Origin of the sequence: Streptomyces sp. A1136 (genome assembly GCF_004795055.1) — a bacterium.
Taxonomy (GTDB): Bacteria; Actinomycetota; Actinomycetes; order Streptomycetales; family Streptomycetaceae; genus Streptomyces.
This window is the reverse complement of the sequence record NZ_SSBJ01000001.1, coordinates 1-56,349: the sequence shown is the minus strand read 5'-3', so window position 1 is coordinate 56,349 and position 56,349 is coordinate 1. Positions and strand designations below refer to the sequence as shown.

Annotated in this window: 51 protein-coding genes, 1 tRNA gene and 2 pseudogenes (1 of these 54 only partly in view); 27 read left to right on the top strand and 27 right to left on the bottom strand. The window is 70.7% G+C overall.

The features are described from left to right. The 6 genes from E6R62_RS00280 to E6R62_RS00255 form a co-directional block, all read right to left on the bottom strand. Positions 1-144, bottom strand: the beginning of a protein-coding gene (locus E6R62_RS00280; protein WP_136210095.1) for a DUF5994 family protein. The gene continues 432 nt to the left of window position 1, outside the view; only the first 144 of its 576 coding nucleotides appear in the window; the start codon lies at positions 142-144; its stop codon lies off the left edge, out of view. Positions 145-447: 303 nt separating this feature from the next. Then, the gene (locus E6R62_RS00275) at positions 448-648 is read right to left on the bottom strand and encodes a hypothetical protein (protein ID WP_136210093.1); all 201 of its coding nucleotides are present in this window, start codon (positions 646-648) and stop codon (positions 448-450) included. Positions 649-2,318: 1,670 nt separating this feature from the next. Then, positions 2,319-2,741, bottom strand: a complete 423-nt coding sequence (locus E6R62_RS00270; RefSeq protein WP_206308612.1) for a hypothetical protein — start codon at positions 2,739-2,741, stop codon at positions 2,319-2,321. Between the two features lie 362 nt (positions 2,742-3,103). Then, complete coding sequence (locus E6R62_RS00265; protein WP_136210091.1) at positions 3,104-3,847, bottom strand: ATP-binding cassette domain-containing protein; 744 nt, start codon at positions 3,845-3,847, stop codon at positions 3,104-3,106. Between the two features lie 38 nt (positions 3,848-3,885). Continuing rightward, positions 3,886-6,003, bottom strand: coding sequence for a hypothetical protein (locus E6R62_RS00260; RefSeq protein WP_136210089.1), 2,118 nt, complete (start codon positions 6,001-6,003; stop codon positions 3,886-3,888). A 151-nt stretch (positions 6,004-6,154) separates the two neighbouring features. Beyond that, on the bottom strand, positions 6,155-6,451 hold the full coding sequence (locus E6R62_RS00255) for a lactococcin 972 family bacteriocin (RefSeq protein ID WP_136210087.1): 297 nt from the start codon (positions 6,449-6,451) through the stop codon (positions 6,155-6,157). Positions 6,452-7,108: 657 nt separating this feature from the next. On the opposite strand from E6R62_RS00255, the gene E6R62_RS00250 reads away from it, so the two are divergent. Further along, positions 7,109-7,405, top strand: coding sequence for a lactococcin 972 family bacteriocin (locus E6R62_RS00250; RefSeq protein WP_136210085.1), 297 nt, complete (start codon positions 7,109-7,111; stop codon positions 7,403-7,405). A 369-nt stretch (positions 7,406-7,774) separates the two neighbouring features. Here E6R62_RS00250 and E6R62_RS40565 read toward each other — a convergent pair whose 3' ends face one another. From E6R62_RS40565 to E6R62_RS00240, 3 genes are all read right to left on the bottom strand, one after another. Continuing rightward, complete coding sequence (locus tag E6R62_RS40565; protein WP_240801400.1) at positions 7,775-8,056, bottom strand: GNAT family N-acetyltransferase; 282 nt, start codon at positions 8,054-8,056, stop codon at positions 7,775-7,777. Then, positions 8,053-8,226: a hypothetical protein gene (locus E6R62_RS40560; protein ID WP_240801399.1), complete on the bottom strand. Its 174-nt coding sequence runs from the start codon at positions 8,224-8,226 to the stop codon at positions 8,053-8,055. The genes E6R62_RS40565 and E6R62_RS40560 overlap by 4 nt, the downstream gene beginning before the upstream one ends. Before the next feature lie 118 nt (positions 8,227-8,344). Further along, a complete protein-coding gene (locus E6R62_RS00240) occupies positions 8,345-8,656 on the bottom strand; it encodes a lasso peptide biosynthesis B2 protein (protein WP_240801398.1) in 312 nt (103 codons plus the stop codon). Positions 8,657-9,049: 393 nt separating this feature from the next. Here E6R62_RS00240 and E6R62_RS00230 point away from each other — a divergent pair. Then, a pseudogene (locus E6R62_RS00230) lies at positions 9,050-9,445 on the top strand (hypothetical protein); the annotation flags it as partial. Between the two features lie 86 nt (positions 9,446-9,531). Here E6R62_RS00230 and E6R62_RS00225 read toward each other — a convergent pair. Then, a tRNA-Gly gene (locus E6R62_RS00225) sits at positions 9,532-9,605 on the bottom strand. 464 nt (positions 9,606-10,069) lie between these two features. Here E6R62_RS00225 and dcd point away from each other — a divergent pair. Further along, complete coding sequence (gene dcd, locus E6R62_RS00220; RefSeq protein ID WP_136210083.1) at positions 10,070-10,657, top strand: dCTP deaminase; 588 nt, start codon at positions 10,070-10,072, stop codon at positions 10,655-10,657. Continuing rightward, positions 10,654-11,151: a phosphoribosyltransferase gene (locus tag E6R62_RS00215; protein ID WP_136210081.1), complete on the top strand. Its 498-nt coding sequence runs from the start codon at positions 10,654-10,656 to the stop codon at positions 11,149-11,151. Before dcd ends, E6R62_RS00215 begins: the two co-directional genes overlap by 4 nt. Before the next feature lie 71 nt (positions 11,152-11,222). Here the strand turns inward: E6R62_RS00215 and E6R62_RS00210 are convergent, their stop codons facing one another. The 3 genes and pseudogenes from E6R62_RS00210 to E6R62_RS00195 all read right to left on the bottom strand — a co-directional run bounded on the left by E6R62_RS00210 (position 11,223) and on the right by E6R62_RS00195 (position 15,820). Beyond that, entirely contained in the window at positions 11,223-12,161 is a 939-nt protein-coding gene (locus E6R62_RS00210; RefSeq protein WP_136210079.1) for a Yip1 family protein, read from the bottom strand. A 762-nt stretch (positions 12,162-12,923) separates the two neighbouring features. Continuing rightward, positions 12,924-15,131 (bottom strand): annotated as a pseudogene (locus tag E6R62_RS00200) ((Fe-S)-binding protein); the annotation flags it as partial. Between the two features lie 110 nt (positions 15,132-15,241). Next, positions 15,242-15,820, bottom strand: coding sequence for a sugar transferase (locus tag E6R62_RS00195; RefSeq protein ID WP_136210077.1), 579 nt, complete (start codon positions 15,818-15,820; stop codon positions 15,242-15,244). A 207-nt stretch (positions 15,821-16,027) separates the two neighbouring features. Here E6R62_RS00195 and dnaK point away from each other — a divergent pair, with 207 nt between their 5' ends. From dnaK to E6R62_RS00175, 4 genes are read left to right on the top strand one after another with little or no spacing between them, the layout of a single operon-like run. Then, complete coding sequence (gene dnaK, locus E6R62_RS00190; protein WP_136210075.1) at positions 16,028-17,872, top strand: molecular chaperone DnaK; 1,845 nt, start codon at positions 16,028-16,030, stop codon at positions 17,870-17,872. After that, the gene (gene grpE / locus E6R62_RS00185) at positions 17,872-18,555 is read left to right on the top strand and encodes a nucleotide exchange factor GrpE (protein WP_136210073.1); all 684 of its coding nucleotides are present in this window, start codon (positions 17,872-17,874) and stop codon (positions 18,553-18,555) included. Before dnaK ends, grpE begins: the two co-directional genes overlap by 1 nt. A gap of 39 nt (positions 18,556-18,594) precedes the next feature. Then, positions 18,595-19,782: a molecular chaperone DnaJ gene (dnaJ, locus tag E6R62_RS00180; RefSeq protein WP_136210071.1), complete on the top strand. Its 1,188-nt coding sequence runs from the start codon at positions 18,595-18,597 to the stop codon at positions 19,780-19,782. A gap of 1 nt (position 19,783) precedes the next feature. Further along, complete coding sequence (locus tag E6R62_RS00175; RefSeq protein WP_136210069.1) at positions 19,784-20,230, top strand: heat shock protein transcriptional repressor HspR; 447 nt, start codon at positions 19,784-19,786, stop codon at positions 20,228-20,230. Positions 20,231-20,299: 69 nt separating this feature from the next. On the opposite strand, the gene E6R62_RS00170 is transcribed toward E6R62_RS00175, so the two are convergent. Then, positions 20,300-21,334, bottom strand: coding sequence for a helix-turn-helix transcriptional regulator (locus E6R62_RS00170; protein ID WP_136210067.1), 1,035 nt, complete (start codon positions 21,332-21,334; stop codon positions 20,300-20,302). A gap of 342 nt (positions 21,335-21,676) precedes the next feature. Here E6R62_RS00170 and E6R62_RS00160 point away from each other — a divergent pair, with 342 nt between their 5' ends. After that, positions 21,677-21,958: a (2Fe-2S)-binding protein gene (locus E6R62_RS00160; RefSeq protein WP_136210630.1), complete on the top strand. Its 282-nt coding sequence runs from the start codon at positions 21,677-21,679 to the stop codon at positions 21,956-21,958. Between the two features lie 148 nt (positions 21,959-22,106). On the opposite strand, the gene E6R62_RS00155 is transcribed toward E6R62_RS00160, so the two are convergent. Beyond that, positions 22,107-22,511, bottom strand: coding sequence for a pyridoxamine 5'-phosphate oxidase family protein (locus tag E6R62_RS00155; protein ID WP_168713925.1), 405 nt, complete (start codon positions 22,509-22,511; stop codon positions 22,107-22,109). A 159-nt stretch (positions 22,512-22,670) separates the two neighbouring features. On the opposite strand from E6R62_RS00155, the gene clpB reads away from it, so the two are divergent. Beyond that, positions 22,671-25,286 (top strand): ATP-dependent chaperone ClpB, encoded by a 2,616-nt coding sequence (gene clpB, locus E6R62_RS00150; protein ID WP_136210061.1) that lies wholly within the window; start codon positions 22,671-22,673, stop codon positions 25,284-25,286. A 156-nt stretch (positions 25,287-25,442) separates the two neighbouring features. After that, entirely contained in the window at positions 25,443-25,985 is a 543-nt protein-coding gene (locus tag E6R62_RS00145) for a YbjN domain-containing protein (protein ID WP_136210059.1), read from the top strand. Between the two features lie 4 nt (positions 25,986-25,989). Here E6R62_RS00145 and E6R62_RS00140 read toward each other — a convergent pair whose 3' ends face one another. Continuing rightward, positions 25,990-27,141, bottom strand: coding sequence for a hypothetical protein (locus E6R62_RS00140; protein WP_240801397.1), 1,152 nt, complete (start codon positions 27,139-27,141; stop codon positions 25,990-25,992). A gap of 293 nt (positions 27,142-27,434) precedes the next feature. After that, entirely contained in the window at positions 27,435-28,619 is a 1,185-nt protein-coding gene (locus tag E6R62_RS00135) for a pyridoxal phosphate-dependent aminotransferase (protein ID WP_136210057.1), read from the bottom strand. Between the two features lie 237 nt (positions 28,620-28,856). On the opposite strand from E6R62_RS00135, the gene E6R62_RS40205 reads away from it, so the two are divergent. The 10 genes from E6R62_RS40205 (at position 28,857) to E6R62_RS00085 (ending at position 39,269) form a co-directional block, all read left to right on the top strand. Then, positions 28,857-29,009: a hypothetical protein gene (locus E6R62_RS40205; RefSeq protein ID WP_206308611.1), complete on the top strand. Its 153-nt coding sequence runs from the start codon at positions 28,857-28,859 to the stop codon at positions 29,007-29,009. Between the two features lie 321 nt (positions 29,010-29,330). Further along, entirely contained in the window at positions 29,331-29,882 is a 552-nt protein-coding gene (locus tag E6R62_RS00125) for a DUF2617 family protein (protein ID WP_136210053.1), read from the top strand. A gap of 140 nt (positions 29,883-30,022) precedes the next feature. Beyond that, complete coding sequence (locus E6R62_RS00120) at positions 30,023-31,663, top strand: polyamine aminopropyltransferase (protein ID WP_136210051.1); 1,641 nt, start codon at positions 30,023-30,025, stop codon at positions 31,661-31,663. A gap of 58 nt (positions 31,664-31,721) precedes the next feature. Next, on the top strand, positions 31,722-32,609 hold the full coding sequence (locus E6R62_RS00115; RefSeq protein WP_136210049.1) for an SRPBCC family protein: 888 nt from the start codon (positions 31,722-31,724) through the stop codon (positions 32,607-32,609). A 178-nt stretch (positions 32,610-32,787) separates the two neighbouring features. Then, the gene (locus E6R62_RS00110; protein WP_136210047.1) at positions 32,788-33,576 is read left to right on the top strand and encodes an aldose 1-epimerase; all 789 of its coding nucleotides are present in this window, start codon (positions 32,788-32,790) and stop codon (positions 33,574-33,576) included. A gap of 46 nt (positions 33,577-33,622) precedes the next feature. Continuing rightward, positions 33,623-34,162, top strand: a complete 540-nt coding sequence (pyrE, locus tag E6R62_RS00105) for an orotate phosphoribosyltransferase (protein ID WP_136210045.1) — start codon at positions 33,623-33,625, stop codon at positions 34,160-34,162. A gap of 253 nt (positions 34,163-34,415) precedes the next feature. Next, positions 34,416-35,438, top strand: coding sequence for a class II fructose-bisphosphate aldolase (gene fbaA / locus E6R62_RS00100; protein ID WP_136210043.1), 1,023 nt, complete (start codon positions 34,416-34,418; stop codon positions 35,436-35,438). 209 nt (positions 35,439-35,647) lie between these two features. Beyond that, positions 35,648-36,427, top strand: coding sequence for a ScbR family autoregulator-binding transcription factor (locus E6R62_RS00095; protein WP_136210041.1), 780 nt, complete (start codon positions 35,648-35,650; stop codon positions 36,425-36,427). 114 nt (positions 36,428-36,541) lie between these two features. After that, positions 36,542-37,246 (top strand): BTAD domain-containing putative transcriptional regulator, encoded by a 705-nt coding sequence (locus tag E6R62_RS00090; RefSeq protein ID WP_136210039.1) that lies wholly within the window; start codon positions 36,542-36,544, stop codon positions 37,244-37,246. Between the two features lie 70 nt (positions 37,247-37,316). Then, a complete protein-coding gene (locus E6R62_RS00085) occupies positions 37,317-39,269 on the top strand; it encodes a helix-turn-helix domain-containing protein (protein ID WP_136210037.1) in 1,953 nt (650 codons plus the stop codon). A 126-nt stretch (positions 39,270-39,395) separates the two neighbouring features. Here the strand turns inward: E6R62_RS00085 and E6R62_RS00080 are convergent, their stop codons facing one another. Beyond that, entirely contained in the window at positions 39,396-40,568 is a 1,173-nt protein-coding gene (locus E6R62_RS00080) for a transposase (protein WP_240801396.1), read from the bottom strand. A 148-nt stretch (positions 40,569-40,716) separates the two neighbouring features. On the opposite strand from E6R62_RS00080, the gene E6R62_RS00075 reads away from it, so the two are divergent. The 5 genes from E6R62_RS00075 (at position 40,717) to E6R62_RS00055 (ending at position 45,623) form a co-directional block, all read left to right on the top strand. Further along, on the top strand, positions 40,717-41,130 hold the full coding sequence (locus E6R62_RS00075) for a DUF3151 domain-containing protein (RefSeq protein WP_136210035.1): 414 nt from the start codon (positions 40,717-40,719) through the stop codon (positions 41,128-41,130). A gap of 128 nt (positions 41,131-41,258) precedes the next feature. Then, positions 41,259-42,104, top strand: coding sequence for a tryptophan 2,3-dioxygenase (locus E6R62_RS00070; protein WP_136210033.1), 846 nt, complete (start codon positions 41,259-41,261; stop codon positions 42,102-42,104). After that, the gene (kynU, locus tag E6R62_RS00065; protein WP_136210031.1) at positions 42,097-43,335 is read left to right on the top strand and encodes a kynureninase; all 1,239 of its coding nucleotides are present in this window, start codon (positions 42,097-42,099) and stop codon (positions 43,333-43,335) included. Before E6R62_RS00070 ends, kynU begins: the two co-directional genes overlap by 8 nt. 211 nt (positions 43,336-43,546) lie before the next feature. Further along, positions 43,547-44,437 carry an alpha/beta hydrolase gene (locus E6R62_RS00060; RefSeq protein WP_136210029.1) on the top strand — a complete coding sequence of 297 codons (891 nt, stop codon included), beginning with the start codon at positions 43,547-43,549 and terminating at the stop codon, positions 44,435-44,437. Between the two features lie 247 nt (positions 44,438-44,684). Continuing rightward, positions 44,685-45,623 carry a hypothetical protein gene (locus E6R62_RS00055; RefSeq protein WP_136210027.1) on the top strand — a complete coding sequence of 313 codons (939 nt, stop codon included), beginning with the start codon at positions 44,685-44,687 and terminating at the stop codon, positions 45,621-45,623. Between the two features lie 127 nt (positions 45,624-45,750). On the opposite strand, the gene E6R62_RS00050 is transcribed toward E6R62_RS00055, so the two are convergent. Beyond that, positions 45,751-47,034: an adenylosuccinate synthase gene (locus tag E6R62_RS00050; protein WP_136210025.1), complete on the bottom strand. Its 1,284-nt coding sequence runs from the start codon at positions 47,032-47,034 to the stop codon at positions 45,751-45,753. 130 nt (positions 47,035-47,164) lie between these two features. Between E6R62_RS00050 and E6R62_RS00045 the strand changes: the two genes are divergently transcribed. Next, positions 47,165-48,028: a diacylglycerol kinase gene (locus tag E6R62_RS00045; protein WP_136210023.1), complete on the top strand. Its 864-nt coding sequence runs from the start codon at positions 47,165-47,167 to the stop codon at positions 48,026-48,028. A gap of 38 nt (positions 48,029-48,066) precedes the next feature. Here the strand turns inward: E6R62_RS00045 and E6R62_RS00040 are convergent, their stop codons facing one another. The 8 genes from E6R62_RS00040 to E6R62_RS00005 all read right to left on the bottom strand — a co-directional run. Continuing rightward, on the bottom strand, positions 48,067-49,269 hold the full coding sequence (locus tag E6R62_RS00040) for a cytochrome P450 (protein WP_136210021.1): 1,203 nt from the start codon (positions 49,267-49,269) through the stop codon (positions 48,067-48,069). Positions 49,270-49,369: 100 nt separating this feature from the next. After that, the gene (locus E6R62_RS00035) at positions 49,370-50,029 is read right to left on the bottom strand and encodes a response regulator transcription factor (RefSeq protein WP_136210019.1); all 660 of its coding nucleotides are present in this window, start codon (positions 50,027-50,029) and stop codon (positions 49,370-49,372) included. Then, positions 50,026-51,441, bottom strand: coding sequence for a sensor histidine kinase (locus E6R62_RS00030; protein WP_136210017.1), 1,416 nt, complete (start codon positions 51,439-51,441; stop codon positions 50,026-50,028). Before E6R62_RS00030 ends, E6R62_RS00035 begins: the two co-directional genes overlap by 4 nt. Before the next feature lie 87 nt (positions 51,442-51,528). Further along, positions 51,529-52,200: a response regulator transcription factor gene (locus tag E6R62_RS00025; protein WP_136210015.1), complete on the bottom strand. Its 672-nt coding sequence runs from the start codon at positions 52,198-52,200 to the stop codon at positions 51,529-51,531. Then, complete coding sequence (locus E6R62_RS00020; protein ID WP_240801395.1) at positions 52,197-53,486, bottom strand: sensor histidine kinase; 1,290 nt, start codon at positions 53,484-53,486, stop codon at positions 52,197-52,199. Before E6R62_RS00020 ends, E6R62_RS00025 begins: the two co-directional genes overlap by 4 nt. A gap of 94 nt (positions 53,487-53,580) precedes the next feature. Further along, on the bottom strand, positions 53,581-54,810 hold the full coding sequence (locus tag E6R62_RS00015; RefSeq protein WP_240801394.1) for an acyltransferase: 1,230 nt from the start codon (positions 54,808-54,810) through the stop codon (positions 53,581-53,583). Then, on the bottom strand, positions 54,803-55,783 hold the full coding sequence (locus tag E6R62_RS40555) for an alpha/beta hydrolase (RefSeq protein ID WP_136210011.1): 981 nt from the start codon (positions 55,781-55,783) through the stop codon (positions 54,803-54,805). The genes E6R62_RS00015 and E6R62_RS40555 overlap by 8 nt, the downstream gene beginning before the upstream one ends. A gap of 183 nt (positions 55,784-55,966) precedes the next feature. After that, positions 55,967-56,349 (bottom strand): LysE family translocator (locus tag E6R62_RS00005; protein WP_168713924.1); only part of this gene is annotated, 383 nt, incomplete at its 5' end.

The following is a 56,349-nucleotide window of genomic DNA, read 5'->3' as shown; positions in this document are numbered from 1 at the left end:
GAGCTCGGCCGCGAGGTCGCGGGAGCGGGGCCACCAAGCCCCGTCCAACTGGCCGGCGAGCGCGCTCTTCGGGGTGAGGGACAAGCGGGCGGGGACGGCTGCGGCGAGGTCGCGGGGCGCGGGCCGGTCGAAGGTGGTGGTCATGGAGTGGACCTGCCCCCGGGCTGCCCGTCGGCAGCCCGGCATCTAGGCGATCGCCGGAAACGACACCCGCGTGAAGGCCGGTGTGCGAAGTACTCCCGGTAGTTTCACTGTACGCCTGTTCGGCTGGGTTTGGCCGTTCTGACCTGGCATTTTACGACCCGACGCCGAGTCCACGCCGGTCGATCCGAGAGCGCGGCGCCGCCGTGGCGGGCCGCCCCTTCTCGTCCGACGCCGGGCGGGACGCGACGGAGCCCGGCCGGAAGTGCCGCGTACCGGCCGGGCTCCGGGCGCTCCGTGCCCTGGTCAAAGCCCCTCGTCGTGCAGGTCCTCTTCGCGCAGGAGGCCGTCCTCGCCACGGCTCGCGGCCTTCTTCCCTCCGGGCTTGCGCCCCTGTTCACGCGACTGCCTTCCCGGTCGGGGCTGCGCGGGGTCTCCGGGGCGATGGTGTTCCCGCGCCTCGCTGCCCTTGCCCGGTTCCTGATGCTTGTCCTGTGGACCGTTCATGACGGCGCTCCTCGTGAAGCGTGGGTGTAAGGATTGCTCTCCGATCACGCTGCCACGCACAGCGAAGGCCCGCATGACGGCGACTGCCAAGCGAGGCGCACGCATGACGCCCCGCGGGTCGCCCTCGCACCAGGCGATGACCGAAGGCAGCCGCCTGGATTTTCGAGTAGCGCCAGGGAACCAAACCGCAGCACACCGAAGGCTCTTGTGACACACGAGGGCACGCGAGCCCGGCGGGCTACGCACAACAAACAAGCCCCAGGTCGTTGACCTGGGGCTTTGTCGTGGAGCGGATGATCGAACCCGCGCTATAAGCTTGGGAATCAGTGCAGCTCGAACTGACTATATGTCTCCTGACCAGCGGATACGCCTCTTCATCGAGCCTGCCGAGAGGCTCTGTTTTCGCCTCTGATGACCGCGGTTCACCGCTCTGAAGGGCACGGATGGGGCACGCGCCCCGCCGGGCGAAGGTGAGGGGCTGTTGGGGCCTGTCGGGCGGAGCTTCTGGGCGAGGGCCCGCTTGGGCGTGGTCCGCTTCACGCCCGCAAGCGGTGGACGACCTACGTCGTCATGTGGTCGCGGGTGTCGAAGGCAACAGCCCTCTCCATGCCGGTTCCGCGCGCCGCTGCGCGCTGTGCGGAGCGGTGTCGATCGGTCAGCCCGCTTCGAGACGGGTTTTGGCGCTGCCGAAATCTCGTGCGGGACCGAGTGCCGGGCTTTTGCGGATGCCGAACTCGTGCTGGAGCGCTGCGAGGGCGGCGTGATAGCCGGACATGCCGTGCACTCCCGGGCTGGTGGTGTTGCGGCTGAGCACAGGTATACGCCGGGGATGGGAAGGCGGTAGGGGTTCGTGCGGGGGGCAGGCCGCAGAAGCGATTGACTGATGGTCATGGCGCCGGTGCCGATGTCACCTCCGACGTAGTTGGGGTTGTACTCCTCGTACTGGGCGGTGGAGATGCCTCGCTGCGCGATGACGGTGTCGCGGAAGCCGGGCGCGTACCGCTCGATGCAGGCTGTGATCAGCTCGACCGGGTCGCTGGTGACGCCCTTGGGTACGTGGGCGTAGGCCCATAGCGGGTTCTTGCCGGGGCGCGCTCGTTCCGGATCTGCGGCGACCGGGTCCACGACGAGGACGAATGGTTCGTCGGCGAGAACGCCGGCCGCCGTCGTGGTCTGGCTGCGGAAGACGTCGGCCCGGGTGCCGCCCAGATGGACGGTGGTGGCCTGGCCGACGGCTCTGTTGGCCCAGGGAACGCGCTCGGTGACGAGGAAGTCGGCCTTGGCCGCCCCGGGACCGTAGGTGTAGCGCGCCAGGGCTCGCCGGTACCGGGTGGGGAGACGTCCAGCGGTGATGCGGACCAATGTCTTGGGGCTGAGGTCCAGGAGGACGGCCTTGGACCGGGGCAGTTCGGCCAGGTCCGAGATCCGCCGACCGGTGTGGAACGTGCCACCGTGCGCGGTGATCTCGGCAGCCAGGGCATCGGCGATCCGGGCGCTCCCGCCGCGGGGGACCGGCCAGCCGCTGCCGTGAGCCAGGTGGCCGATAGAAATCTTCCGGTAGCCCTTCGCGCATTTTCGGCCATCCGGGGCGCAGATTGCTCGAACGGTAAGGTTCGAGAAGGCCCCGGGTTATGTTGGAACGGAGAGGCCGAGGGCCGCGAAAGTCTGGCTCATGCGCCCGCTTGCTGCTTCGCGGCGAGAGCGTTGAGGAGCGCGGCGCCGCGTTCGGCATCGTCAATGCTCACGGCGAACTCGGGGCCCTTGCGGAGGTGGATGACCGGGCATTCGCCGGACCGGAGCATGACGGTGATTCCCAGCCCGCTGAGCCGGTAGCCCCAGCCGCCTACCTGCGCCGGCCTGCGGTTTTCCACGCGCGCCGAGACGATGTTGCCTGCCGTCCAACGGCGCGCCGGCCAGCCCAGGGGACCGAAGGAAACCTCCAGCCCGGCCTCCGTGACGCGTGCTTGCACCGAGGCGAAGGCGAACATCCCGAGCGAGGCGAATGCGAACGGAGTGATCAGGGCCCACTCCACGCCGATCAGGCCGCCTGCGGCTGCCGCAGTGCCGGCCACGGCCACCAGGCCCGTGAGCACGCCGCCGCCGTACCGGCCGGAAGGACAGCAACCGCAGCCCCCACAGCCGCTGGTACTGCTGCCCGTCGGGTGAGTACGACATGTGCGGTGGCTTCTCCGGCTGGTACTGCCCCGTCGGGGCGGGGTGGGACTGCTTCCGTTCGAATGATGAACGAACGGTCGCGGCCGCCCTCGTGCCAACGGTGGACGGGAAGGATCACGGTGCTCGGGCGCAAGGTCATCCCCACGAGCCCACGACTGCCACACAGGGCCTTGGAGGGCGACATCTGAGCTTATGTCAGGTCCGTGGTCGCCTGATCGTGTGGCTCTGGGCATTCGGCCTCCCCGACGACACCGAACACCGCCAGCGTCTGGATCGGCAATCAGAAAGACCGCCGTGACGGGCTCGACGCCGCGCCGCTCCGCGCGCTCGCCGAGTTCGGTACCGACTGCGCGCGGTGAAAGGCAGAACTCTGTCCTTGACTGGCAGAAGGCGCATCTACCGCGAAGACGGTGTCACAACGGTCGCGGACATAATCGTTGTGGGTGGCGATGACGACGGCACACCCGGCGTCGCTCATCTCGCGCAGGATGTCGACGACCATGACGGTGTTGGTGTGGTCTAGCGCGCCGGTCGGTTCGTCGGCAAGTACGAGTGCCGGCTGCTTGACCATGAGCCGGGCAAGGGCGACACGCTGTTGTTCGCCGCCGCTGAGGTAGTGGATCTTTTCCTTCTCACGCCCGGCGAGACCGACGCGGTCGAGGGCCTCGGTGATGGTGACGCGGGTGGTGTTCCTCAGCGAGCGCCGGGGCTTGACGGCGGCCTCTAGATTGGCGGCGACGGTGGCGTTTTCGATCAGGGCATAGTTTTGGAAGAGGTAGCCGAGTACCTCTCGGCGGAAGCGTCGGGTCTGACGCGGGTTGAAGCGGGTGATGTCCTTGCCTTCGTGCAGGATCGCGCCCTCGCTCGGCGCCTCAAGCAGTCCCAGGCAGTTGAGGAGAGTGGACTTTCCTGATCCGCTGGGGCCGACCAGGGCGAGGATTTCGCCGCCCTTCACGGTCAGCGTGACATCCGACCACAGGGTCCGCCGGCCGAAGGACTTTGACAGGTTCTCGATATCGATCACGGTGGTGCTCCTGCTGTGTGAAAGGGTGCGAACGGGACTCATCCTTCGGTCGCCCCTTCCTTGACGATGCGGCGATGGAAGGCTGCCAGTGCGAGGAGCACAGCCCCGACCTCGATTGTGACCAGCCCACTGGTAAGGGCCAGATCCAAAGCGCTGATCTGCACCGCCGCGCTGGGTGCGGGCATCCCCATGGCCTTGAACTCCTCCAGATCCTGGTTCTGCTGCCAGATGTGGAAGGGCACCCAGCCGGCCAGGAGAAGGGCGAGGATGCCCTCGACGGCCAGCACTGAGCGGTGACTTGCAGCGAATCTCCAGCCGCTGATGTGTTTGACGAAGATGGCCTGGGCGTTCTTTCGCGAGTAGACAATGCAGACGCCGACGCCGGTGATGACAAGCACGACCACTGCCACCGCGAGGTTGAACAGGTACAGCCGGAAGTCGTTGACCGCGTCCCGCATTTGCAGGGCCGCGTTCTGCCCGATTGGCCTGATGGCTATCACATCGTTCTGCAGCTTGTTCGTCTCGATGCCGGCCTGGATGTCGGCGGGGTCGGGGAAGACCACTCCGCCTTGGGTGGCGAACGAGGTGTACGCGTTGTCAGTGAGATAGGCCGACCCGTTGGGGACCACGACGAGGATCGGATCGTCTACGAGTGAGCGGTCTTCCTTGGTGTTGCGGGCGGCGGTGTGGGCTTGGTCGCCGGGGTTGTAGCCGAAGACGCGTTGGCCACTCTTCGCCGGGAGTGTCTGTACCTGGCTCTGCCGGATGCGCTCCGGATGGGCCGGGCTCAAGATGCCTGGGATCTGCGCGGCGATGGTCGAGGTGTGCTGGTTCAGGGACTCGGGCACGATGAGCCGCACTGCGTGATCGTCGGGGCTATTGCCGTCCCGTGGTGCGGGAGCGTACCGGTATCCGGTGGGATCAAGGAGGGTCTGCTCGGTGAGGAAGGTTTCGTTGACGATGAGCATCTCGCCCTGGGGCAGGCCAGAACCGGGGGCGATGTCTTGGAGTTCCCGCCGCCCGGCGACGATGAGTTTGCCTGCGGCGTCGGCTTGACGAAGCCATCCGCCCACGCGTTTTTGCATCTGCTTTATCTCATCGTCGCCGCCCAGGCTGCCATTGAGACGGATGGCAGCGGTGTCGCCCACCTTCGCGTAGATTTCTCGGCTGTCCTGGCGGGCCAGGATGTCCTGGCCCGCCAGGACAGCGGAGGTGGCGATGCTTAGGGCGAGCATCAGGGCAGGTACGCGCACGAGGTAGGCCGAAATGGACGCTGCCCGGGCGGGGAGCTCGCCCTTGAGGGCGCGAAGGACATCGGTCCTGAAGGTGAGGGCGAGCACGGCCGCATGGGTCGCCAGGATCAAGAGGATGAGGAGGCCCGCGATGCCCAGAGTTACCGAAGCGAATAGGCCCAGCCACGCGCATCCGTTGTAGAGGCCGAGGAGCACCAGGACCGCACCGGCCACCGCACCGGCCGCGATCGCTGCGAACGTCGCGAGCTGCCGCAGATCACGGAGAAGGATGTCGGTGAAGGACCTCCCTTGCAGGCGTAGCACTCCGTACGCCTTCGCATTGAGCAGGACACTCGCTCCGGTCATCGTCACGGCGGCGAGAGCAACCACCAGGAAAGACCAGACGAGTACCCCGTCGGAATAGAAGGGCGTCAGTTCCCCGACAGAGAGCGGGTGGTGCGCACTGGCACGTAGGCCGAGACTCTTGAACTGAGCCACCAGTGCGTCCTCGGACCCTGCCGGTCCGAACACGTAGTAGAAGCCTCGCGGGTCCCGCTGCCCGATATCGGCGAGCGGATGCACCTCAGTTCGATAGTCCCGGCCGAAGGACGGATAGCCCTCGTTCAGCCATGACGCCGCGTCGGAGCGCGGGTCACCCGAAGCGAGATACAGGTGCCGAAGACCGTCGGGGTTCTTCAGATCGGGCACTTCGCGGGCCACAGAGATCCTGTGGTCGGCGACGAACGAGGCTAGATCGCGGGCGACTTGTGACCCGCTGGTCGAATCGTCAGAGTCGAGCACCCAGACCACAGCCGAGTGGCCAAGCACCCAGTCCTCGTCCAGCCCCCGCACGAACAGGAACGCCACCACCGCGGAGAACGCGAAGACAGCAGCGTAGATGAATTTGATACCTCGGTGCAGCATCGACTACCTAGATTTGAGCATTTGGGGGAATTTCGTGGCGCTGCTATGGGAAGCGTCAACTGACGATCGACGAGCCAGACTGCGGGGGGCCGGTCCCCCGAACCCCCCGCACGTCAGGCATGGCTACGGGTGGCCCGCAGCGTGGGGGTGCTCAGCCGCAGCTGGAGCGGTAGTACGACTCGTTGCCCCACATCGCCTCGTCCGCGGACGCGTAGGACGTGTTGCCCGCCTTGACGTCGCCGCTCTGCGCGAAGTACTTGCCCTTCACCGAGGAGCCGTGGCACTTCGACTCGTGGTAGAAGTTCGAGTACACCTGGTCGTTGCTGTTGGTGCCGTAGCTCCACTTGCCACCGCTGGCATCGACCGTCTGCGCCAGTGCCGGCGTGGCAAGACCCACAACGATGAAACCGGCCGCGACGGCGGCCTTGATACGGGTGCTGACCTGCATGTTTAGCTCCACTCCATCTTCCGATCACAGTCATGATCGGGAACGAGCCCTCATAGTGCAGACCCGTAAACCCAAGATCAACTAAAAAAATGGGTATGGCTGAAACCGTGCCTGGCGTAACAGTTGTGCCGACGTCCATGCAGCCTGGGCCCACAAGGGTTCGAGAGTCTTTGCAGGGCCAGCGCCCTGGCTAGGGTGCTGGCTGAGATGCATCGACGTGTGCTCGGTGCCAGCGGCTCGCTGGACAAGCCCACCCTCCCCCGCTTCCCCTCTCGGCTGGCCTTCACCTCAAAGACCAGAGTTCCGGCCACCAACAGGGTTGGCTGCTGAACCTCTCGCGTCGGACTCTCTGGCCCGCGGGCGCTGGAGGGCGCGGCGTCCCCCGAGTTGAACCGAGCGTGCTCTCGGAGCGGCGGCCAGTGTTGAGCACCTGACGGCTCCGACGTCTTTGAGCCAGCGGCCCGTGAGGGCCTTGGGGCGCCTCTGATGAGCTCTGGTCCCGTGGGGCCCTGGGGCCAGCAGTCTTAGGCGCCACCGGGAGTAGCGGTGTGGTTTCAGCCATACCGATTTTTTTAGTTGATCTTGGGTTTACGGGTCTGCACTATGAGGGCTCGTTCCCGATCATGACTGTGATCGGAAGATGGAGTGGAGCTAAACATGCAGGTCAGCACCCGTATCAAGGCCGCCGTCGCGGCCGGTTTCATCGTTGTGGGTCTTGCCACGCCGGCACTGGCGCAGTCGGTCGATGTCAGCGGTGGCAAGTGGTTCTACGGCACCAACAGCAACGACCAGGTGTACTCGAACTTCTACCACGCCAAGAACTGCCACGGCTCCTCGGTGAAGGGCAAGTACTTCGCGCAGAGCGGCGACGTCAAGGCGGGCGATACGTCCTACGCGTCCGCGGACGAGGCGATGTGGGGCAACGAGTCGTACTACCGCTCCAGCTGCGGCTGAGCACCCCTACGTTGCGGGCTTCCCATATGACGGCAGCCAGTAGACGCGCCTCAGACGTGGACAGTGGGTGCCCCGTTCATGGCCAAGCGCATGCTTCTTCGTAGACGGCCACCCTGACCGCCTCGAAGTTGCCGAGCCTGACGAGGCCATGCGGGCTGCTCTGCTCTACGCGGCCCGCCTCAAGGAGCTGCGGGGGCACTGAGTGCGCCCACCCGGACGGGGACCGGCCAAGGCCCACACGGGGCCGGCCGGTGCCCGACGCAAGGTAGCCGGAACTGGGGTGCACAGCCTGTCCTCAGGTCCCGGCTTGACCGGAGAGTCACTACTTCAGGGCGGACGGACCGGGGAAGTCTTCGGGAAGTGCGTCCATCAGTAGTTCATCGACCGGCTGCCCCAGCCAGAACCCCGATTGCCGCATACGGACTGTTTGAAGCCGAACTTCTCATAGGTGGAGATCCTGGCCGTGTTCGGTTCCAAGACCTCCAGCCACACTGCGCGTAGTGCGCCGAGGTGGAAGGCCCAGTCGAGCGTTAACCGGGTCGCCTCCTCCGCGTAGCCCTTGCCGTGTTCTCCCGGTGCCACCAGGATCACGTACTCGGCGGTGCGCACGAATGTGTTCACGGTGAGCGTGGTGATGCCGACGGGAGTCATGTCACGGGAGTCATGTCATCGAGGCGGATCACCTCGAACTGCGGGTAATTGTGGTTGCCGCGCTGGCCGGACCATCCGCCTTCGCGCACCTCCCATGCCTGGGGGAACTGGTTGCCGTACCCGAGGAGCGTCCCCGGATCTTTCTCCCAGCGGTGGTAGTCGGGGAGCATCTCGCGGCGGGGTTGGCCGAGGCCGAGCCGGTCACCGCGCAGCAGGATCTGCGGGTCGCTCGCGGGGAACTCGTCTCCGGACCCTTGCGCTTGGGGCCCAGTCCGTCCTGGGCGTGGGTCACGACGTACATGGCGGTTTCGGCCGGCTCCTCCACCGGTCCCCCCCCGCAGCATCCTCTATCCAGGCGTGTAGTCGGACCGGATCGGCTGCGATGCCGTGGCGCCATTCGGCCCGGCGTCCGGCGGCGTCCGGCAGCAGCGTCCCGGCGGTGGACTGCTCCAGGCAGGCCCAGCGGGCCGGCGTGAGGCCCCCCTGAGCCGAGCATGCTGGGTCCGCCACGAGAGGCCGAGAGCAGGCTCGATTGCTAGAGCTCCCGTAGTGAGGTGAGGACCTGCCCCAGAAGGAGTGGGCTGGTCTGGCTGCGACCATCGGGAGCTTCGCTGATGGCGGCCGAGGGGCGGGCCCTCGGCCCAGACGTACTTGCCAGGGTGTGGACGGCGGGTGGTAGCCCCAGCGGGTGGCCATGGTGGCGGTGAGCAGGAGGCCGCGGCCGCCCAGGGCGCTGTCGCTGGGGGACTGGGGTGTCGGCGGTCGGGGGTCGTTGTCGCCGACCAGTAGGACGACGCCCGTCGGGGTTGGCCAGAGGCGCAGAAGGATCGTGTTCGGAGCGGGCCGTGCGGCGTCTGGTGGCCCCAGCGGACGTGCGTGCTGGATGGCGTCGAGCTCCGAGATGAGGAGGCGGGCCACCTCGGTGCCCTCGGAAGGGAACCGCCAGCGCTGGAGGACATTGACTGTGTCGACGGGCCCAGGCAGCAGCGAGGCGGCGCACCTCTGCGCGGTACGTCCTTCGGCCGCAAGTGGCGTAAGGCCCGCGATGCGGTCGGCATGCCGAAGGAGTTCCGCTTCTACGACCTGCGCCACACCGGGAACACGCTCGCCGCCGACGCCGGTGCCAAGCTGAAGGACCTCATGGTCCGCGCGGGCCAGTCCTCGGAGCGGGCCCAGCTGATCTACCAGCACTCCACGAAGGAGCACCAGCGCAGGCTCGCCGACGACATCGACGCCACCGTCCGGTTCCAGCGGGTGCCCGGTGACAGCGGGCGGCCCGGCCCGGCTGGGATCGGGCGTATGTTCGTGCCCTCCCGTCGGCATCCGGTCGGGCCGCTCGGGCGAGGTGATCCGCACAAGAGGCACGGCAACAACCTGACGCCTCGTTAGGGGAGTTATGGCGCGCGAATGGCGCGCGGGCCCCGATAGGTCCAGACAACAAACAAGCCCCAGGTCGCTGACCTGGGGCTTTGTCGTGGAGCGGATGACGGGAATCGAACCCGCGCTATAAGCTTGGGAAGCTCATGTTCTACCATTAAACTACATCCGCATAGGTATCCAGTTGTCTGGAACCTCATCGTTGCCCACTCTACCTCATGATCGACCCCCGGTGAATCCGCCGCGGGGTCGTCGTCGTTCCAGGGGTACAGGAGGGGGCGTGCGGACGGGAGTTGGGGTGTGGCTTAAGGTTCGGAGCGGCGGCTGGAGTGAGTCTGGGTCATCCCCTAATGTGGCGATTCGTCGCAGTACGGCTTGGGGAAAGGGACTCGATGGAGCACACCGTCGTCCGTTGTGCCGAGGGGCACGTTTTCAGCACCGCTTCGTTCCCGTTGCGGCAGCTCGGTGCCGCCCGGATCGGGCCGGGGCGGTTGCTGCGGTGTCCGCGGTGCGCGCGGCTGAGGCACGCCGTGCCCGTGGGTGGCGCGAAGCGGTAGCCGTCGGGGTGGAGTGACGGGGCGCGCGGGCGCGGCTCTCGATTGGGGGTGGCCCGCGCGCTCTGCGTATCCTCGGGACGTGCTTCTCTCTGACAAAGACATCCGGGCCGAGATCGACAGCGGACGGGTTCGCATCGACCCGTTCGACGAGTCGATGGTGCAGCCCTCCAGCATCGATGTGCGTCTCGACCGGTTCTTCCGGGTCTTCGAGAACCACCGTTACGCCCACATCGACCCCGCCACCGAGCAGCCGGACCTGACCCGGATGGTCGAGCCGGAGGGGGACGAGGCGTTCATCCTCCACCCGGGCGAGTTCGTCCTCGCGTCGACCTACGAGGTCATCTCGCTGCCCGAGGACATCGCCTCCCGGCTGGAGGGGAAGTCGAGCCTCGGCCGCCTGGGTCTGGTCACGCATTCGACCGCCGGCTTCATCGACCCGGGCTTCTCGGGCCACGTGACCTTGGAACTGTCGAACCTCGCCACGCTCCCGATCAAGCTGTGGCCGGGGATGAAGATCGGCCAGCTGTGCCTGTTCCGGCTCAGCTCCCCCGCCGAGTTCCCGTACGGCAGCGAGCGCTACGGATCGCGCTACCAGGGCCAGCGCGGCCCGACGGCGTCGCGCTCCTTCCAGAACTTCCACCGCACCCAGGTGAGGCACGAGGCATGAGCGAAGTACGCGAGAACCTGACCTACGACGGGTTCGGGCGCGCCGTACGCGAGCTGGCACAGACCATCGCCGACGACGGCTACGAGCCCGACATCATCCTGAGCATCGCCCGCGGCGGCGTCTTCGTCGCGGGCGGCCTGGCTTACGCGCTGGACTGCAAGAACATCCACCTGGTCAACGTGGAGTTCTACACGGGCGTCGGCACGACGCTGGAGATGCCGGTCATGCTGGCCCCGGTGCCGGAGGCGATCGACTTCACCGACAAGAAGGTGCTGATCGCCGACGACGTCGCCGACACCGGCAAGACGCTCAAGCTGGTGCACGACTTCTGCCTGGGCACGGTGGCGGAGGTCCGGTCGGCCGTCATCTACGAGAAGTCGCAGTCGCTCGTGAAGTGCGAGTACGTGTGGAAGAAGACCGACGAGTGGATCAACTTCCCCTGGTCGGTCGAGCCGCCCGTCGTCAAGCGCGAGGGCCAGGTCCTCGACGCCTGACGGCGTGGGACGTACGAGGGGAACGGCGAAGGGGACCGGCGTGCCGGTCCCCTTCGCCGTTCCCGCATGGCTCAGATCGTGCCGAGCTTGATGAGTGACAGCAGGGCGATCAGCTGGATCGCGGACGCGCCCAGGGCCTTCGGCCAGGGCAGGTCGTGCGACTTGCTGATCAGCGAGGTGAAGAGCGCGCCCGCCGCGAGCCAGGTGGCCCAGCCGAGGATCTGGACGAGCATGTTGTCGCCGCCGAGGAACATCGCGAACAGCAGCCGGGGCGCGTCCGTGATGGACATGACCAGCATCGAGAGGCCCACCGTCGGCTGCCACGCCCCGTCGCCGCCCAGCTGACGCGCCAGGGTGTGGGTCACGCCGCCCAGGATCAGGCCGCAGAGGACGAAGGCGACGCCGGTGCTGAGGACGATCGGGACGGCCTGGCCGAGCGTGGCCTTGATGACGTCCTCGCGGGCCTTGTCGAAGCCGAAGACCGCGAGCATGCCGTAGAGGAACGTCACGATCAGCGCCGGACCCCAGACGGGGTAGTCGCGCATCCGGAAGAAGGTCGGGCCCGGCCGCATCACGATGTCGCGCAGGAGTTCCTTCCAGGGCAGCCTCGGCCCAGCCGGGGCGGCGGTCGAGCCGGCCTGGTACGTCGCGCCCTGGTAGGGCGCGGCCTGGCCGTACGGGTCCTCGCCGATCGAGAAGGCCTGGGTGTAGCCGGGGTTGTCGGCGTACGAGGCCTCGTGCGCCGGCGGCTGCTGGTACGCCTGGGGGTGTGGTTGACCGTACGGGTCGAAGTACTCGGGCTCGCCGTGGTCCCGGGCGCCGCCGGTGGCCTGCTGGGGCCACTGTTGCTGCGGAGGGGGACCGGCGGGACCGGCGGGTGGGTAGGGCTGACGGCCGTACGGTGCCTGCGGCGCGCCTGGCGCCTGCTGCCGACCGTACGGCTGCTGCCGCGGGGGTTGTTGCGGGGTGCGGTTGTTGTCCCGGCCGCGTCCGATCCTGAATCCAGCCACGTGATCGAAAGTACCTGGTCCGGCGGGCGGGGGTGTGCGGGCGGCCGGAACCGGCGTCCTTTGCGGCTGAGCTGTGACATCCCCTAGGGGAACTCCCGGGGGTGTCACGGCGCGTGCGTGCGGGAAAGCCGGAACGGCCGGCCCCCTGGTGGGGGGACCGGCCGTTCCGATGCCGTTGCGGGTCCGCTCGGACCCGCGTGGCGCACGTGTGGGTACCCAGGCCTACTTGGCGCCCTCGGGCGCGTCGGCCTTGTCCTCGGCCTCCGGCTCGGTCTTGACCGTGGGCTCGGTCTTGGCCTCGGGCTTCGGTTCCGCCTTGGGCGCGGGCACCTCGGCCTCGGGCTTCGGCTCGGAAACCTCAGCTTCAGGCTCGGCCTCGGCCTTGGGCTCGGTCTTGGCCTCGGGCTTCGGTTCCGCCTTGGGCGCGGGCACCTCGGCCTCGGCCTCCGGCTCGGAAACCTCGGCCTCCGGCTCGGAAACCTCGGCCTCCGGCTCTGCCTCGGCCTCGGGCTTCGGCTCGGCTTCCGCGTCCGCCTTCGGCTCCGCGGCCTTCGCGGCAGCTTCCGCCTCCGCCTTGGCTTGCGCCTCAGCCTTCGCCTTGGTTTCGGCCTCTGCCTTGGCCTTGGCCTCGGCCGCAGCAGCGGCCTTCGCGGCAGCCTCAGCCTTCGCGGCCTCGGCCGCAGCAGCGGCCTCCGCCTCGGCGGCGGCGGCCGCGGCCGCCTCCTCCGCCTCGGCCAGTGCCAGCGCCTCCGCGTCCGGGCCCGGGGTCTTCACCGACTCCAGCAGCAGCTGCGCCACGTCCACCACCTGGACGGACTCCTTGGCCTGGCCCTCGTTCTTCTTGCCGTTCACCGAGTCGGTGAGCATCACCAGGCAGAACGGGCACGCGGTCGACACGATGTCCGGGTTCAGGGACAGGGCCTCGTCGACGCGCTCGTTGTTGATGCGCTTGCCGATCCGCTCCTCCATCCACATCCGCGCGCCACCCGCGCCACAGCAGAAGCCCCGCTCCTTGTGGCGGTGCATCTCCTGCTGCCGCAGGCCCGGCACGGCCGACATGATCTCGCGCGGCGGCGTGTAGACCTTGTTGTGTCGGCCCAGGTAGCAGGGGTCGTGGTAGGTGATCAGCCCGTCGACCGGCGTGACCGGCGTCAGCCGGCCCTCGTCGATCAGGTGCTGGAGCAGCTGCGTGTGGTGGATGACCTCGTACTCGCCGCCCAGCTGCGGGTACTCGTTCGCGATGGTGTTGAAGCAGTGCGGGCAGGTCGAGACGATCCGCTTCGCCGACTTCGGCTTGCGCGTCTCCGGGTCCTCGTCGTCCTCGCCGAAGGCCATGTTCAGCATGGCCACGTTCTCCTGCGCCAGCTGCTGGAACAGCGGCTCGTTGCCCAGGCGGCGCGGCGAGTCACCGGTGCACTTCTCGTCGCCGCCCATGATCGCGAACTTGACGCCCGCGATGTTCAGCAGCTCCGCGAAGGCCTTCGTGGTCTTCTTCGCCCGGTCCTCCAGCGCGCCGGCGCAGCCGACCCAGTAGAGGTAGTCGAACTCGGAGAGGTCCTCGGCGTCCTTGCCGACGATCGGGACCTCGAAGTCGACCTCCTTGGTCCACTCCACCCGCTGCTTCTTGGCGAGGCCCCAGGGGTTGCCCTTCTTCTCCAGGTTCTTGAGCATCGTGCCCGCCTCGGACGGGAACGCGCTCTCGATCATCACCTGGTAGCGCCGCATGTCGACGATGTGGTCGATGTGCTCGATGTCGACGGGGCACTGCTCGACGCACGCGCCGCACGTGGTGCAGGACCACAGCACGTCGGGGTCGATGACGCCGTTCTCCTCGACCGTGCCGATCAGCGGACGCTCCGCCTCGGCCAGGGCGGAGGCGGGAACGTCCTTCAACTGCTCGGCGGTCGCCTTCTCGTTGCCCTCCATGTCCTTGCCGCCGCCCGCGAGCAGGTACGGCGCCTTGGCGTGCGCGTGGTCGCGCAGCGACATGATCAGGAGCTTCGGGGAGAGCGGCTTGCCCGTGTTCCACGCGGGGCACTGCGACTGGCAGCGGCCGCACTCGGTGCAGGTGGAGAAGTCGAGGATGCCCTTCCAGGAGAACTGCTCGACCTGGGAGACGCCGAAGACGTCGTCCTCGCCCGGCTCCTCGAAGTCGATCTCCTTGCCGCCGCTGGTCATCGGCTGGAGCGCGCCCAGCGCGGTCGCGCCGTCCGCGTTCCGCTTGAACCAGATGTTCGGGAAGCCGAGGAAGCGGTGCCAGGCGACACCCATGTTGGTGTTGAGCGAGACCACGATCATCCAGATCAGCGATACGCCGATCTTGACCATCGCGGTGAAGTAGATGGCGTTCTGGAGGGTCCCGAGCGAGAGGCCCTTGAAGGCCAGCACCAGCGGGTACGAGGCGAAGTACGCCGGCTCGTACGAGTCCACGTGGTGGATCGCGCCCTCAAGGCCGCGCAGGGTGAGGATCGCGAGGCCGATGGTGAGGATCACGTACTCGACGAAGTACGCCTGCCAGGCCTTGGAGCCCGCGAAGCGCGACTTGCGGCCGGCCCGCGAGGGCAGCGACAGCAGCCGGATCGCCATCAGGACGACGATGCCGAGGATCGTCATGACGCCGATGAACTCGATGTAGAGCTCGAAGGGCAGGAAGTCGCCGACGATCGGCAGCGTCCAGTCGGCCTGGAAGAGCTGGCCGTACGCCTGCAGCAGCGTCGGCGGCAGCGTCAGGAAGCCGATGGCGACGAACCAGTGCGCGAAGCCGACGATGCCCCAGCGGTTCATCCGGCTGTGGCCGAGGAACTCCCTGACCAGGGTGAGCGTTCGTTCCTTCGGTCGGTCCGTGCGGCTGCCCGCCGGCACGGGTTGGCCGAGTTTCACGAACCGGTAGATCTGCGCCACGGCTCGGGCGAGCAGCGCAACGCCGATCACGGTCAGGACCAGCGACACGATGATCGCGGCGAGTTGCATGGGACGGCTCCTCGGGCGGGACTTACTAAGCGGTAACTTATTGAGTCAAGGCTTGAGGTTACCCAGTTCCCGCGCCCCAAAGTAGGTGGGCGTGCGGTGATCTGTGTCGCTCAGGCATGCCTCTGTCGGTAGGCGGCCCGGGGGGTCCGCGCGAGGATCGCCAGATCCATCCCCAGCCAGTGACTCTCCACATAGTGCCGGTCCAGCAGGGCCATCTCTTCCCAGGGCAGGTCGGAGCGGGCGCTCACCTGCCACAATCCGGTCATACCGGGCCGTACGAGCAGCCTATCGGCCCTGTCCACGCCCGCTTCGGGGCGCGGACCGACCAGTGACATCTCGCCCCGCAGCACATTGAGCAGCTGCGGCAGCGCGTCCAGGGCGCACCGTTCCACGAGTTCCCCGACCCGCCCGGCGTCCTCCGTCCGCAAGCGCCACGTCCGGAACGTCCGCCCGCCCCTCCCGGCCGCCGGCTCCCGCACGAGGACCCGCGCGCCCCCCGCCCCGCGCCGCCGGGCCCCGCGCCCGGCCGCGTACAGCAGGGCGGCCGCCGCCAGGAGCGGGGCGGCGGACACGACGGCCAGCAGTAGCGCGCCGAGCAGGTCGAGCACCCGCTTCGCGGAGAGGTCCGGCCGGCGGATCGGTCGGGCGGGACGCCGGAGCGCGGGGAGCGTGAGGGGCGGCAGCGGCATGCAGGCACCGTCCCGCACGGCCGCCTCCCGCCCGGGTCGGCGCGCTGCGGGCGTCGCCCGCTCGGCCCCGCCGAGCAGGGGCGGAACCGCTGGTTGAGCGTAAGAGTGAGGTAAGAGTTGAGTCGGGTCGGCTCACCTCTGTTGACGCGGGGGGAGGCTTCCTGCATCCTTGAGTCTGTTCCACTCAAGTCAGCTGGAGGAATCAAAATGGCACGTGCGGTCGGCATCGACCTGGGCACCACTAACTCCGTCGTCAGCGTTCTGGAAGGCGGCGAGCCCACCGTCATCACCAACGCCGAGGGCGCCAGGACCACGCCGTCCGTCGTCGCTTTCGCCAAGAACGGCGAGGTCCTCGTCGGCGAGGTCGCCAAGCGTCAGGCGGTCACGAACGTGGACCGTACGATCCGCTCGGTCAAGCGCCACATGGGCACTGACTGGAAGATCAACCTGGACGGCAAGGACTTCAACCCGCAGCAGATGAGCGCCTTCATCCTGCAGAAGCTGAAGCGCGACGCCGAGGCGTACCTGGGCGAGAAGGTCACGGACGCGGTCATCACCGTCCCGGCCTACTTCAACGACTCCGAGCGTCAGGCGACGAAGGAGGCCGGCGAGATCGCGGGTCTCAACGTCCTGCGCATCGTCAACGAGCCGACGGCCGCCGCCCTGGCCTACGGTCTCGACAAGGACGACCAGACCATCCTCGTCTTCGACCTCGGTGGCGGCACCTTCGACGTGTCCCTCCTGGAGATCGGCGACGGCGTCGTCGAGGTGAAGGCCACCAACGGTGACAACCACCTCGGTGGTGACGACTGGGACCAGCGCGTCGTCGACTACCTCGTAAAGCAGTTCCAGAACGGCCACGGCGTCGACCTGTCCAAGGACAAGATGGCGCTGCAGCGTCTGCGCGAGGCCGCCGAGAAGGCGAAGATCGAGCTGTCCTCCTCCACGGAGACCTCGATCAACCTGCCCTACATCACGGCGTCCGCCGAGGGCCCGCTGCACCTGGACGAGAAGCTCACCCGCGCCCAGTTCCAGCAGCTGACCGCGGACCTGCTCGACCGCTGCAAGACCCCGTTCCACAACGTCATCAAGGACGCCGGCATCCAGCTGTCCGAGATCGACCACGTGGTCCTGGTCGGCGGCTCCACCCGCATGCCGGCCGTCGCCGAGCTCGTCAAGGAGCTCACCGGTGGCCAGGACGCCAACAAGGGCGTCAACCCGGACGAGGTCGTCGCCATCGGCGCGACCCTGCAGGCCGGTGTGCTCAAGGGTGAGGTCAAGGACGTCCTGCTCCTCGACGTGACCCCGCTGTCCCTCGGTATCGAGACCAAGGGCGGCATCATGACCAAGCTCATCGAGCGCAACACGACCATCCCGACCAAGCGGTCGGAGATCTTCACGACGGCCGAGGACAACCAGCCGTCGGTGCAGATCCAGGTCTACCAGGGCGAGCGCGAGATCGCGGCGTACAACAAGAAGCTCGGCATGTTCGAGCTGACCGGTCTGCCGCCGGCGCCCCGCGGCGTCCCGCAGATCGAGGTCTCCTTCGACATCGACGCCAACGGCATCATGCACGTCACGGCGAAGGACCTCGGCACGGGCAAGGAGCAGAAGATGACCGTCACCGGCGGCTCTTCGCTCGGCAAGGACGAGGTCGACCGCATGCGCCAGGAGGCGGAGCAGTACGCGGACGAGGACCTGCGCCGCAAGGAGGCCGCGGAGACGCGCAACCAGGCCGAGCAGCTCGTGTACCAGACGGAGAAGTTCGTCAAGGACAACGAGGACAAGGTCCCCGGTGACGTCAAGACCGAGGTCGAGGCGGCCGTCGCCGAGCTGAAGGAGAAGCTCAAGGGCGAGGACACCGCCGAGATCCGCACGGCCACGGAGAAGGTCGCGGCGGTCAGCCAGAAGCTCGGCCAGGCGATCTACGCCGACGCCCAGGCGGCCCAGGCCGCCGGTGGCGCGGACGAGGCCGGCCAGGCGAAGGCCGACGACGACGTCGTCGACGCCGAGATCGTGGACGACGAGAAGCCGAAGGGCGGCGCTGCCTGATGTCGGAGGAGACCCAGGGTTTCGACGAGAAGCCCGAAGTCCCCACCGGCGCCGGCGCGGACGACGCGGCAGCCGAGCCGAAGGCCGCCGACTCCTCCAAGGAGGACGAGGCGGCCCCGGCCGGGGACGCAGCAGCCGAGACCCTCGGCAAGGAGACCGCCCTCGTGGCGCAGCTGGACCAGGCCCGTACCGCGCTGGGTGAGCGCACCGCGGACCTCCAGCGGCTCCAGGCGGAGTACCAGAACTACCGCCGCCGGGTGGAGCGGGACCGGATCGCCGTCAAGGAGATCGCGGTCGCGTCCCTCCTGACGGAACTGCTCCCGACGCTCGACGACATCGGCCGGGCGCGGGAGCACGGCGAACTGGTCGGCGGCTTCAAGTCGGTGGCCGAGTCGCTGGAGACGGCGGCCGCCAAGATGGGGCTGCAGCAGTTCGGCAAGGAGGGCGAGCCCTTCGACCCGACGGTGCACGAGGCCCTGATGCACTCGTACGCACCGGACGTCACCGAGACGACCTGTGTGGCGATCCTGCAGCCGGGCTACCGGATCGGCGAGCGCACCATCCGTCCCGCCCGGGTCGCGGTGGCCGAGCCCCAGCCGGGCGCGGCGCCCGCCGCGAAGTCCGAGTCCGCGGACGGCGACACGCCGTCTGACAAGGACACGGATGCCCCGGACAAGGGCTGACGTCGAACATGTAGCCGTACGAGAGGAGGGCCGCCGGGGATGAGCACGAAGGACTTCGTCGAGAAGGACTACTACAAGGTCCTCGGTGTCCCCAAGGACGCCACCGAGGCCGAGATCAAGAAGGCGTACCGGAAACTCGCCCGCGAGTTCCACCCGGACGCCAACAAGGGCGACGCCTCGGCCGAGGAGCGCTTCAAGGAGATCTCCGAGGCGAACGACATCCTCGGGGACGCCAAGAAGCGCAAGGAGTACGACGACGCCCGCGCGCTGTTCGGCAACGGGGGCTTCCGCCCCGGTCCGGGCGGGGCCGGGGGGTCGTTCAACTTCGACCTCGGTGACCTCTTCGGCGGCGCCCAGCCGGGCGCCGGCGCGGGCGGCGGCTTCGGCGGCGGCCTCGGGGACGTCTTCGGCGGCCTGTTCAACCGCGGCGGCGCGGGCCCCGGTGCGGGAGCCCGCACCCAGCCCCGGCGCGGCCAGGACATCGAGTCGGAGGTCACCCTCTCCTTCACGGAGGCGGTGGACGGGGCCACGGTCCCGCTCCGGATGTCCTCGCAGGCCCCGTGCAAGGCCTGTTCGGGCACCGGCGACAAGAACGGCACCCCCCGGGTGTGTCCGACCTGCGTCGGTACCGGCCAGGTGTCGCGGGGCAGCGGCGGCGGCTTCTCGCTGACCGACCCGTGCGCGGACTGCAAGGGTCGCGGCCTGATCGCCGAGACGCCCTGTGACGTCTGCAAGGGCAGTGGTCGGGCCCGTAGTTCCCGCACCATGCAGGTCCGGATCCCGGCGGGCGTCTCCGACGGCCAGCGGATCCGGCTGCGCGGCAAGGGCGCGCCGGGCGAACGCGGCGGGCCCGCCGGCGACCTGTACGTGGTGGTCCACGTGGGCAGCCACCCCGTGTTCGGCCGCAAGGACGACAACCTGACGGTGACCGTCCCGGTGACGTTCGCGGAGGCGGCCCTCGGCGCCGAGATCAAGGTGCCGACCCTGAACGGTCCTTCGGTCACGCTGAAACTGCCGCCGGGCACCCCGGGCGGCCGTACGATGCGCGCCCGGGGCAAGGGCGCGGTCCGCAAGGACGGCACCCGGGGCGACCTGCTGGTGACGGTCGAGGTGGCCGTCCCGGCGGAGTTGTCCGACAAGGCCCGCGAGGCGCTTGAGATGTACCGCGACGCGACCGGGTCCGAGGACCCGCGTGCCGCGCTGTTCGAGTCCGCGAAGGGAGCATGAGATGGACGGCCGCCGCAAGAACCCGTACCAACTGACCGACGAGACACCGGTCTATGTGATCTCGGTGGCCGCCCAGCTCTCCGGACTGCATCCGCAGACCCTGCGCCAGTACGACCGTCTCGGCCTGGTCTCACCGGACCGGACGGCCGGGCGCGGGCGTCGATATTCGGCCAGAGACATCGAGCTGCTCCGCACGGTGCAGGCGCTGTCCCAGGACGAGGGCATCAACCTCGCGGGGATCAAGCGGATCATCGAGCTGGAGAACCAGGTCGCGGCCTTGCAGCAGCGCGTGGCCGAGTTGTCCACGGCTGTGGACGGGGCGGCCGCCACCCTGCGGGCCAGGGAGGCACAAGTACACGCCTCGTACCGGCGGGACCTGGTCCCGTACCAGCCGCCGCAGCCGGGCAACGCCCTGGTCGTCTGGCGCCCCAAGCGCCCGCAGGGCTGAGGCGCCGCCGCACGGCACGGGAAAGGCCCCGCCCGGATGGTTCCGGGCGGGGCCTTGCGCTTCGCGGCGTCAGACCTGGCCCGGGGGCAGTGGCGGGGACGCGCTGTGCAGGATGCCGGACTGCGCGATGAGGAAGCCGAGTTGCGCCCGGCTGCCGCTGCCCAGGACGGTCGCCAGCTTCGCGATGTGCGCGCGGCAGGTGCGTACGTTCATCCCCAGCCGGCGCGCGATCGCCTCGTCCACGTGCCCCTCGATGAGCAGCTGGGCGATGGAGCGCTGTACGCCGGAGATGCCGTCCGGCGTGTGCGTGTACGGCACCTCGTCGCCCAACGGGATCGCCCTGCGCCACAGTTGCTCGAAGACCCTGATGAGGTAGTCGACGAGCCCCGGGTGCCGCAGCTCCAGCGCCACGCGGCGGTCGTCGCTCGCGGGGATGAAGGCCACCGTGCGGTCGAAGATCATGAGGCGCTCGATGAGTTCTTCCAGCGTGCGGATCTCCACCTTGCCCGTGGAGATTCGGTCCACGTAGGCGAGCGTGCCCTGGCTGTGCCGCACGGTGTGCTGGTAGAGCGTACGGATGCTCACCCCGCGGTCGATGAGCGGCGCGGCGCGCTCCAGGGCCTCGCTGAGGATGAAGGTGGGCCGGGCGCCGCCCGGCTGGACCGTCAGGGCCTCGGTGTGGCACTCGGCGGTGGCCAGGTCGAGAGCGGCGTTGATCTGGTCGATTCCCTCCAGCACCGTGATGGCGTGGGTGTTGGCGGGACTCTGCGCGCTGATGGTCAGGAACGGCTCGAATGCATCGGTGAGATCTACAGCAGTGCGTCTGCGGTCCTGGATCTCGCGTTCGATGGGGTGGAGCCGTTGCGCGAGCGCGACGGACGGCGGAACCGCGCGGAGCTGGTTCGCGTCATCGGGATCAGGCCGCAGCAGGGCGAATTCGAGCAGGCAGGGGGCGTTCCTGACCTCGCCGCGGGCGACCCGGCCGGTGCTCAGGGCGGCCGCGTAAAGACGTGCCCCTTCGGCGCACATCTCCGTGACGGGGTGGGGATGTGTCGGGTTTGTCTCGCTTCTTACCAAATCTCCACCCCCCAGGGTCCTGAACATGTAAGAACATGATGCATCGTCCCTGTGGCACTGACGTGCCTGAATAAGCCATCGTCTGTCACTGCGGGGGAGAGGATTCCATCAAGTGAGGACGAAGCCGACCATGTATAAGAGAATGCTTCGCTCGGCGCTTGCCGTTGTTTTCTCCGCCGTTGCGGTCTTCGGGGCAGTCGTCGCCGTCAACGGGGACGCGGGAAGCGTTCAGGCCAGTGCCGGTACGCCCGTCGAGTCGGTAGGCAAGCAAGATCTCGGCTGGAACACGGCTCCCCAGGACCTAGGCTGGAACAGCGCTCCTGCGCAGGTTTCCCAGTGACCCCCGACGACCGGGACTTCCGCCGCGAGATGGCTTCGGCGTACCGGTCGGGGTGGCAGTTCATCGACCTCGCCACGGCGATCCCCCATGCCGGCGATTCGCTGATGGTCACCCTGTTCGGCCAGCCGATCGTCGTCGTACGAGAAGAGGACGAAGACGTCCGGGCCTACCGCTGTCTGCGCCGCCCCCGGGGCGCACCGCAGCCCGTCCGCTGTGAGGTGCGGTACGGAATGGTCTTCGTCAACCTCGACCAGCGTGACCACCAGCTGTTCGAGCCCGATATCACCGCCGCCACCCCCCGAAGTGCCTGAAGCGATTCCCCCTCGTTGCACATCGCTCAGGCGCTACCCCCACACAACGGCGCCATCGTGGACCTGACCACGATGGCGCCGTTGTGATGTCCGGGCCCGGTTTCCGTCGGGCCGTGCGCCGGCTGCGCCGGGCGCCCGCCCCGGTCGCTCAGGCGCGGCCCATGGCGCGGTCCAGGGCGATCTCCAGGACGACCCGGTCCGGGTTCGGCGACGGCGTCCGTCCGTACCGTCGCGCGTAGCGCTCCACCGCGTCGGCCACCGACGCCTCGTCCGTGCGGATCGTGGCGCGCCCCTCCAGGGTGGCCCAGCGCCGCCCCTCCATCTGGCACACCGCCACCCTCGCGACTCCGTCGGGCGCCGCCAGGACGTTGCGCACCTTCTTGCTGTGCTTGTTGCTGATCACCCTGGCCAGCCCCGCCTCGGGGTCGTAGGTCACGCCCACCGGCACCACGTGCGGGCTGCCGTCCGGGCGGTGGGTGGTGAGGGTGCAGACGTGCCGTTCCTGCCAGAAGGCGAGGTATTCGGGCGTGGGGTGGAGTACGTCGTGGGCCATGGGCGAAGCGTACGTCCGGGGCCGGCGGCGCCTTGGCCGGTCGACTCTTGAAAAGCACCTTGAGTGGAATAGACTCAACTTTGTGCACGCTGTACTTGTCACACCGGATGTCATGCTGGGGCGTGACGATCCGAACCTGCCACGGAGAGGAGAGCGGCGGTGGACGCCGAGCTGACGAACAAGAGCCGGGACGCGCTGAACGCGGCCACCAGCAGGGCCGTGAAGGAGGGCCACCCGGACCTGACCCCCGCGCACCTGCTGCTGGCTCTGCTCGCCGGCGAAGACAACGAGAACCTCGTCGACCTGCTCGCCGCGACCGGCGCCGACCAGGCCGCCGTGCGCACCGGCGCCGAGCGGCTGCTCGCCGCCCTGCCCAGCGTCACGGGCTCCACCGTCGCGCCGCCGCAGCCCACGCGCGAGCTGCTCGCCGTGCTCGCCGAGGCCGACTCCGAGGCGGGCGAACTCGGCGACGAGTACCTCTCCACCGAGCACCTCCTCATCGCCCTCGCCGCCAAGGGCGGGGCGGCCGGCGAGGTCCTTTCCGACCAGGGCGCGACCGCGGGGAAGCTGCTGGACGCATTCGAGAACGCAAGAGGAGGCCGGCGGGTGACCACTCCCGACCCGGAGGGCCAGTACAAGGCGCTGGAGAAGTTCGGCACCGACTTCACGGCTGCCGCCCGCGAGGGCAAGCTCGACCCGGTCATCGGCCGCGACCAGGAGATCCGGCGCGTCGTCCAGGTCCTCTCCCGCCGTACGAAGAACAACCCGGTGCTCATCGGCGAACCCGGCGTCGGCAAGACGGCCGTGGTCGAGGGCCTGGCCCAGCGCATCGTCAAGGGCGACGTCCCCGAGTCGTTGAAGAACAAGCGGCTCGTCTCCCTGGACCTCGGCGCGATGGTCGCCGGCGCGAAGTACCGCGGCGAGTTCGAGGAGCGGCTCAAGACCGTCCTCGCCGAGATCAAGTCCAGCGACGGGCAGATCATCACCTTCATCGACGAGCTGCACACGGTCGTCGGCGCGGGCGCCGGCGGCGATTCCGCCATGGACGCGGGCAACATGCTCAAGCCCATGCTGGCCCGCGGCGAGCTGCGCATGGTCGGCGCGACCACGCTCGACGAGTACCGCGAGCGGATCGAGAAGGACCCCGCGCTGGAGCGCCGCTTCCAGCAGGTGCTGGTGGCGGAGCCCACCGTCGAGGACACGATCGCCATCCTGCGCGGCCTCAAGGGCCGCTACGAGGCGCACCACAAGGTCGTCATCAACGACAGCGCCCTCGTCGCCGCGGCCACCCTCTCGGACCGCTACATCACCTCCCGCTTCCTCCCGGACAAGGCCATCGACCTGGTGGACGAGGCCGCGTCGCGGCTCCGCATGGAGATCGACTCCTCCCCCGTGGAGATCGACGAGCTCCAGCGCTCCGTCGACCGGCTGCGCATGGAGGAGCTGGCACTGCGGAACGAGTCCGACCCGGCCTCCATCGAGCGCCTGGAGAAGATCCGCAAGGACCTCGCGGACAGGGAGGAGGAACTGCGCGGCCTGACCGCGCGCTGGGAGAAGGAGAAGCAGTCCCTCAACCGGGTCGGCGAGCTCAAGGAGCGCCTGGACGACCTGCGCGGGCAGGCCGAGCGCGCCCAGCGCGACGGTGACTTCGACGCGGCGTCCAAGCTGCTCTACGGGGAGATCCCGGCCCTGGAGCGCGAGCTGGCGGAGGCCACGGAGGCCGAGGCCGAGGCCTCCCAGGCCGGACCGTCCAAGGACGCCATGGTCAAGGACGAGGTCGGCCCGGACGACATCGCGGACGTGGTCGGCGCCTGGACGGGCATCCCCTCGGGCCGCCTGCTCGAAGGCGAGACGCAGAAGCTGCTGCGCATGGAGGCCGAGCTGGGTCGCCGCCTGATCGGCCAGGAGGAGGCCGTGCGGGCCGTCTCCGACGCCGTACGCCGCACCCGGGCGGGCATCGCCGACCCGGACCGGCCGACGGGCTCGTTCCTCTTCCTGGGCCCGACGGGCGTGGGCAAGACCGAGCTGGCGAAGGCACTCGCGGACTTCCTCTTCGACGACGAGCGGGCGATGGTCCGCATCGACATGTCCGAGTACGGCGAGAAGCACTCCGTGGCCCGGCTGGTCGGCGCGCCGCCCGGTTACGTCGGCTACGAGGAGGGCGGTCAGCTCACCGAGGCCGTGCGCCGGCGCCCCTACTCCGTGGTCCTGCTGGACGAGGTGGAGAAGGCCCACCCCGAGGTCTTCGACATCCTGCTCCAGGTCCTGGACGACGGCCGCCTCACGGACGGCCAGGGCCGCACGGTGGACTTCCGCAACACGATCCTGATCCTGACCTCCAACCTGGGCAGCCAGTTCCTGAGCGGGCAGGGCTCGATGGACGCCGGGGCGTCCCCGGAGGACAAGAAGGCCAAGGTCCTCGAAGTGGTGCGGGCGTCCTTCAAGCCGGAGTTCCTCAACCGCCTGGACGACCTGGTGGTCTTCTCCGCGCTCAGCCGCGACGAGCTGGCCCACATCGCCGAGCTCCAGATCGGCCGCCTCGCCAAGCGGCTGGCCGACCGCAGACTGACCCTGGACGTCACGCCGGAGGCCCTGGCCTGGCTGGCGGACAAGGGCAACGACCCGGCCTACGGTGCCCGGCCCCTGCGCCGCCTGATCCAGACGGCCGTCGGGGACCGCCTCGCCAAGGAGATCCTCGCGGGCGAGGTCCGCGAGGGCGACACGGTCCGCGTGGACGTGGCGGGGGAGGACCTGCTGGTCGGCAAGGCGCTGTGACACCCCGCCGGGGCCCCCGAGGCCGGGCCCCGGCGCCCACCGGTCCTTACCGGAGTCCTACTCGTGTCCGCCCGGAGCGGATCGGGCGTGCGGGGCTGGACACGGGGTGGGACCGATGGGGGAGGATGACATCATCCGCACGAAGGGAAGTACACGGTGAGCATCGACCCGGCCTCGATTCCGAACTTCGGAGGGCAGCAGCCCGATCCGCAGGCCACAGGACCGGCGGGCCCCGTCGTCCCCGACCAGGATCTGGTCAAGCAGCTGCTGGAGCAGATGGAGCTCAAGTACGTCGTCGACGACGAGGGTGACCTCGCGGCGCCGTGGGAGGAGTTCCGCACGTACTTCATGTTCCGCGGCGACGGCGAGCAGCAGGTCTTCTCGGTGCGGACCTTCTACGACCGTCCGCACGGCATCGAAGACAAGCCGCAGCTGCTGGAGACGATCGACGACTGGAACCGCCGCACCCTGTGGCCGAAGGTCTACAGCCACACGCACGACGACGGCTCCGTCCGCCTGATCGGCGAAGCACAGATGCTGGTGGGTACCGGCGTCAACCTGGAGCACTTCGTGTCCTCCACCGTCAGCTGGGTCCGGGCCTCGATCGAGTTCGACAAGTGGCTCGTCGAGCAGCTCGGCCTGGAGCAGGACGCCGACTCCGCCGACGGCGGGGACGACAAGGGCGACGAGGAGAACTGACCCGTCACAGAGGTACCCGCGCCACCAGGAGCAGGTACACCCCATAGCCGTACGAGAGCCCGGCCAGCCCCGCGGTCACCACGACCGCGGTGCGCGGCCGGGCTTTGGCCATGACGGCGGCGGGCGCCAGCAGCAAGGGGAACGCCGGCAGCAGGAAGCGCGGCTTCGACTCGAAGAACCCGCCGCCGCCGTAGGTGATCAACATCAGCACCCCGGTGTAAACGAGCAGCGCCAGCGGGGCCCGGTCCAGGAGCAGCGGCACCGCGAGCAGCGCCGCCACGACCAGCACCGCCACGGTCACGGTGGTGGCCAGCGGCACGGGCGCGCCCGTCAGCACCTTCTCGGCGTCGCGCAGCGTGCCCACGCCGAAGTCGAAGCGGGACCCCCAGCGCCGCTGGACGGTGAAGTACCCGCCGACCGGATGCCCCGTGCGCGCCCCCACCGCCAGGACGTACGTCACCCAGCCCGCCGGGGCCAGCAGCGCGGCGGCCCACACCTCGGGCGCGCGCCGGCCGCGTATCGCCAGCGCGTGCAGGGCCGTCACCGACACCGCGGCGGCGACGGCGATCCCGGTGGGCCGCGTCAGGCCGGCGAGGACCGACAGCGCGGTGGCCCAGAGCCAGCGCTCCCGCAGCACCGCGTACAGGGCCCAGGCGGCGAGCGCCGCCAGCAGCGCCTCGGTGTAGCCGGCGCTCAGCACCACGGCGTGCGGGAGCGCCGCCCACAGGGCGACCAGCAACACCCCGCCCCGGGCCCCCAGCAGCCGCTCCCCGACCCGGTGGACCCCGAGGGCGGCCCCGGCCGCGGCGGCCCACGCCACCGCCAGCGCGGCGAGGGCGCCGCCGCCCGCGAGGCGCACCAGTGCGGGGTAGAGCGGGAAGAAGGCGTAGTCGCTCTGTACGGAGCCGTTCGCCCACATCTGGGTACGGCCGTACCCATGGGCGGCGATGCCGAGGTACCAGACGGAGTCCCAGGACCCGCCGAGGACCCGGACGGGGTCCCGCCCGGCCCACCAGGCCCCGACGGTGATGATCAGAACCCCCGCCCCGCGCACGGCGGCGAACACGCCGAGCGCCAGGAGGGCCGGCGACGGGCCGTCCGTGCGCGTCCGCGACGGCCGCGGGGACAGCGTCGGACCCGTCGAAACCGCAGCCATGTCTCCCGGTCTTCCCGCCGGCGCTTCCGGCGCGTTCGCGTGCGTCAGCCTCGCTCCGGCGCCGGTCGACCCCGGAGCCCGCGGTGGAGGGGACGGCTCCCGGCCGGCCTCCCCACGACGGGCCAACCCTACGAGGCCGGCCCTGGGCCGATGCCCGGCCGACACCCGCCGCACCGCCGTTTGCCCAGGTGACCGCCCCGCACACCGCTGAGGCGGCAAGTCTTTCGGGGGACGCCGGCGCGCCCGTTCGGGTGCCCCGGCCGCCGTCGTCGGGTGCCCGGCCCGCCGTCGCGCTACAGCCGCCCGAGCCTGCTCACCGCCTCGGCCAGGACTTCCTTCCGCTTGCAGAAGGCCCAGCGGACCTGGGTGGCACCGGCCGATTGGTCGTCGTAGAAGACCTGGTTGGGGATGGCGACCACGCCGCAGCGTGTCGGCAGGGCGCGGCAGAAGGCGAGGCCGTCCTTCTCGCCCAGCGGGGTGATGTCGGTGGTGATGAAGTAGGTGCCCTGGGGGCGGAAGACCTCGAATCCCGCCGCCGCGAGGCCGTCGGCGAGAAGGTCGCGCTTGGCGAGGTGGTCCGCGCGGAGGGTCTCGTAGAACGTGTCGGGCAGGGCCAACGCTTCGGCGATCGCGTGCTGGAAGGGGCCCGAGGAGACGTACGTGAGGAACTGCTTCGTCGAGCGGACGGCCGCCACCAGCGCGGGCGGCGCGGTGACCCAGCCGACCTTCCACCCGGTGAACGAGAAGGTCTTGCCCGCGGAGGAGATGGTGACCGTGCGCTCGCGCATGCCGGACAGGGAGGCGAGCGGGGTGTGCGAACCCTCGAAGACGAGGTGCTCGTAGACCTCGTCGGTGACGACCAGCAGGTCCCGCTCGATCGCCAGCTCCGCGACGGCGGCCAGCTCCGCCGGGGTCAGGACCGTACCGGTGGGGTTGTGCGGGGTGTTCAGCAGGAGCAGTCGGGTCCGGGGGGTGACGGCGGCGCGCAGGGCGTCGACGTCGAGGCGGAAGTGCGGGGCGCGCAGCGTCAGCGGGACGCGGACGCCGCCGGCCATGGCGATGCAGGCGGCGTAGGAGTCGTAGTACGGCTCCAGGGCGATGACCTCGTCCCCCGGTTCGAGCAGGGCCAGCAGGGCGGCCGCGATGGCCTCCGTGGCGCCCGCCGTGACCAGGACCTCGGTGTCGGGGTCGTACGTCAGCCCGTGGAAGCGCCGCTGGTGCTCGGCGATCGCGAGCCGCAGTTCGGGGACGCCGGGCCCCGGCGGGTACTGGTTGCCCCTGCCGTCCCGGATCGCGCGTACGGCCGCTTCCGCGATCTCGGCCGGACCGTCGGTGTCGGGGAAGCCCTGGCCCAGGTTGATCGATCCGGTGGCGGTGGCCAGGGCCGACATCTCCGCGAAGATGGTAGTGCCGAAGGCCGCCAGACGGCGGTTCAGGAAGGGGCGGCTGCCGCCCGCGGGTGCGCTCATGGCGGCCATCCTGCGGGCAACCTCTGGAGTTGCTCAAGTGTGCTTTGGCGCGGGTGGCCCGCGGGAATCTCCCCCGCACACGGGACACGGGGGTCCCGTACCCCGGGGGTCCGGGGGTTCAGAGAGGGGCGAGAAGATGGTTCTTGCCATAGTGCTCTTGGGTGTCGTCTTCGTCGGGATCGTCATCGCCGTGGCCGTCAAGGCCGCGGGGGGCGGGAGCGGCGGCGGCGGCAGTGACAGCAGCTGGTGGGCCGCGAGCGGCTCCGACGGTTCCTCGGGCGGGTGCTCCGGCGGCTCGTCCTGCGGGTCCTCGTCCTCCTGCGGTTCGTCGTGCGGTTCCTCCTGCGGTGGCGGCGGATGCGGATCCAGTTGAGGATCGGTACGGTCGACACCGCGTAAACGGGACGCCCAGCGGGGACAACTTCCCTTGGGCGTCTCCTTGTTAGCACCTCGTCAGTACCCGCGTCCGCCCTCGCGTTACGACGTACGGGCGGCATGTTGTTGAACACGTGAACCGGGTAGCCCCCGGGGGGATGTAAACCCCTTCAAGTTGGGTAAAAACGCTGTGAGTGCCGTGCCTTTCATGATTCCCTCGGTTGAGTAGACCAGTCCTCGGACCTCCCTGGACTTCCTGTGGACCCGTGCCGGAGTCCCCCCACCCGTTGACCAACCGCTGGCGGTCCCCGGCCCACCTCCCTCGCGCGTTTGCGGAGCCGACTCATGCTCACGACCCTCCAGACCACCTACACCGACACGCGTGCCGCCGATCTCGCCTGGGCCCTGGGACGGGACCGGCTGCCCGCCCTCGCCGTACTGAACCTCCAGCTCGCGGGCGCGAAGGTGGAGTTGCGCCTGCTCGGCGCCTCCCACCAGGTGTTCCTGGAGGAGGGCGAGGTGCTCTGTTCGGAGACGGTCGCCTGCATGCCCGGCAGCAGCACCCCGCTGCCGCTGGGCGTGGCCGAGCGGGTGGGCGACTGGGAGTACGAGTTCGCCGCGCGCGTCGAGACCCTCTCGCGCGGCTCGTTCGCCGGGCGCGCCCAGGAACTCCTCGCGCTGGTCGCGGATCACCCGAACGGGCTCGCCGGCACCTTCCCCGGCAGCCCGCACGCCTTCACCGCCCTGCTGGCGCAGCGCCACGAAGGACAGGTGCGGTGGCGGACCTGGCACGCGTACCCGCAGGAGGGCCAGTTGGTCGCCACGCGCACGCGGGTGGGCGTGCGGACGGGCGCGGGCGTGGGTACGCCGGAGTCGGTGGCCGTGGCGTCGCTGTGAGGCCGGTCCGGGCGGCCGTGGCGTCGACGTGAGGCCGGCCCGCGCCCCGCTCGCGGTTACGCCGATTGGCTGGATCGGTACACCATCGACACCCATGTGAGTGACGGGGTGCGAGTGGGTGGTGACGTACGGTTCGCTGCATGATCGACCGTTCCGTACCGCGCCGGGTGCTGCCGGCTCCGGGGCCGCGGGGCGTGGCGACCGTCCCGGCCGCCCTGCCCGTACGGCCCCGGACCGGCCGGCTGCTCGTGCTGGCCACCGTCTTCGTCTGCGCCGCCTGCGGTCTCGTCTACGAGCTGGAGCTGCTCGCGCTCGGCTCCTACCTCATCGGGGACTCCGTCACCCAGGCGTCGGTGGTGCTGTCCGTCATGGTCTTCGCCATGGGCGTCGGCTCCCTGCTCGCCAAACGCCTGCGCGCCCGACCCGCGTTCGGATTCGCCGCCGTCGAAGCGAGCCTCGCCCTGCTGGGCGGTCTGTCCGCCATGGCCCTGTACGCGAGTTTCGCGTGGCTGGGGGAGTCGCGGCCCGCGCTCGTCGCCTTCTCGTTCTCCATCGGCGTCCTCATCGGCGCCGAGATCCCACTGCTGATGGTGCTGATCCAGCGCATCCACCGGCAGGACGCGGGCGGCGCGGTCGCGGACCTGTTCGCCGCCGACTACGTGGGCGCCCTCGTCGGCGGCCTCGCCTTCCCCTTCCTGCTGCTGCCGGTCCTCGGCCAGCTCACGGGCGCGGTACTCACCGGCACCGTCAACGCCGCCGTCGGCGGCGGGCTCGTCCTGTGGCTGTTCCGCCACGACCTCAGCCGCCGCTGCCGCTGGCTGTTGATCGCCGCGAACGTGATGGTCCTCGTCGTGCTCGCCTCCGCGGCCCTGCTGGCCGACGACTTCGAGCGGATCGCGCGCAGCGCCGTCTACGGCGGGAACGTGCGGGTCGCCGTCCAGACCGACGTGCAGGAACTGGTGCTGACCGGACCGGCCACCGGGTCGCCGCGCTCGCTCGACCTGTACCTCGACGGGCGGCTGAGGGTCAGCGGCTACGACGAATACCGCTACCACGAGGCCCTGGTGCACCCCGCGATGGCCGGCCCGCACGAGCGGGTCCTGGTCCTCGGCGGTGGTGACGGGCTCGCCGCCCGCGAGGTGCTGCGCTACCGGGACGTCGCCTCGGTGACCGTCGTGGAACTCGACCCGGGGGTGGTCCGGCTCGCCCGTACCGATCCGATGCTCTCCGAGCTGAACGGCCAGGCGTACGAGGACCCGCGTCTGGGCGTCGTCACGCAGGACGCCTTCAACTGGCTGCGGGGCCCGGCCGCGCGGGACCGCTTCGACGTCATCGTCTCCGACCTGCCCGACCCGGGCATCACGCCCAGCACGAAGCTGTACTCGCAGGAGTTCTACGGTCTGGCCGCGCGCGCCCTGCGCCCCGGCGGCCGGATCGCGGTGCACGCGGGGCCCCTGGCCACCCGGCCGCGGGCGTACTGGACGGTGGAGGCCACCTTGCGGGCGGCCGGTCTGCGGACCGCCCCCTACAGCGCGGGCGGCCGTCTCTCCGGCTTCGCCGCCGGCCCCGACCGCGCCCAGGGCGGCAGCGGTGCCAGGCCGCAGGACTGGGGCTTCGTGCTCGCCGCCCGGGACGCCGTACCGCGGCTGCGGGTCGACCGCGACACGCCGGGGCTGCGCTCGGTGTCCACCCCGGACCTCCAGGACGCGGCCCGGGTGGCCGAACGCACCCGGGTGACCGGCCTGCCGCCCTCGACGCTCCCGCACCCGAGGTACACGTAGGCCCCGGGTCGGCGCAGCACCGGGTACAGGAACCGGTCTCGTCGGTAGGCTCGTCCGCATGGAGCATCAGGTGTTCGTCCCGGTACCGGCAGAAGACCTCCGCGCCGTGCTGCGCGACCCCGCCCGGGTGGCCCGTTGCGTACCCGGGCTCCAACAGGACGCCGACACCGCGTCCGGGCCCCTCGCGGGCCGGATCAAGGTGCGGGTGGGCGGGCACACCGTGACCTATCGGGGGGCGCTGGCCGTCACCGAGCGGGACCCGGGGCACTTCGCCGTCGAGGGCGAGGCGGCCGAGGTACGGGGCAGCGGGAGCGTCAAGCTCTCGCTGGCGCTGCGGCTCACCCCGCAGGGGGAGGGGACCCGGCTGGAGATCTCCGGGGAGGGCTCCGCCGACGGGCGCTCGGCGGGCTTCGCGCCGGAGGACACCGCCGCGGCCGTGCAGCGGCTGCTGGACCGCACCGCCGCGAACCTCGGGGCGGCGGCGGAGCCCGAGCCGGCCGTCGAGTCGGTGGCCGATCCCGTGGCGGACGCCGAGGAGGCGGAGTTCGACGACGCGGGCGACGGCGACGGGGCCGACGACTTCGGGGGCGGTGTGGAGGACGGCGTCACCGAGGTCACCGAGTCGGTGTTCGACGCCGAGGTCCCGCCGCCGGCCCTCGACCCGTCCCCCGCCCCCTTCGCCGAAGGCGGCTTCGAGGGTCTCGGTGAGCCCGGCGCGCTCGACGGACCCGCTCGGCCCCCCGCCGAAGCCGCCCACGCCCGCCGCACGATGATCGGCCGCAGTGCCGAGGAGGTCGACCACGCGCCCCCGCGCGGCCGCTACGCCCCCGTCCCGGCCCCCTCCTCCGGTGCCGCCGGAGTCGGCCTGCGCTGGATCGCCCCGGCCGCGGCCCTGGCCGTCGCGTCGGCCGTCGTGGTGGGCCGCGTCCTGCGCCGCCGGCGCTAGGCCGTGTCTTTCGGATCATGCCGGGCCCGCGGCGGGCTGATCCGGCCTGATCCGAAAGATACGGCCTCGGCGTACGGTCGAGGACGGACCCGTGCGGTCGAAAGGCCGTCCGGACGGCGCCGCTTGGGTGGGACGGCCTTGGCCGCGCGGACGGTCCCGGCCGTTTAGGGTCGGCCATATGAGTACGCGACTGAGCGCCGGCGGCGCCGAGCTGACGATCGACCAGGAGAACGGCTGCCGGATCAGCAGTCTGCGTGTCGACGGGACCGAGCTCCTGCGGCAGGGCCCCAAGTACGGGTCCTTCCCCATGGTCCCGTGGTGCGGGCGCACCGCGAACGGCCGGTTCCGCGACGGCGCGACCGTCCACCGGTTGCCGCTCAACCATCCCCCGCACGCCATCCACGGCTTCGGCCGCGAGGCCGCCTGGCGCCCGGCCCACAGCACCGACACCGAGGCCGTGTTCACGTACGACCTCGCCGACCCGTGGCCCTACCCCGGCCGGGTGACCCAGGTCTTCGCACTGGGCGAGGACGCGCTCACGCTCACGATGGGGGTGGAGACGTACGGGGACTCCTTCCCGGCCCAGGCGGGTTGGCACCCCTGGTTCAACCGGAGCCTGGTGGCCGGCGGCGCCGAGGCGCAGCTCGACTTCACCGCCGCCTGGCAGGAGGAGCGCGGCCCCGACCACATCCCCAGCGGCCACCGCGTCGACCCGAAGCCCGGACCGTGGGACGACTGCTTCGGCATGCCCGACGGGGTGGAGGTCACCCTCACCTGGCCCGGCGCGTTGGAACTGAAGATCACCAGCCGGGCGGAGTGGGTGGTCGTCTACGACGAGGAGCCGGAGGCGATCTGCGTCGAACCCCAGTCCGGCCCACCGAACGGTCTGAACACCGCGCCGCGGCTGGTCACCCCCGTGGACCCCTTGGAGATCTCCACCACCTGGACCTGGCGACGCCTGTCGTAGGTGCCGTCGTCAAGGCGGGACCCGGTGTCCCTTTAAGCTCGGAGCCATGAGTGACGTACGCGATGAGCTTCTGCAGCAGATCAAGGACAAGGCCGTCGTGCACGGCAAGGTGACCCTGTCCTCCGGGCGGGAGGCCGACTACTACATCGACCTCCGCCGGATCACCCTCGACGGCGAGGCCGCCCCGCTGGTCGGTCAGGTCATGCTCGACCTGACCGCCGACCTCGACTACGACTGCGTCGGCGGGCTGACCCTGGGCGCCGACCCGGTGGCGACCTCGATGCTGCACGCCTCCGCCGCGCGGGGCGGGCGCCTGGACGCCTTCGTCGTCCGCAAGGCGCAGAAGGCGCACGGCATGCAGCGCCGGATCGAGGGCACGGAGGTGCGGGGCAAGCGCTGCCTGGTGGTCGAGGACACGTCGACCACCGGTGGATCTCCCCTGACCGCCGTCGAGGCGGTCCGCGAGGCCGGCGGCGAGGTCGTGGCCGTGGCGACGATCGTGGACCGCGGCGCGGCCGACGCGATCGCGGAGGCGGGCCTGCCCTACCTCACCGGCTACCGGCTCTCGGACCTGGGTCTGTCCTAGCCCTCGTCGGGGGTCGGCGGAGGTCGGGCGTCCACGGGCCGAGACGCCCGCCGGAACCCGTCCTTCCGGGGGTGCGGTCGTTGACCTGGTGTTTTCCCTGCCTCCCCCGGCCCGGCCGGATGTTTCACGTGAAACGTCCACCGGGCCCGGGTCGAGGCTGGTGCCGAATCTGGAAAGATAGGCGCGACGGCAACGTCGCCCCCAGGTCAGGGCCAGCAATCGCACACTCCCCGCACATCCAAGGAGCGGACAGATGCCCATCGCAACCCCCGAGGTCTACAACGAGATGCTGGACCGGGCGAAGGCAGGCAAGTTCGCCTACCCCGCCATCAACGTGACCTCGTCCCAGACCCTGCACGCTGCGCTTCGCGGCTTCGCGGAGGCCGAGAGCGACGGCATCATCCAGATCTCCACCGGCGGTGCGGAGTTCCTGGGTGGCCAGTACAACAAGGACATGGTCACCGGTGCCGTCGCCCTGGCGGAGTTCGCCCACGTCGTCGCCGCGAAGTACGACATCACGGTCGCGCTGCACACGGACCACTGCCCGAAGGACAAGCTGGACGGCTACGTACGTCCGCTCCTGGACATCTCGGCCGAGCGCGTCGCCCGCGGCCTGAACCCGCTCTTCCAGTCGCACATGTGGGACGGCTCCGCCGAGACCCTGGCCGACAACCTGGCCATCGGCCAGGAGCTGCTCGCCAAGGCCGCCGCCGCCAAGATCATCCTTGAGGTCGAGATCACCCCGACCGGTGGCGAGGAGGATGGCGTCAGCCACGAGATCAACGACGAGCTCTACACCACCGTCGAGGACGCGATCCGCACCGCCGAGGCCCTGGGTCTCGGGGAGAAGGGCCGCTACCTGCTGGCCGCCTCCTTCGGCAACGTGCACGGCGTCTACAAGCCGGGCAACGTCGTCCTGCGCCCCGAGCTCCTGAAGGACCTCCAGGCCGGTGTGGGTGAGAAGTACGGCAAGGCCTCCCCGTTCGACTTCGTCTTCCACGGCGGTTCGGGCTCCACGGCCGAGGAGATCGCCACCGCGCTGGAGAACGGCGTGGTCAAGATGAACCTCGACACCGACACCCAGTACGCCTTCACCCGCCCGGTCGTGGACCACATGTTCCGCAACTACGACGGCGTCCTGAAGGTCGACGGCGAGGTCGGCACGAAGTCCAAGTACGACCCCCGTACCTGGGGCAAGGCCGCCGAGGCCGGCATGGCCGCGCGGGTCACCGAGGCCTGCGCGAACCTGCGCTCCACCGGCACCAAGCTGAAGTAGTCCTCCGTCACGGCGGTGTCCGTGACAGGGCCCACGACAGGGGCCCGACCGTCCCCAAGGGCGGTCGGGCCCCTGTCGCATGTCCGTTTCCGGGCGAGATGGCCGGAGGTGACATACGGCGGTGGACTGCGGCAGCGCGATGGTGTGGAATCACCTGACAAGAACGTACTCCCGGGGATGTAAATCCGGGGGTCAGGAGAGGCCCACCCATGAGAACAGAGCGCCCGCCGGTGAAGCAGGACCGGGCGGTACGCACCCGGCAGGCCATATTGGAGGCGGCCGCGACGGTGTTCGAGGCGTACGGGTACGACACCGCCAAGCTCTCCGACATCGTCAACATCGCCAAGGTCACCAAGGGTGCCCTGTACTTCCACTTCGGCTCGAAGGAAGCCCTCGCGCAGGCCGTCATCGACGCCCAGAACCAGGAGCGGCCCCAGGCCCTCCCGCAGGAGTACAAGGCGCAGGAATTCCTGGACATGGGCATGGTCTTCTGCCACCAGTTGCGGCACGACGTGCTCATGCGGGCCAGTGCCCGGCTCACCCTGGACCGCGCCGGCCCCACCCTCGACAAGGCGGCCCCCTACCAGGCCTGGATCGCCCTGCACACCGAGGTGCTGGCGGAGGCGAAGCGGCGCGGGGAGTTGCTGCCGGGTGTCGATCCGGCGGTCCCCTCGCAACTGATCGTCGGCGCGTACGCCGGTCTCAACACCATGTCCCAGACGCTCGGCCTGGACATGGACCGCCAGGTCTCGGAGCTGTACTCGCACGTCATGCCGAGCGTCGTCGTGCCGGCCGTCGCGATCCGGTTGGACACCGCGCCGGGGCGGGGCGCGCGGGCGCTCTTCGGCGGACGGGGCGCGCACGAGTGCCGGGAGGGCTGCGCGACGGGCGTGGCGTCGCACGAGGCCGACGCCGGGCGCGAGTTCCCGGGCGACGGCGGGGTGGCGACCGGACCGGGTGTCAGCCTGCGGGAGGCGCTGGGCGCCTGACGAACCCTCCTGTCGCACGGGCCACTTCCGCGCCCTTTCTCCCCTTCCAAAAAAGATGCTTCCGGGTATTATTTTTTGGGGGCGAAGCCTCCTGTGGTCAGGGGGAGAAGAACTGTGGACATCCAACTGCTCGGAGAGCCGCGCGTCACCGAGAACGGCGTGCCGATCACGGCGCACACCCCCGAGGCCAGACACGTACTGGCGGCGCTCGCGGCCTCCCCCGACCGCGTCGTTCCGGAGACCGTCCTCGCGGACGAACTCGCGCACCGTGCCTCCTCTTCCTATCACCACGCCGTCCTGCACACCGCAGTACGCCACCTGCGTGAACGGTTGGCGGAGGTCTTGGCGGCCGGTTCGGTACGAACTCCCGAGACCGTGCTGTCCGAGAGGCCCGGCGGGTATGTTCTCGACACCGGCGGCGGCCGGTCGGACGTCCGGGAGTTCGAGCGCGAGGCGGGCGCCGGATACCGCGCCATGAGCCGCGGCGACTTCGAGCAGGCCGCCCGCAGGCTGCGCCGCGCCCTCGCCCTGTGGACCGGCCCCGCCCTCGACGGCATCGAGGTCGGCCCCTGGCTCGGCGCCCGCGTCACGGTGCTCGACGCCGACCGGCGCTCGGTGCTGGAGCAGTGGGTCGAGGCCGAACTGGCGTTGGGACGGGGTCGTGAGCTGGGGTGGGAACTGGCCGGTCTGCGCGGCGCAGGAGGCGGGGAGCGGGCCGGCGGGGCCTTCCTGGAAGGCGTGCGCCGCGCGGAGGAACGCGTCGAGGCCGTTTTCTCCGCCCGTCCACTCCCCGGTCCGCCCGTGGCGTGTGGCGCTTGACCCTCCGCCGCGCGGAACCTAGGTTCACGATCCGGGCGGAAAACAGCAGGTCGGACGGGGGAAGCGCCGCATGGGGGAGATCGGGACGCGGGACGGGGACGCCGCCGACGGCGTGCTCGCCGTACTGGAACTGCTCGCCAAGGAGGCACCGCAGAGCGCCTACGACACCCTGCTGGACGAGGCTCACGGCGCGGGAACGGACCCCGACCGGCTCGCCGGGCTCACCCGCGCGGTGGCGCTGGCCCGCTCCGTTCGGGCGAGCGCGAGTCGCCGCAAGCAGCGCGAGGCCGCGCTGACCGCACTCGTCGACACCGCGCACGACCTGACCTCCCCCTACGACATCGACGGCCTGCTGCGCCTGATCACCCGCCGGGCCCGACGCCTCCTCGGCTTCGACATGGCGTGGCTGTCCCTGAGCCGCCCGGACGGGTCCGCGTACGTACGCACCTCCGAGGGCGAGACCACCGCCCTCAACATCGGGCTCGAACTGCGCACCGGCAGCGGCCTCGGCAGCATCGCGCAGCAACGCCGCTCCCCCGTCTGGAGCGCCGACTACCTGAACGACGACACCATCGTGCACGCGCCCGGCATCGACGCCGTCGTCCGGGCCGAGAGCCTGCACGCGATCATCGCCGTGCCGCTGCGGCGCGGGGACTCCACCCTCGGCGCGCTCTACGGGGCCGACCGCCGCGTGCGCCGGTTCACCCCCGACGAGATCGGGTTGCTGCTCTCCCTCGCCGACCTGGCCGCCGTGGCGCTGGAGAAGGCGCGGCTGCTGGAACAGACCCGCGACGAGGTAACCGAGTTGGCGGCCTTCGGCACGCGGACCAACACCGCCCTCACCCGCGTCCGTTACCTGTGGGAGTGTCACGCACGGCTGGCCGGGCTGGTCCTGGACGGAGCCGGGCTGGCGACCTTGGCACACGCCACCGCGGACGCGTTGGACGGTGTGCTCCAGGTCCGCGACCCCGGCGGGCGGGTGCTGACCGTCACCGGTGAACTGCCCGAGCTGGATGAGGAGTCGGTGACCAAGGCGGCGCTCCAGGCGCTGACCGGGCGACGCCCCGTCCGACTGTCCGGAGAGGTGTGGCTGGCGCCGGTGCTGGCCGGGGCCGAGGACCTCGGGGTGCTGCTGCTGAGCGCGTCCGCGCCACTCGCGGAGGAGGACGTACGGCTGCTCGGGCTGGCGGCGCAGTCGGTGGCCTCGCTGATGCTGATCCAGCGGGGTACGGCGGCGGCGGAAGGGCCCGTGCACGACGAACTGCTGGCCGATCTGCTGGAGCGGCCGCACTCGTTCGACCTGCGCCTGTCGGAGCGGACCCGGCGACTCGGCATCGACCTCGACCGCCCGCACGTGGTGGTCGTGGCCCGGCCGGAGGGCGGGGAGCTGGGCCGGGCGGTGGCGTGGGCGTCCTCGTACGCCTACCGGATGGGCGGTCTCAAGGGCGTGCGTCGCGGCTGCATCGTGCTGCTCCTGCCGGGTACGGACGCCTCCGCCGCCGCGCACCGGGTCTCCGGGGAGCTGTCACCGCTGCTGGGCCATGCCGTGTCGACGGGCGCCGCCGGGCCGGCCGGGGGACCGGGCGAGGTGGCCCGCGTCTACGCGGAGGCGGTGCGCTGCCTGGACGCGCTGACCGCGCTCGACGGGGCCGGGGGTACGGCCTCGCTGCGCGAACTGGGCTTCGTGGGATTGCTGTTGTCCGCGGATCACGATGTGGAGGCCTACATCGCGTCCACGATCGGCCCGGTGTTGGAGTACGACGCGGACCGCCTGACGGACCTGACGCGGACGCTGGACGCGTACTTCGCCTCGGGCGGCAGCCCCACCCATGCGGCGGAGGCGCTGCACGTCCACCCGAACACGGTGTCGCGGCGGCTGGAGCGGATCACGGAACTGCTGGGCGAAGGCTGGCAGAAGCCGGGCCAGGCCCTGGAGATCCAGATGGCCCTCCGGCTGCGCAAGACCCGCGCGGTCCTCCACGCCCGCCGCTCGACGCAGCCCCACGCCCCGACCACACCATGAGCCTCCGCGGACGGCCACCCCGCCTGGAGGTCCCGTCGCGGGAACGCCCCGCGACCCGGGCCCCCGGGGCAACGGCGTCCCCCGGACCGGAATCCGGCGTGCCGCCGGGCCGTCCCGGGTGGCGGGTCAGCAGCGGGCCAGGGCCGGGCAGGGACGCCGCAGCGGGGTGGTCGCGGCGGGCCGCGGTGGCACCGGCGGCAGGCCCCCGGCCAGCCACAGCCCCGCGTGCGCCACCGACGCCAGCGTCACGTGCCGGTGCCACCCCGACAGGGACCGCCCCGCGAAGTCCCGCAGCCCCACCCGGTCCATGCTCGCCCCGGCCGCCCGGGACACCTTCCCGGCTTCCTTCGTCAGCCGCACCAGCGCCCCCGGCGCCACCCGCGTCATGTCCGTGACCCACATGGCCCCCGGCAGCCGCCGCGCGTCGGACCACTCCCCGAACAGCAGCATCTCCCGCCCCGCGAGCAACACCCGTACCGCCGCCACGAGCGAGCTGCGCCGGGCCCCGGGCCGGTCCGGGTCCGCCCAATCCACCGGCATCCGCATCCCGCGCACGTTCTGCAGGATGTCCCGCGCCGCCATCGGCAACGCGCCGTAACTCGGCAGCCGCTGGTCCACCACCCCCAGCCGCGCACCCGGTCCGATCCGCGCCACCACCGGCACCCCGGCCGCCGCGAACCGGTGCGGCGCGGCCCCGGTCGCGATGTCGGGGACGTCGAGGACGACGGGCCGTACGCCCGCCTCGGACCGCCGGGCCAGCTCCGGCACCCCCGCGACCGCGCACGCCTCGTAGGAGTCCGCCGACTCCACCGGCCCCCCGCCGCCGAGGAACAGCCGCCACGACACCGGGGTCGCCCCACCGGCCGAGGTGAACCACGTGGCGAAGGCCTGCTGCCCCCGGAACATCTGCCCCCGGTACGGGTCGAAGCGGTTGCCGACACCCACCGAGTGCTCACCGCCGCGCGGGATCGCCATCGGCCGCACCACCCACGCGCCGAGCGGCGCCGACCGGGCGAGGTAGTGCGCCAGCGCGGTACGGATCGGCTCCCAGTCCCAGGTCGAACCGGCGATGAAGTGGTGCAGCGCCTGCTCCTCGGCCGCGCGGCCGGAGCCCGTCTGCAGCGCCATGTTGCGGATCGACTTGCGCCCCTCGGCGGCGAGCAGCCCCCGTACGTACTGGCGCCCCCGGTCACGCTGGTCCCGGCGTCGCAACGGCGCGAACACCGCGGCGCACAACTCCTCGACGACCTCGTCCATGTGCTCGGGCCCGCCGGTCCCCACGCCGGTGCCGGTGTTCACGCGCTACCCCCTCGGTCGACTACCCCCCTACCGTCCGCCCCCGCACCTCCCCGCGGGGAGGTGCGCCGGGCACACCCCTGCCGCCCCCGGTGGTGGGGCGCCCACCACCGGGCGGCGCGGAGCGGGCCCGATACCCCAGACTGGGCGCATGTCGATTCACCAGAACCTGCTCGGGGGTCCCGCCCCCACCCACCTGCCCGACGACCCCGCCCCGCGCGAGGCCCTCGCCGCCGGCACCCCGGCCGCCGAGGTGGCCGCCGCCCACCCGACGTCCTCGCTGGCCTGGGCCACCCTCGCCGACGAGGCCTACGCGGCCGGCCGCACCGTCGAGTCGTACGCGTACGCCCGTACGGGCTACCACCGCGGTCTGGACTCCCTGCGCCGCGCCGGCTGGAAGGGCCACGGCCCGGTGCCGTGGGAGCACGAGCCGAACCGAGGCTTCCTGCGCGCCCTGCACGCCCTGGCGCGCGCCGCGGGCGCCATCGGCGAGAAGGACGAGTACGAGCGCTGCTCGACCTTCCTGCGCGACTCCTCGGAGACGGCGGCGGACACGCTCGCGTAACGCCCTGGCCTGCCGGCCTAGAGGGGCCCCGGAAGTCCTGTTTATGATGCGAGCAGGGGACCGGGGCTCCACTTACCTCACCGGAAGGAGCGGACCGCTACCCGGAAGCACGTGTCGAGGAGACAGAGATGTCGCACGCCCTTGATGCCTCCGGAGCCGGTTCGGACACCCCGAACCTCGACTTCGCCGGCACCACCCCTTACGAGGACTACGTCCAGGCGGACGTCCTCACCCACCTCCAGCACCTCCGCTCGGACGACCCCGGCGAGATGGTCTTCCTGGTGACGACCCAGGTCATGGAGCTGTGGTTCACGGTGATCGTCCACGAGTGGGAGACGGCCGCGAAGGCCCTCCGCGAGGACCGGGTCCCGGTCGCGATGGACGCGCTGAAACGTTCCCTCCGTGAGCTGGAGGCCCTCAACGCCTCCTGGCGCCCGCTGGCGCAGCTGACCCCCGCGCAGTTCAACTCGTACCGCTCCGCGCTCGGCGAGGGCTCCGGCTTCCAGTCGGCGATGTACCGCCGCATGGAATTCATGCTCGGCGACAAGTCCGCCTCGATGCTGGTGCCGCACCGGGGCGCCCCGCGCGTCCACGCGGAGTTGGAGAAGGCCCTCCACGAGCCCAGCCTCTACGACGAGGTGCTGCGGCTCCTCGCGCGGCGCGGCCTGCCCGTTCCCGCGTCCGTCCTGGACCGGGACCTGTCGCAGCGCTACGAGCCGTCCCCGCAGGTCGAGGCCGTCTGGACGGAGCTGTACGCCGACCCCGACGGGCAGCCCGACCTGCACCGGCTCGGCGAGGTGCTGACGGACGTGGCCGAGCTGGTGTGGCGCTGGCGCAACGACCACCTGGTCGCCACCCGCCGCGCGATGGGCGCGAAGACGGGCACGGGCGGTTCCGCGGGCGTGACGTGGCTGGAGAAGCGCGCCCAGAAGAACGTCTTCCCCGAGCTGTGGACGGCGCGCAGCCATGTCTGAGCCGACGACGACCGCGCCCCTACCGACCGCGATCGGGCCGGGCGCGGGGGAGCTCGCCTCCCGCGCGGCGGCCCTGGACGCCGCGGACGAGCTGGCCGGGCTCCGTGAGCGCTTCACCCTGCCGGCCGGCGTCGTCTACCTCGACGGCAACTCCCTGGGTGCCCTCCCCGCCGGTGTCGCGGCCACCACCGCCGATGTGGTGAGCCGCCAGTGGGGCGAACTCCTCATCCGCTCGTGGGACGAGTCCGGTTGGTGGACCGCCCCGCAGCGCATCGGGGACAAGATCGCCCCGCTGGTCGGGGCGGCGCCCGGCCAGGTGACCGTCGGCGACTCCACCAGCGTCAACCTGTTCAAGGCGCTGGTCGGCGCGGCCCGCCTGGCCGACCCCTCCCGCACCCGGCTGCTGGTCGACGCCTCCACCTTCCCGACCGACGGCTACATCGCGGCGTCGGCCGCCCGGATGACCGGCCTCACGGTCGTCCCGGTCGACCCCTCGCAGGCCGCGGCGGCGATGGGCCCGGACACCGCCGTCGTCCTGCTCAACCACGTCGACTACCGCACCGGGCGACTGCACGACCTGCCGGCCCTCACCGCCGCGGCCCGCGGCGCCGGCGCCGTCACGGTCTGGGACCTGTGCCACTCCGCCGGGGCGCTGCCCGTGGGTCTGGACGAGAACGCGGTCGACCTCGCGGTGGGCTGCACCTACAAGTACCTCAACGGCGGACCCGGTTCGCCGGCGTACCTGTACATCGCCGAACGCCACCAGGCCGCCTTCGACTCCCCGCTCCCCGGTTGGAACGGGCACGCGGACCCGTTCGCGATGACCGCCGAGTACGTCCCCGCGGAGGGCGCGGCGCGCGGCCGGGTGGGAACGCCGGACATCCTGTCGATGCTGGCGCTGGAGTCGGCGCTCGACGCCTGGGACGGGGTCCCGATCGAGGCGGTGCGGGCCAAGTCCCTCGCGTTGACGGACTTCTTCCTGGAGTGCGTGGCCGCGTACGTCCCGGCGGGCACCGTGGAACCGGTGACTCCCGACGACCACGGCCGCCGCGGCAGCCAGGTCTCGTTGCGCACGGAGAACGCCCGCGCGGTCATGACCGAACTCATCGCGCGGGGCGTGATCGGGGACTTCCGGGCACCCGACGTCCTGCGTTTCGGTTTCACCCCGCTCTACGTCTCGTTCGCCGACGTGGAGCGCGCGGCGCGGACGCTGGGTCACATCTTCGGGTGATCTAGCGGAGAAACGTCACATCGCGGGGCACGACACAGCGCGGGCGGAGCTTCGGCTCCGCCCGCGTCCTCATCGCCTCGGCCCGCTACGTATCGGCGTGTTCAGGCCTGATACGGTCCCGCTCTGCCGGAACACCGGAACACGTGTCCCCGACGTAACACCTGCTGCACCTGTTCACCCTTGCCCCATGCGTTACCGAGAGGTTGAGCCGATGACGGACCCCGCAGTCGAACGGGACGCCGCCGAGTCCGCTTCGGCCTTCTCCCATCCGCCGGTCGAGCCGGACGCGACCCGCGCCTACGGGGAACACCCGGACCAGGTCGTCGACTTCTACGCCCCGCGCGGTGACGCCCCGCCCGGCGCCACCCTGGGGCCGGCCCCGCTCGTCGTCGTCCTGCACGGCGGCGCCTGGCGGGCTCCGTACGACCGGCGACACATCACGCCGCTGGCCGACTTCCTGGCCCGGAAGGGTTTCGCCGTGGCCAACGTCGAATACCGGCGCGGCGGTTCGCTGCCGCATCAGGGGGGCGACGGTCCCGTCGCGGGGCGTTGGCCCGAGACCTTCGACGACGTCGCCGCCGCCATGGACGCGCTGCCGAGGCTCGCGGCCGAGGCGCTCCCGCAGGCCGATGTGCGCCGGACCGTGGTGACGGGCCACTCCGCCGGCGGCCACCTCGCGCTGTGGGCCGCGGCCCGCCACGTCCTGCCGGCGGACAGCCCCTGGCGGCCGGCGACCCCGCCGCCCCTGCGCGGCGTCGTGGCGTTGGCCCCGATCGCCGACTTCACGGTGGCGGAGGAACTGGGCGTCTGCGGCGGCGCGTCGGCGCAACTGCTGGGCGGCGAACGGTACTGGGACGAGCGGCTGCCGTACGCGGACCCGGCCGCCCTGCTCCCGACGGGCATCGCGACGGCCGTGGTGCAGGGCCGGGACGACATCGTGGTCCCGGAGGAGGTGGCAGAGGCGTACGTCGCCGCGGCGGCCAAGGCGGGGGAACTGGTCGGCCTGACCCTCCTGGACGGCGTCGGGCACTTCCCGCTCATCGACCCGGCCGCCGATGCCTGCGCGGTGGTCGCCGAGGAGATCTCGCAGCTCGCCTGGTAGCCCTTCGGGAAGTCCCGGCAGCCGTCCCGCGACCGGGGCCAGGAAGGGTCCGAAGGGGTCCCAGGCGGGACAAAGCTGCCCAAGGGGCCTGGTTCTGGCCTTGTTGATCTTAAGGCGTGGCCGGTATCCGCCAGGTGGGTTGGCTGACGATGCCCGCCTGACTACGGTCGTTCGCGGCGTGGGACATCGCGCCGTTGCCCTCTGGATGGGCCCGGTTTCCCGTCCGGTCGAGCGAAGGGGAGCACCCATGGCCGAGGACGAGCGCAAGCTCTGGCTTTCCGTCTACAGCACGGCGGGCGGCTGGCAGGCCGACCAGGTCTTCGCCGACCGGACGTGTGCGGCCGCGCCCGCGATCGCGGTCAACGGGGGCAGGCTGTACTGCGCTCACCGGGGCGCGCGGCAGCAGGACGGGCGGTACCTGCCGCTGCGGGTGACCACGTACGCGCCGGAACTGCTGGACGTGCTGCGGGGCGAGGTGACGGAGGAACTGCTGCTGGGCGAGGCGGTCGAGACGCCGTCCTTGACCGCCCACGGCGGCGAGCTCCACCTGGCCCTCACCCTCACCGACCCCTCGGGCCGCCGGTGTATCGCCGTCACCACACTCGCCGGCGACGAACCGCAGGCGCCGGCCGTCGCCCTGGAGGACGGGATCGCCCCCGCGCTGGTCTCGTTCGGGGACGCTCTGCACTTGTTCGCCGTCGCACCGCTGCACGGGAAGATCATCCACCGGGTGGCGCGCACGGCGCGCGGACCCTGGGAGAAGCCGGCCGACGGCGACAGCGTGTACGGGATGCTGCGCGTCTGGAACAAGAACGGCCCCTACCCGGCGAACCTGTCCGCCACCGTCCACGACGGGAAGATCCACCTCGTCTACCGCTTCGGTACCGACGACGCCCGCCTGATGCACGCGGTCCACGACGGCGCCGCCTGGCACAAGCCCGTCCCGCTGGGCGAGGGCCACACGAGCCGGCGGGGGGCGGCCGTGGCCTCGTACGACGGCAGGCTGCACGCGGTGTACCCGTCGTCTCGGGAGGACCGGCTGCGCCACGCGGTCTTCGACGGCAAGACCTGGGACGAGGGGACGGACCTCGACGAGCACGACAGCCGCAACACCCCGGCGCTGACCGCGGTCCGCGACACGGTCACCGGTACCTACACCCTCCTCCTGATCCACCGCTCGACCTGACGGACGTCGGCGGGGCGGACAGGACGGACGTCGGCGGGGCCGGGCCGGACGCGCCGAAGGGGCCGGGCGCGCGTTGGCGCCCGACCCCTTCGGCGAGGCTTTCGGCTTCGACGGCGGCGCCGGGGGCCTACAGGAACGAGTTGATCTCGATCGTCTCGGTCCGGCCCGGGCCGACACCGATCGCCGAGATCGGGGCGCCCGACATCTCCTCCAGCGCCTTGACGTACGCCTGGGCGTTCTTCGGGAGGTCCGCGAAGGTCTTGGCCTTGGTGATGTCCTCGGACCAGCCGGGGAGGTTCTCGTAGATCGGCTTCGCGTGGTGGAAGTCCGACTGCGAGTACGGGAGCTCCTCGACGCGCTTGCCGTCGATCTCGTACGCGACGCAGACCGGGATCTCCTCCCAGCCGGTCAGCACGTCCAGCTTGGTGAGGAAGAAGTCCGTCAGGCCGTTCACGCGGGTGGCGTAGCGGGCGATCGGGGCGTCGAACCAGCCGCAGCGGCGGTCGCGACCGGTGGTCACACCGCGCTCGCCGCCGATGCGGCGCAGGTCCTCGCCGTCCTGGTCGAAGAGCTCGGTCGGGAACGGGCCCGCGCCGACGCGCGTCGTGTAGGCCTTGAGGATGCCGATGACGCGGCTGATCTTCGTCGGGCCGACACCGGTACCGGTGCAGGCGCCTCCGGCGGTCGGGTTCGACGAGGTCACGAAGGGGTACGTGCCGTGGTCGACGTCGAGCAGGGTGCCCTGGCCGCCCTCGAACAGCACGACCTTGTCCTCGTCCAGCGCGTTGTTGAGGATCAGGGTGGTGTCGGCGACGTAGGGCTTGATCTGCTCCGCGTACTGGAGCATCTCCTCCACGATGGCGGCGGCGTCGATCGCGCGGCGGTTGTAGAGCTTCGCGAGGAGCTGGTTCTTGCCCTCCAGCGCCGCTTCGACCTTCTGCTGGAGGATCGACTCGTCGTAGAGGTCCTGGACGCGGATGCCGATGCGGTTGATCTTGTCCGCGTAGGTGGGACCGATGCCGCGGCCGGTCGTGCCGATCTTGCGCTTGCCGAGGAAGCGCTCGCCGACCTTGTCGAGGGTGACGTTGTACGGCGTGATCAGGTGCGCGTTACCGCTGATCAGCAGCTTCGAGGTGTCGATCCCGCGCTCGTTGAGCCCGCGCAGCTCGGAGAGGAGTACGGCCGGGTCGACGACGACACCGTTGCCGATGACCGGGGTGCATCCGGGGGAGAGGATGCCGGAGGGGAGAAGGTGCAGCGCGTACTTCTGGTCGCCTACGACGACCGTGTGGCCGGCGTTGTTGCCGCCCTGGTAGCGCACCACATAGTCAACGGATCCACCGAGCAGGTCGGTGGCCTTTCCCTTGCCCTCGTCACCCCACTGAGCTCCGAGCAGCACAAGAGCGGGCACAGGCGTACACCTCTTCCGGATGGGGCATGTCCAAGGTCAGGGGGCGTACGACGATGTACACCGCAGGCTGAGCCGTCGGACCGGTACCCCGGAATAGACGAAGGCCCTGGCGCAATAGCGCAAGGGCCTCTTGCACAAAGATGCTACCCGAGGAAGGACCGAGGTGTCGGCTCCAGAGCCCACCATGAGCCATGCGGGCGCGCCGGTAGGCGGCCTGCTCGTGCTCGTCGACCCGGTCGCCCGCCGTCTCGACGGCGAGTCCGTGCGGATCGCGAAAGATGTGTTGTGCGCCGGGGCGACGGCAAAAGTTTCTCTCCCCGACTCGCCGGAGGAGTTTGCGCGGGCACTCGCCCGCAGGGGGCATCGACGCCTGGTGATCGTGGGCGACGACCGGGCCCTGCTACGCGCGGTGACACTCATGCACCGTTCCCGTGACCTGGCCGGGGAGACCTTGTCGCTGATTCCGGTGGGTCCCGCGCACTCCCTCGCGCTGGCGGGGTCGCTGGGTGTGCCGCTCTCGGCGGTGATGGCGGCGCGGGCGGCGCTGGACGGGGTGGTGCAGGCGCGTGACCTGCTGGTGGACGACAGCGACGGGGTGGTCTTGGGGGGCCTGCGCATTCCGCCGCCCGTGCGCAAGCAGGTCCCACCCGTACGGAGCTACCGCTCGTTGCTCCGGATGCTGCTGCCGAGCCCGCCGGGGGCGGGGGGCCCTCACGCGGTGCACCGGCTGAGGGTGGAGGCGGACGGGGCGGTCCTCGCCGATGTGGACCACCCGGTCCAGGACGTCGCGGTGGTCACCAGGGAGCCGGGCGGGCCGGCGGAGGTGGTGGTCCGGCTGGTGGGGTGCGCGGCGCTGACGGTGCGGGCCGCGACGGTGACGGTATCGGGTGCGGACTTCCGATACCGCGCCGACCACGCGGCCGTGACGGGGCCGCTGCGCCGACGCACCTGGACCCTGCGCCCGGGCGCCTGGTCCCTCACCGTGCCGCGCTGAACCCGGCGCGGCCGGGGGCGTCGCGCGGACCGCCGTCCCTAGACGGTGACCAGCAGCTTCCGCAGCCCCCGGATGACGTACCCCTCCCGCCACTGCGGCTCCTCCACGAGCCGTAGCGGCGGGCCGCCGGCCGCCAGCAGGGCGCCGAAGGAGGCCTTGAGCTCCAGCCGGGCCAGTGGTGCGCCCAGGCAGTAGTGGATTCCCGCGCCGAAGGTCAGGTGCGGGTTGTCGGCGCGTACGAGGTCCAGCGTGTCGGGGTGCTCGAACCGCGCGGGGTCCCGGTTGGCGGAGCCGAAGAGCAGCGCCACCTCGGCGCCGCGCGGGATGACGGACTCCCCGATCCGGATCTCGTCCAGCACCCAGCGTTCGAACATTTGTAGGGGTGTGTCGTATCGCATGAGTTCATCCACAGCTGTGGACAACTTTTCGGGATGACGCCGGAGGTCGTCGAGCCGGTCGGGATGGCGGAACAGCGCCCACCAGCCGTTGACGGTGGTATTGACGGTCGCCTCGTGGCCCGCGTTGAGCAGCAGCACACAGGTGGAGATCATTTCCTGTTCGCTGAGCCGACCCTCCTCATCGTGGGCGGCGATCAGGCCGGAGATCAGATCCGCCCCGGGGCGCCGCCGCCGTACGGCGATCAGCGCGCGCAGGTAGTCGCTGAACTCGACGCTCGCCCGGACGGCGCGCCGCGCCGTCTCCTCGTCCGGCCGGAGCTCGAACATCCCGCAGATGTCCGCCGACCAGGGCCGCAGCAGCGCCCGGTCGGACTCCGGGATGCCGAGCAACTCGGCGATCACCGCGACCGGCAGCGGCTCCGCGACCGCCGTCAGGAGATCGCCACCCCCGGCGGCCAGCAGACCGTCCGCCAGTTCCCCGGCCAGCCGCTCGACGGCGGGCGCGAGACGCTCCACGGTGCGCGGGGTGAAGGCCTTCGCCACCAACCGGCGCACCCGCGCGTGCGCCGGGTCCTCCAAGTCCAACAGCCCGTTGCCGTTGAGCACGTGGAACGGCTCGTGCTCCGGCGGCGGAGCCTGCTGCCCGAACTCCTCGTGCGTGAAGCGGTGCAGGTACGTCCGCCCCAGCCGGCGGTCCCGCAGCAGCGCGCTCACATCGGCGTAGTGCGGCACCAGCCACTGGCCGGTCGCCTCCGACCACACCGCCCGACCCCGCTCGCGCAACTCCCGGTAGGCGGGATAGGGGTCGGCTACGAACGCGGCGTCCCACGGATCAAAGCGCATCTCCGCAGCCTAGATCGACATCGCGCTCCAGCGGTCTTTTCGCCACATCACCGCGATCCGAGCCGTAGCTTGTCGAGCCCTCCCGTTGCCTGTTCCCCCCTCATCCCGGTGTCACCAGCCGGGTCTCGTAGGCGAACACCGCCGCCTGGGTGCGATCCCGTAGGCCCAACTTGACCAATATGCGGCTCACATGGGTCTTGATGGTCGACTCCGCCACCACCAGCCGCTGCGCTATCTCCGCGTTGGCCAACCCCTGGGCTATCAGGATCAGCACCTCCGTCTCCCGCTCCGTCAGCTGGGTGACCCCGGTCGGATCGGCGAGCTTCGGTGCCTCCGCGAGCTTGGAGAACTCCGATATCAGTCGCTTGGTCACCGAGGGGGCCAGTAGGGCCTCACCGCCCGCCACCACCCGCACGCCCTCGGCCAGCTGTCGCGCGGACGCGTCCTTCAGCAGGAACCCCGAGGCGCCCGCACGCAGAGCCTGGTACACGTACTCGTCGAGGTCGAAGGTGGTCAGGACCAGCACCTTCGCCCCCGTGTCCGCGGCCACGATCCGCCGCGTCGCCTCCAAACCGTTCATCTCCGGCATCCGGATGTCCATCAGCACCACATCCGGTCGCAGGGCGCCGACCTTCGCGATGGCCTGGAGGCCGTCGACCGCTTCGCCGACCACCTCGATGCCCTCCATCGCGTTCAGCAGGACGGAGAAGCCCTCGCGGACCATCATCTGGTCGTCGACGATCAGTACCTTGATCGTCATGCCGGCCGCTCCAGGGGTGACGAGGGGAGTGCCGCCGAGGGCGCCCCCGGAGACGAGGGGGTCGAGGAAGTCGACGGGGTCGAGGAATTCGAGGAAGACGGCGAGGTCTCCGTGGCGCGGGGCACCGGTATGAACACGGCGACCTCGTACCCGCCCTCATCCGTCTCCCCGGCCGTCATCTCCCCCTCCAGCATGGCCACCCGCTCCCGCATCCCGGTGATCCCGTGTCCGGCGCCGGGCGACGGCAGGACCTTCTCCGTCGGCGGACCGTTGACCACCCGTATCCCCAAGCCGCCGAGCACATACGACACCTCCACCCCGGCCACCGCGCCCGGCGCGTGCCGCAGCGAGTTGCTCAACGCCTCCTGGATGATGCGGTACGCCGACAACTCCACGCCCTGCGGTAGTTCCCGGACCGCTCCGGTGACCGTCTTGTCCACACTCAGCCCGGCCTCGCGCACATTGGCCAAGAGTTCGTCCAAGGAGGCCAGCGTCGGCTGCGGCCCGTCCGGCGCCTCGTAGTCCGCGGAACGCACGACCCCCAGCACCCGCCGCAGCTCCGTCAGCGCCGCCACCGCGTTCTCCCGGATGGTGACGAACGCCGCCTCCAGTTCGGCCGGCGGGTTCTTCACCCGGTACGGCGCGGCCTCCGCCTGGATCGCCACCACCGACATGTGGTGCGCGACCACGTCGTGCAACTCGCGCGCTATCGTCGTCCGCTCCTCCAGCAGCGTGCGCCGGTCCCGCTCGACGGCCGTCACCTGCTGCTGGGCGCTGACCGCGCGCTCCGCCTGGCGGCGGGTGTTGCGGACGGTGACCGTCAGCAGGGTGAGGGCGGAGGCGAACGCCATGGGCGCCGCGTTGGCGGAACCGTAGGTGCTCGTGAGCACGGGCATCGCCGTCCCGAACAGCACGGTGATCAACCACAGCCAGCAGGCCGTCCGAGGTCGGCTCCGCATCGCCACGACGGTCACCACCGCGAGGTAGGCGATGAAGCTCCCGGGAGCCCACGGCCAGGTGAAGTCGCGGTCCTGGAGGAGCGCGAGGACCGCTGTCGTACCCAAGACGACCCAGAACGCCCCCACGGGCCGCACCAGCGTCATCACAATCGGCACCGCCGCTATCAGGCCCGTGAACAGGCGCAGGGCGTGCGGCACACCGTAGGAATCGAAGCTGCCGGCCAGCAGGACGATCACCGCCACCAGCCCCACCAGCGCGTGCGGGAGGTAACCGGCCCTCGCGCGCACGCCCGCCGGCAACAGCCGCAGCAGTGGTCCATCGGTGCGCATCGGCGGCAGGGGCCGGTAGTCGAAGGCCCCCTCGAACAGGTCGTGGCGCAGGATCTTCATGAGCCCCGAAGCCATTGTCAGTTCCGGTGTCCGGGCTGTCCCCCCGGCGGTCGTCTCGGTCATGTACGAACCGTAGGTCCGCGACCACCTCATCCGCGTCGCCGCTGATGGGGATATCCGGACCTCCCCCTCAGGTACTACGGCGGTGCGTCAGTAGCCCGAGGGACGGACCAGGCCCGTCTCGTACGCGAACACCGCGGCCTGTGTCCGGTCGCGCAGGCCCAGCTTCACCAGGATGCGGCTCACATGCGTTTTGACGGTCTGCTCGGCCAGAACCAGGTGCTGTGCGATCTCCGCGTTGGAAAGGCCCTGCGCGATCAGGGACAGCACCTCCGTCTCCCGCTCCGTCAGCTCGTCGATCCGGGCCCGCGACGGCGCGCGGGGCGCCCCCAGCCGGGAGAACTCGGTGATCAGCCGCTTCGTGATGTTCGGGGACAGCAGCGCCTCACCGGCCGCCACCACACGCACCGCCTCCGCGAGCTGGTCCGCGGAGGCGTCCTTGAGCAGGAACCCGGAGGCGCCGGCGCGCAGGGCCTCGTACACGTACTCGTCCAGGTCGAAGGTGGTCAGCACGAGCACCTTCACGGCGGTCGCGGGGTCGGCGGTGATGACGGACGTCGCCTCGATGCCGCCCATGCCGGGCATGCGGATGTCCATCAGGACCACGTCAGGGCGGAGCTCGGCGACCTTTGTCACCGCCTCGGAGCCGTCCACGGCCTGGCCGACGACCTCCATGTCGGGTTGGGCGTTCAACAGCACGGTGAACCCCTGCCGGACCATCATCTGGTCGTCGGCGATCATCACCTTGATCGGGGCGGTCATGAGGGCTTCTCCGTCTCGTCGGTCCCGGACGCGGCGCCCCCGGGAAGATCCATGGGCAGTACGGCGCTCACTTCGTATCCGCCTCCGGGGCGCGGGCCGGCGGCCAGTTCACCGCCCAGCATGCCCGCCCGTTCGCGCATCCCCAGCAGCCCGTGCCCGGCTCCGGGGGACGGCGCGGCCGCCCGGGTCGGTGCGCTGTTGGCGACGCACAGGTGCAGCTCACGCGGGCCGTAGGCGATCCCCACCTCCACCCGAGAGCCCGGTGCGTGACGCAGGCAGTTGCTCAACGCCTCCTGCACGATCCGGTACGCGGTGAGTTCGGAGCCGGGGGTCAACGGCCGCCGGATGCCCGCTATCTCCGTGGCGACCTCCAGCCCGGCCGCGCGGACGTTGTCCACGAGACCGTCGAGATCCGCGAGGGTGGGCTGCGGATGGTGCGGGTTCGCCGGGTCGTCGGGATGCTCGGAGCGCAGCACACCGAGCACGCGGCGCAGCTCGGTGAGGGCTTCCAGTGCGTTCTGTCGGATGCCCGCCAGGTTTTCCTTGAGTTCCTCCGACGGGTTCTCCACCAGGTGGGGGGCGACCTGAGCCTGGATGGAGATCACCGACATGTGGTGGGCGACGACGTCGTGCAACTCGCGTGCGATGCGGCTGCGTTCCTCCAGCAGGGTCCGCCGCGCCCGCTCCTCCTCGGTCATCGTCTCCTGCGCGACGAGCTGGCCACGGGCGAGGCGCATCGCCCGCAGCGCGTATCCGAGGAGCCCGGCGAACCCGAAGACGAGGAGGGCCACGAGGAGGCTGCTGCGGCTCTTCTCCGGCTTGAAGGCCCCCTCGGCCACGGCGCCGGCGGCGACCGAGACGCTGATGACGGCGATGGTCACCCGCGGCGGCACGCGCAGGGCCACCAGCAGGATCAGCGGGGCGAAGGAGAACGGTCCGATGGCCGTCCACGGCCACGCCTGCCCCTGCCCGACATGGTCGCGGATCACCCAGGCGATGAAGCCGGCGTTCAGCAGGCCGAGCCACCAGGCCCCGATGGGACGGAACATCGCGATCACCAGTGAGAAGCCGGTGAAGAGCGACAGCAGGACGATGCTCGGGTCGTGGACGTCGTAGTGGTCCTGGAGCTGCGTCGAGGTGAGGGAGCCGAAGAACACCGCCGCGTAGACGACGAGGACATGGGGCAGCCGGGCCAGCAGGCGGGGCCGCGCCATGGGCGGGAGCGGGTCCTTCTTCAAGGTGAACAACTCCTGTGCCAGACCGCCCCGTACGGGGTCGCCCGGCACAGGACCACCCCCCACAGGGCTGCCCGGCACGCGGCCCGTCGTCAAAGGGGCTGCCGGGTAAGGGACATCGCGCTGCGCGTTCACAACGGTCAGACTAGGCATGGCCGACTTCTGTCATCGCAGTCGTCGGAGCCATCGGAGCCATCGGAGCACCTCGGCGGTCGGGGGCAACCGACCCCGCCCCGGCAGCGGGGCCGCCCCGCGGGGACGGGCCCCGCTCGTACCCGTGGAACGCGACCCAACAGACGCCCAGCGCGGCGGCGAACAGCGGCAGCCACAGCAACCGACTCGCTATCCACTCCGGGGACCCGGGCACGGTGTGCAGGCCCGGCAGGTCCGCCGAGACGAGGAGCCCGAGGGCGGTGACGGCCATCATCGCCGTCTGGTGCCAGAGGAAGACCGTCATCGCGGACAGGTTCAGCAACGCCACCTTCGCCCATGCCCGGGGCCGTCGCATGGCCCGGGCGAGCGGCTCACGGACCAGCAGGGCCAGCCCGCACTGGGCCGTGCCGAAGCACACGACCGCAAGGGTGGGCGGGTTCAGGTTGGAGATCGCGGCACCCGGGACTCCCACCATCGACGAGGGGTACCCGCCCCAAAGGACCAGCACCGCGGTGGCGACGGCGCCGCCCACGAGCAGGGCCGCCGCCGGGGCGCGGCGGGAGAACGCGCCCCGTGACCAGGCGGCGCCCAGGGTGAAGGGGACAAGCCAGCCGGCGGCGACATTGGCCCAGCCGATCCGGTCGGGGCCCTCGAAGCCGAACCGCCAGACGTCCACACCCACCACGACGACCAAGGGCCACACCGGGTGGAGCCGCGCGACCAACGGCGTCGCGGCGGTGAGCGCGGCGAACACCAACAGGAACCACAGCGGGGACAGGACAAGCTTCAGCAGCGTGTGCAGGGTGTCCGGTGCCACCCCGCCGAGCAGCATCCCGGCGGAGGCCACGCCCCAGAGCGTGAGCACCGCGGCCACCGGCCGGAACAACCTCCCCAGCCGCTGTCCGACCCACGTGCGGTACCGAACTCCGCGTGCCCGGGCCGATGAGTAGCCCCGGGCCGCGAGATGCCCGCCGACCAGGAAGAACACGGCCAGCGTCTGGAACACCCACGAGACCGGCGTCAGCCAGGGCATGCGGGCCAGCGGGCTCGTGGCGCTCAGGCCGCCCTCGGCCGTGGTCAGAGCGGTGACGAGCCAGTGGCCCAGGACCACACCGAGGATGGCCAGGGCGCGCAGCGCGTCCACGGAGCGGTCTCGGGAAGCGGGTGTCCCGGCATGCACTCGGTCCGCGAGTCGGGACCAACGGGCGAGGGCCTCAAGCACGGGAGGCCTCCGGCGCGCCGGCAAGGGCGGTCGTGGGTCCGCCGGCGGGGGTCGGTCCCAGGACGATGCGGGCCAGGCTGTCGAGGGAGGTGGTGCCGGGCTTGAGGTAATCGCTGTGGCCGGCGTTACCGGCGGTGAAGGGCGCGGCGCCGAAGGCCGGGTCGACGGGGTCGGTGCCGAACCCGATCCCGCCGAGCCGTACATGGGGGACACGGCCGATCCAATCGCGGCTGCCCCGACCGCTCCATACCCGAGCCCCGGTGGGCAGCCCGGCGACGGAGTCGGCCCCGGTACCCGGACTGCCGTACAGCACCAGGTCGGTGACCTTGGGGCCGGTAGGTGTCCGGGCGCAGACCACGGAACCGTAGGAGTGGCACAGCAGCGAGAGGCGGGTGTCGGGGCGGGTGAGGGTTTCCACCTCGGACAGGAAGCGAGCCAGTTCGCTCGCGGCCCCGTCGGCGCGGTCGATGGTCAGCACCGTGGTGCTGACCGTGCCGGGGGTGTCGTACCCGAGCCAGGCGACCACGGCGGAGTTCGGGTGCTCGGCCGTGAGGCGCTGCTCAAGGGCGACCGCCCCGGCACGGAATCTCTGATAGGTGTCCATCGTGGTGTCGGAGCCGGGCACCAAGACGGTGACCCGGTCGGCGTTCTCCAGATCACCGAGCACCTCGACTGCCCGTCCCTTGCCCCGACCGTCGAAGGCGAGGAACCGACCGCCTCCCGAACCGGCCGCCATGGCCCGCAACTTCGCCGCCCGACCGGTACGGCCCGCGGCCTGCGCCATCCGGGCCGCCTCGGCGATGTTGCCGAGGTTCGCGGCGTACCGGTCGTGCGGGGAGGCCCTGGCGGAGAAGGCGACGGGCTTCGGCGCCGGTACGTCGGGGGAGGCCGCGGCGGAGACCGGGAACACCACGGCGGCCGCGATGAGGGCGGCCGGCAGGGCGCGACGCAGGCGGCTGACCATGGTGTTCATGAGGGTGTCCTTCGGGTCCGGAGAGCCTGCCGCTCTTCTCTCGTACCGAAGTTAGGAACCGTCCCCCCTCGTCGGCGTCCCGCTGTGGAGCGGCCTTCGCGGGTAGCTCTCAGGTATGAGGCGGGCTACCTACTAGCCACATCGCCGCACAAGCAGGGCCGGGAACAGGGCAGGGGCGGGCGGTTACGAGGCCGCCGTCGCCACCCGGACGCCGAAGGCGATCAGGACGGTACCCGTCACCCGGTCCAGAGTCCGGCGGACGCGCGGGCGCGCGAAGAAGTGCCGGGCGCGGGAGAGGACGTGGACGTACGTGCCCAGCCAGAGCAGGGTCAGCAGGACGTGGACCCCTACGAGTAGCGCCATGCCCGCCGCGGGGCGCAGACCGGCAGGGGTGAGCGTGGGCAGCAGGCCCGTGTAGAAGACGGCGATCTTCGGGTTCAGCGCGTTGCTGATCAGCCCGGTGCGCCAGGCACCACCCCCGCGCCCCTGCGCCTGCCCGCCACCCGCTGCCGCCTCCCGGCCCGGCCCGCCCGGCCCGCCCGGCCCGCCCGGCCCGCCCGGCTCGG

Bases quoted from the DNA above. Each gene is read 5' to 3' on its own strand.
- E6R62_RS00120 (WP_136210051.1), top strand. From the start codon at position 30,023: ATGATCGACCGTTCCGTACCGCGCCGGGTGCTGCCGGCTCCGGGGCCG.
- E6R62_RS00070 (WP_136210033.1), top strand. From the start codon at position 41,259: ATGTCGCACGCCCTTGATGCCTCCGGAGCCGGTTCGGACACCCCGAAC.
- E6R62_RS00255 (WP_136210087.1), bottom strand. From the start codon at position 6,451: ATGCAGGTCAGCACCCGTATCAAGGCCGCCGTCGCGGCCGGTTTCATC.
- E6R62_RS00030 (WP_136210017.1), bottom strand. From the start codon at position 51,441: ATGACCGAGACGACCGCCGGGGGGACAGCCCGGACACCGGAACTGACA.
- E6R62_RS00060 (WP_136210029.1), top strand. From the start codon at position 43,547: ATGACGGACCCCGCAGTCGAACGGGACGCCGCCGAGTCCGCTTCGGCC.
- E6R62_RS00250 (WP_136210085.1), top strand. From the start codon at position 7,109: ATGCAGGTCAGCACCCGTATCAAGGCCGCCGTCGCGGCCGGTTTCATC.
- E6R62_RS00040 (WP_136210021.1), bottom strand. From the start codon at position 49,269: ATGCGCTTTGATCCGTGGGACGCCGCGTTCGTAGCCGACCCCTATCCC.
- E6R62_RS00025 (WP_136210015.1), bottom strand. From the start codon at position 52,200: ATGACCGCCCCGATCAAGGTGATGATCGCCGACGACCAGATGATGGTC.
- pyrE (WP_136210045.1), top strand. From the start codon at position 33,623: ATGAGTGACGTACGCGATGAGCTTCTGCAGCAGATCAAGGACAAGGCC.
- dnaK (WP_136210075.1), top strand. From the start codon at position 16,028: ATGGCACGTGCGGTCGGCATCGACCTGGGCACCACTAACTCCGTCGTC.
- E6R62_RS00035 (WP_136210019.1), bottom strand. From the start codon at position 50,029: ATGACGATCAAGGTACTGATCGTCGACGACCAGATGATGGTCCGCGAG.
- E6R62_RS00240 (WP_240801398.1), bottom strand. From the start codon at position 8,656: ATGGTCGCAGCCAGACCAGCCCACTCCTTCTGGGGCAGGTCCTCACCT.
- E6R62_RS00055 (WP_136210027.1), top strand. From the start codon at position 44,685: ATGGCCGAGGACGAGCGCAAGCTCTGGCTTTCCGTCTACAGCACGGCG.
- dnaJ (WP_136210071.1), top strand. From the start codon at position 18,595: ATGAGCACGAAGGACTTCGTCGAGAAGGACTACTACAAGGTCCTCGGT.
- E6R62_RS00175 (WP_136210069.1), top strand. From the start codon at position 19,784: ATGGACGGCCGCCGCAAGAACCCGTACCAACTGACCGACGAGACACCG.
- E6R62_RS00115 (WP_136210049.1), top strand. From the start codon at position 31,722: ATGGAGCATCAGGTGTTCGTCCCGGTACCGGCAGAAGACCTCCGCGCC.
- E6R62_RS00125 (WP_136210053.1), top strand. From the start codon at position 29,331: ATGCTCACGACCCTCCAGACCACCTACACCGACACGCGTGCCGCCGAT.
- E6R62_RS00170 (WP_136210067.1), bottom strand. From the start codon at position 21,334: ATGTTCAGGACCCTGGGGGGTGGAGATTTGGTAAGAAGCGAGACAAAC.
- kynU (WP_136210031.1), top strand. From the start codon at position 42,097: ATGTCTGAGCCGACGACGACCGCGCCCCTACCGACCGCGATCGGGCCG.
- E6R62_RS00155 (WP_168713925.1), bottom strand. From the start codon at position 22,511: ATGGCCCACGACGTACTCCACCCCACGCCCGAATACCTCGCCTTCTGG.
- E6R62_RS00160 (WP_136210630.1), top strand. From the start codon at position 21,677: ATGGCTTCGGCGTACCGGTCGGGGTGGCAGTTCATCGACCTCGCCACG.
- E6R62_RS40565 (WP_240801400.1), bottom strand. From the start codon at position 8,056: ATGACTCCCGTCGGCATCACCACGCTCACCGTGAACACATTCGTGCGC.
- E6R62_RS00085 (WP_136210037.1), top strand. From the start codon at position 37,317: ATGGGGGAGATCGGGACGCGGGACGGGGACGCCGCCGACGGCGTGCTC.
- E6R62_RS00195 (WP_136210077.1), bottom strand. From the start codon at position 15,820: ATGCCGCTGCCGCCCCTCACGCTCCCCGCGCTCCGGCGTCCCGCCCGA.
- E6R62_RS00135 (WP_136210057.1), bottom strand. From the start codon at position 28,619: ATGGCCGCCATGAGCGCACCCGCGGGCGGCAGCCGCCCCTTCCTGAAC.
- E6R62_RS00260 (WP_136210089.1), bottom strand. From the start codon at position 6,003: ATGCTGCACCGAGGTATCAAATTCATCTACGCTGCTGTCTTCGCGTTC.
- E6R62_RS00110 (WP_136210047.1), top strand. From the start codon at position 32,788: ATGAGTACGCGACTGAGCGCCGGCGGCGCCGAGCTGACGATCGACCAG.
- E6R62_RS00140 (WP_240801397.1), bottom strand. From the start codon at position 27,141: ATGGCTGCGGTTTCGACGGGTCCGACGCTGTCCCCGCGGCCGTCGCGG.
- E6R62_RS00075 (WP_136210035.1), top strand. From the start codon at position 40,717: ATGTCGATTCACCAGAACCTGCTCGGGGGTCCCGCCCCCACCCACCTG.
- E6R62_RS00275 (WP_136210093.1), bottom strand. From the start codon at position 648: ATGAACGGTCCACAGGACAAGCATCAGGAACCGGGCAAGGGCAGCGAG.
- E6R62_RS40560 (WP_240801399.1), bottom strand. From the start codon at position 8,226: ATGCTCCCCGACTACCACCGCTGGGAGAAAGATCCGGGGACGCTCCTC.
- grpE (WP_136210073.1), top strand. From the start codon at position 17,872: ATGTCGGAGGAGACCCAGGGTTTCGACGAGAAGCCCGAAGTCCCCACC.
- E6R62_RS00095 (WP_136210041.1), top strand. From the start codon at position 35,648: ATGAGAACAGAGCGCCCGCCGGTGAAGCAGGACCGGGCGGTACGCACC.
- E6R62_RS40555 (WP_136210011.1), bottom strand. From the start codon at position 55,783: ATGAACACCATGGTCAGCCGCCTGCGTCGCGCCCTGCCGGCCGCCCTC.
- fbaA (WP_136210043.1), top strand. From the start codon at position 34,416: ATGCCCATCGCAACCCCCGAGGTCTACAACGAGATGCTGGACCGGGCG.
- E6R62_RS00215 (WP_136210081.1), top strand. From the start codon at position 10,654: ATGAGCGAAGTACGCGAGAACCTGACCTACGACGGGTTCGGGCGCGCC.